This window comes from Sphingobacterium tabacisoli (assembly GCF_017908035.1).
GTDB classification, from domain to species: domain Bacteria; phylum Bacteroidota; class Bacteroidia; order Sphingobacteriales; family Sphingobacteriaceae; genus Sphingobacterium; species Sphingobacterium tabacisoli.
In genome coordinates, this window is record NZ_JAEQMU010000006.1 from 173,015 (window position 1) to 230,685 (window position 57,671).

At 40.3% G+C, this 57,671-nt stretch carries 54 protein-coding genes (2 of these 54 running past the window's edge); 17 read left to right on the forward strand and 37 right to left on the reverse strand.

Annotation, left to right across the window (positions count from 1 at the left end):
* The 4 genes from JKG64_RS19485 to JKG64_RS19500 form a co-directional block, all read right to left on the reverse strand.
* Window positions 1-197 carry the beginning of a SusC/RagA family TonB-linked outer membrane protein gene (locus tag JKG64_RS19485; protein WP_210355942.1) on the reverse strand. Its footprint begins 3,109 nt before the window's first position, so 197 of the gene's 3,306 nt are visible here — the first part of the coding sequence; its start codon is at window positions 195-197; its stop codon lies beyond the left edge, outside the window.
* A 120-nt stretch (window positions 198-317) separates the two neighbouring features.
* Entirely contained in the window at window positions 318-1,469 is a 1,152-nt protein-coding gene (locus JKG64_RS19490; protein WP_210355943.1) for a FecR family protein, read from the reverse strand.
* A 45-nt stretch (window positions 1,470-1,514) separates the two neighbouring features.
* Window positions 1,515-2,108, reverse strand: a complete 594-nt coding sequence (locus tag JKG64_RS19495) for an RNA polymerase sigma factor (RefSeq protein WP_210355944.1) — start codon at window positions 2,106-2,108, stop codon at window positions 1,515-1,517.
* Window positions 2,109-2,327: 219 nt separating this feature from the next.
* Window positions 2,328-2,753 (reverse strand): hypothetical protein, encoded by a 426-nt coding sequence (locus tag JKG64_RS19500; RefSeq protein ID WP_210355945.1) that lies wholly within the window; start codon window positions 2,751-2,753, stop codon window positions 2,328-2,330.
* A gap of 333 nt (window positions 2,754-3,086) precedes the next feature.
* Here JKG64_RS19500 and JKG64_RS19505 point away from each other — a divergent pair, with 333 nt between their 5' ends.
* The 7 genes from JKG64_RS19505 to JKG64_RS19535 all read left to right on the forward strand — a co-directional run bounded on the left by JKG64_RS19505 (window position 3,087) and on the right by JKG64_RS19535 (window position 14,594).
* Window positions 3,087-3,644, forward strand: a complete 558-nt coding sequence (locus JKG64_RS19505) for an RNA polymerase sigma factor (protein ID WP_246512719.1) — start codon at window positions 3,087-3,089, stop codon at window positions 3,642-3,644.
* Window positions 3,645-3,779: 135 nt separating this feature from the next.
* The gene (locus tag JKG64_RS19510) at window positions 3,780-4,778 is read left to right on the forward strand and encodes a FecR family protein (protein ID WP_210355947.1); all 999 of its coding nucleotides are present in this window, start codon (window positions 3,780-3,782) and stop codon (window positions 4,776-4,778) included.
* Between the two features lie 35 nt (window positions 4,779-4,813).
* Window positions 4,814-8,077 carry a SusC/RagA family TonB-linked outer membrane protein gene (locus tag JKG64_RS19515; protein WP_210355948.1) on the forward strand — a complete coding sequence of 1,088 codons (3,264 nt, stop codon included), beginning with the start codon at window positions 4,814-4,816 and terminating at the stop codon, window positions 8,075-8,077.
* A gap of 12 nt (window positions 8,078-8,089) precedes the next feature.
* Window positions 8,090-9,541, forward strand: coding sequence for a RagB/SusD family nutrient uptake outer membrane protein (locus JKG64_RS19520; protein ID WP_210355949.1), 1,452 nt, complete (start codon window positions 8,090-8,092; stop codon window positions 9,539-9,541).
* A gap of 10 nt (window positions 9,542-9,551) precedes the next feature.
* The gene (locus tag JKG64_RS19525; RefSeq protein WP_210355950.1) at window positions 9,552-10,010 is read left to right on the forward strand and encodes a hypothetical protein; all 459 of its coding nucleotides are present in this window, start codon (window positions 9,552-9,554) and stop codon (window positions 10,008-10,010) included.
* Window positions 10,011-10,013: 3 nt separating this feature from the next.
* On the forward strand, window positions 10,014-12,830 hold the full coding sequence (locus tag JKG64_RS19530) for a M16 family metallopeptidase (RefSeq protein ID WP_210355951.1): 2,817 nt from the start codon (window positions 10,014-10,016) through the stop codon (window positions 12,828-12,830).
* Between the two features lie 3 nt (window positions 12,831-12,833).
* Window positions 12,834-14,594, forward strand: coding sequence for a hypothetical protein (locus tag JKG64_RS19535; RefSeq protein ID WP_210355952.1), 1,761 nt, complete (start codon window positions 12,834-12,836; stop codon window positions 14,592-14,594).
* Between the two features lie 76 nt (window positions 14,595-14,670).
* On the opposite strand, the gene JKG64_RS19540 is transcribed toward JKG64_RS19535, so the two are convergent.
* The 7 genes from JKG64_RS19540 to JKG64_RS19570 all read right to left on the reverse strand — a co-directional run bounded on the left by JKG64_RS19540 (window position 14,671) and on the right by JKG64_RS19570 (window position 25,572).
* Window positions 14,671-16,119, reverse strand: coding sequence for a calcineurin-like phosphoesterase C-terminal domain-containing protein (locus tag JKG64_RS19540; RefSeq protein ID WP_210355953.1), 1,449 nt, complete (start codon window positions 16,117-16,119; stop codon window positions 14,671-14,673).
* Window positions 16,120-16,340: 221 nt separating this feature from the next.
* A complete protein-coding gene (locus JKG64_RS19545) occupies window positions 16,341-17,165 on the reverse strand; it encodes a hypothetical protein (RefSeq protein WP_210355954.1) in 825 nt (274 codons plus the stop codon).
* A 70-nt stretch (window positions 17,166-17,235) separates the two neighbouring features.
* Window positions 17,236-18,252, reverse strand: coding sequence for a DUF4302 domain-containing protein (locus JKG64_RS19550; RefSeq protein WP_210355955.1), 1,017 nt, complete (start codon window positions 18,250-18,252; stop codon window positions 17,236-17,238).
* An 11-nt stretch (window positions 18,253-18,263) separates the two neighbouring features.
* Window positions 18,264-19,133: a putative zinc-binding metallopeptidase gene (locus tag JKG64_RS19555; protein ID WP_210355956.1), complete on the reverse strand. Its 870-nt coding sequence runs from the start codon at window positions 19,131-19,133 to the stop codon at window positions 18,264-18,266.
* 8 nt (window positions 19,134-19,141) lie between these two features.
* A complete protein-coding gene (locus tag JKG64_RS19560) occupies window positions 19,142-20,599 on the reverse strand; it encodes a RagB/SusD family nutrient uptake outer membrane protein (protein ID WP_210355957.1) in 1,458 nt (485 codons plus the stop codon).
* A gap of 11 nt (window positions 20,600-20,610) precedes the next feature.
* Window positions 20,611-24,246: a SusC/RagA family TonB-linked outer membrane protein gene (locus JKG64_RS19565; protein ID WP_210355958.1), complete on the reverse strand. Its 3,636-nt coding sequence runs from the start codon at window positions 24,244-24,246 to the stop codon at window positions 20,611-20,613.
* Between the two features lie 147 nt (window positions 24,247-24,393).
* Window positions 24,394-25,572: a FecR family protein gene (locus JKG64_RS19570; RefSeq protein ID WP_210355959.1), complete on the reverse strand. Its 1,179-nt coding sequence runs from the start codon at window positions 25,570-25,572 to the stop codon at window positions 24,394-24,396.
* A gap of 140 nt (window positions 25,573-25,712) precedes the next feature.
* On the opposite strand from JKG64_RS19570, the gene JKG64_RS19575 reads away from it, so the two are divergent.
* Window positions 25,713-26,312, forward strand: a complete 600-nt coding sequence (locus JKG64_RS19575) for an RNA polymerase sigma factor (protein ID WP_210355960.1) — start codon at window positions 25,713-25,715, stop codon at window positions 26,310-26,312.
* Window positions 26,313-26,368: 56 nt separating this feature from the next.
* Here the strand turns inward: JKG64_RS19575 and JKG64_RS19580 are convergent, their stop codons facing one another.
* Window positions 26,369-28,309, reverse strand: coding sequence for a polysaccharide biosynthesis protein (locus JKG64_RS19580; RefSeq protein WP_210355961.1), 1,941 nt, complete (start codon window positions 28,307-28,309; stop codon window positions 26,369-26,371).
* 348 nt (window positions 28,310-28,657) lie between these two features.
* Between JKG64_RS19580 and JKG64_RS19585 the strand changes: the two genes are divergently transcribed.
* Window positions 28,658-29,296, forward strand: a complete 639-nt coding sequence (locus JKG64_RS19585; protein ID WP_210355962.1) for an HdeD family acid-resistance protein — start codon at window positions 28,658-28,660, stop codon at window positions 29,294-29,296.
* Between the two features lie 80 nt (window positions 29,297-29,376).
* Here the strand turns inward: JKG64_RS19585 and JKG64_RS19590 are convergent, their stop codons facing one another.
* Window positions 29,377-29,814 carry a WxcM-like domain-containing protein gene (locus tag JKG64_RS19590; RefSeq protein WP_210355963.1) on the reverse strand — a complete coding sequence of 146 codons (438 nt, stop codon included), beginning with the start codon at window positions 29,812-29,814 and terminating at the stop codon, window positions 29,377-29,379.
* Between the two features lie 97 nt (window positions 29,815-29,911).
* On the opposite strand from JKG64_RS19590, the gene JKG64_RS23215 reads away from it, so the two are divergent.
* Window positions 29,912-30,034 carry a hypothetical protein gene (locus tag JKG64_RS23215; protein WP_262897781.1) on the forward strand — a complete coding sequence of 41 codons (123 nt, stop codon included), beginning with the start codon at window positions 29,912-29,914 and terminating at the stop codon, window positions 30,032-30,034.
* Window positions 30,035-30,100: 66 nt separating this feature from the next.
* Here JKG64_RS23215 and JKG64_RS19595 read toward each other — a convergent pair whose 3' ends face one another.
* The 22 genes from JKG64_RS19595 to JKG64_RS19700 all read right to left on the reverse strand — a co-directional run bounded on the left by JKG64_RS19595 (window position 30,101) and on the right by JKG64_RS19700 (window position 51,725).
* Window positions 30,101-30,898 carry a tyrosine-protein phosphatase gene (locus JKG64_RS19595; RefSeq protein WP_210355964.1) on the reverse strand — a complete coding sequence of 266 codons (798 nt, stop codon included), beginning with the start codon at window positions 30,896-30,898 and terminating at the stop codon, window positions 30,101-30,103.
* A 275-nt stretch (window positions 30,899-31,173) separates the two neighbouring features.
* Window positions 31,174-33,567, reverse strand: coding sequence for a GumC family protein (locus JKG64_RS19600; RefSeq protein ID WP_210355965.1), 2,394 nt, complete (start codon window positions 33,565-33,567; stop codon window positions 31,174-31,176).
* A gap of 2 nt (window positions 33,568-33,569) precedes the next feature.
* On the reverse strand, window positions 33,570-34,340 hold the full coding sequence (locus JKG64_RS19605; protein WP_210355966.1) for a polysaccharide biosynthesis/export family protein: 771 nt from the start codon (window positions 34,338-34,340) through the stop codon (window positions 33,570-33,572).
* A gap of 120 nt (window positions 34,341-34,460) precedes the next feature.
* Window positions 34,461-35,417: an MraY family glycosyltransferase gene (locus JKG64_RS19610; protein WP_210355967.1), complete on the reverse strand. Its 957-nt coding sequence runs from the start codon at window positions 35,415-35,417 to the stop codon at window positions 34,461-34,463.
* A gap of 59 nt (window positions 35,418-35,476) precedes the next feature.
* Window positions 35,477-36,373, reverse strand: coding sequence for an NAD-dependent epimerase/dehydratase family protein (locus JKG64_RS19615; protein WP_210355968.1), 897 nt, complete (start codon window positions 36,371-36,373; stop codon window positions 35,477-35,479).
* A gap of 3 nt (window positions 36,374-36,376) precedes the next feature.
* On the reverse strand, window positions 36,377-37,405 hold the full coding sequence (locus JKG64_RS19620; protein WP_210355969.1) for a CgeB family protein: 1,029 nt from the start codon (window positions 37,403-37,405) through the stop codon (window positions 36,377-36,379).
* A gap of 5 nt (window positions 37,406-37,410) precedes the next feature.
* The gene (locus JKG64_RS19625) at window positions 37,411-38,544 is read right to left on the reverse strand and encodes an NAD-dependent epimerase/dehydratase family protein (protein WP_210355970.1); all 1,134 of its coding nucleotides are present in this window, start codon (window positions 38,542-38,544) and stop codon (window positions 37,411-37,413) included.
* Window positions 38,545-38,550: 6 nt separating this feature from the next.
* On the reverse strand, window positions 38,551-39,150 hold the full coding sequence (locus JKG64_RS23265; RefSeq protein ID WP_210355971.1) for an LbetaH domain-containing protein: 600 nt from the start codon (window positions 39,148-39,150) through the stop codon (window positions 38,551-38,553).
* A 1-nt stretch (window position 39,151) separates the two neighbouring features.
* On the reverse strand, window positions 39,152-39,958 hold the full coding sequence (locus tag JKG64_RS19635) for a glycosyltransferase family 2 protein (RefSeq protein WP_210355972.1): 807 nt from the start codon (window positions 39,956-39,958) through the stop codon (window positions 39,152-39,154).
* 9 nt (window positions 39,959-39,967) lie between these two features.
* A complete protein-coding gene (locus tag JKG64_RS19640; protein ID WP_210355973.1) occupies window positions 39,968-41,035 on the reverse strand; it encodes a glycosyltransferase in 1,068 nt (355 codons plus the stop codon).
* Window positions 41,023-42,384, reverse strand: a complete 1,362-nt coding sequence (locus JKG64_RS19645; RefSeq protein ID WP_246512698.1) for an O-antigen polymerase — start codon at window positions 42,382-42,384, stop codon at window positions 41,023-41,025. Before JKG64_RS19645 ends, JKG64_RS19640 begins: the two co-directional genes overlap by 13 nt.
* A 59-nt stretch (window positions 42,385-42,443) precedes the next feature.
* Entirely contained in the window at window positions 42,444-43,457 is a 1,014-nt protein-coding gene (locus JKG64_RS19650) for a glycosyltransferase family 2 protein (protein WP_210355975.1), read from the reverse strand.
* Between the two features lie 94 nt (window positions 43,458-43,551).
* Window positions 43,552-44,268, reverse strand: coding sequence for a glycosyltransferase family 32 protein (locus JKG64_RS19655; protein WP_210356145.1), 717 nt, complete (start codon window positions 44,266-44,268; stop codon window positions 43,552-43,554).
* Between the two features lie 2 nt (window positions 44,269-44,270).
* Complete coding sequence (locus JKG64_RS19660) at window positions 44,271-45,539, reverse strand: oligosaccharide flippase family protein (protein WP_210355976.1); 1,269 nt, start codon at window positions 45,537-45,539, stop codon at window positions 44,271-44,273.
* A 28-nt stretch (window positions 45,540-45,567) separates the two neighbouring features.
* Window positions 45,568-46,704, reverse strand: coding sequence for a non-hydrolyzing UDP-N-acetylglucosamine 2-epimerase (wecB, locus tag JKG64_RS19665; protein ID WP_210355977.1), 1,137 nt, complete (start codon window positions 46,702-46,704; stop codon window positions 45,568-45,570).
* Window positions 46,705-46,710: 6 nt separating this feature from the next.
* Window positions 46,711-47,574, reverse strand: coding sequence for a glucose-1-phosphate thymidylyltransferase RfbA (rfbA, locus tag JKG64_RS19670; protein WP_210355978.1), 864 nt, complete (start codon window positions 47,572-47,574; stop codon window positions 46,711-46,713).
* Window positions 47,575-47,649: 75 nt separating this feature from the next.
* The gene (gene rfbD / locus JKG64_RS19675; protein WP_210355979.1) at window positions 47,650-48,498 is read right to left on the reverse strand and encodes a dTDP-4-dehydrorhamnose reductase; all 849 of its coding nucleotides are present in this window, start codon (window positions 48,496-48,498) and stop codon (window positions 47,650-47,652) included.
* A gap of 287 nt (window positions 48,499-48,785) precedes the next feature.
* The gene (gene rfbC / locus JKG64_RS19680) at window positions 48,786-49,346 is read right to left on the reverse strand and encodes a dTDP-4-dehydrorhamnose 3,5-epimerase (RefSeq protein ID WP_210355980.1); all 561 of its coding nucleotides are present in this window, start codon (window positions 49,344-49,346) and stop codon (window positions 48,786-48,788) included.
* 30 nt (window positions 49,347-49,376) lie between these two features.
* Window positions 49,377-50,426 (reverse strand): dTDP-glucose 4,6-dehydratase, encoded by a 1,050-nt coding sequence (gene rfbB / locus JKG64_RS19685; protein ID WP_210355981.1) that lies wholly within the window; start codon window positions 50,424-50,426, stop codon window positions 49,377-49,379.
* Between the two features lie 53 nt (window positions 50,427-50,479).
* Window positions 50,480-50,953, reverse strand: coding sequence for an adenylyltransferase/cytidyltransferase family protein (locus JKG64_RS19690; RefSeq protein ID WP_210355982.1), 474 nt, complete (start codon window positions 50,951-50,953; stop codon window positions 50,480-50,482).
* Window position 50,954: 1 nt separating this feature from the next.
* The gene (locus JKG64_RS19695) at window positions 50,955-51,470 is read right to left on the reverse strand and encodes a winged helix-turn-helix domain-containing protein (RefSeq protein WP_210355983.1); all 516 of its coding nucleotides are present in this window, start codon (window positions 51,468-51,470) and stop codon (window positions 50,955-50,957) included.
* Window positions 51,471-51,545: 75 nt separating this feature from the next.
* Window positions 51,546-51,725, reverse strand: a complete 180-nt coding sequence (locus JKG64_RS19700) for a hypothetical protein (protein ID WP_210355984.1) — start codon at window positions 51,723-51,725, stop codon at window positions 51,546-51,548.
* A gap of 358 nt (window positions 51,726-52,083) precedes the next feature.
* Here JKG64_RS19700 and JKG64_RS19705 point away from each other — a divergent pair, with 358 nt between their 5' ends.
* From JKG64_RS19705 to JKG64_RS19725, 5 genes are all read left to right on the forward strand, one after another.
* Window positions 52,084-52,308 (forward strand): hypothetical protein, encoded by a 225-nt coding sequence (locus tag JKG64_RS19705; protein WP_210355985.1) that lies wholly within the window; start codon window positions 52,084-52,086, stop codon window positions 52,306-52,308.
* Window positions 52,309-52,413: 105 nt separating this feature from the next.
* Entirely contained in the window at window positions 52,414-53,049 is a 636-nt protein-coding gene (locus tag JKG64_RS19710; RefSeq protein ID WP_210355986.1) for a fibronectin type III domain-containing protein, read from the forward strand.
* 4 nt (window positions 53,050-53,053) lie between these two features.
* Window positions 53,054-53,494, forward strand: coding sequence for a DUF5675 family protein (locus JKG64_RS19715; protein WP_210355987.1), 441 nt, complete (start codon window positions 53,054-53,056; stop codon window positions 53,492-53,494).
* A gap of 102 nt (window positions 53,495-53,596) precedes the next feature.
* The gene (locus JKG64_RS19720) at window positions 53,597-53,824 is read left to right on the forward strand and encodes a hypothetical protein (RefSeq protein ID WP_210355988.1); all 228 of its coding nucleotides are present in this window, start codon (window positions 53,597-53,599) and stop codon (window positions 53,822-53,824) included.
* Window positions 53,811-53,975, forward strand: a complete 165-nt coding sequence (locus JKG64_RS19725) for a hypothetical protein (protein ID WP_210355989.1) — start codon at window positions 53,811-53,813, stop codon at window positions 53,973-53,975. The genes JKG64_RS19720 and JKG64_RS19725 overlap by 14 nt, the downstream gene beginning before the upstream one ends.
* Before the next feature lie 634 nt (window positions 53,976-54,609).
* Here the strand turns inward: JKG64_RS19725 and JKG64_RS19730 are convergent.
* Complete coding sequence (locus JKG64_RS19730; protein WP_210355990.1) at window positions 54,610-55,119, reverse strand: MerR family transcriptional regulator; 510 nt, start codon at window positions 55,117-55,119, stop codon at window positions 54,610-54,612.
* An 82-nt stretch (window positions 55,120-55,201) separates the two neighbouring features.
* On the reverse strand, window positions 55,202-56,146 hold the full coding sequence (locus JKG64_RS19735) for a hypothetical protein (protein ID WP_210355991.1): 945 nt from the start codon (window positions 56,144-56,146) through the stop codon (window positions 55,202-55,204).
* Window positions 56,147-56,398: 252 nt separating this feature from the next.
* Between JKG64_RS19735 and JKG64_RS19740 the strand changes: the two genes are divergently transcribed.
* Both JKG64_RS19740 and JKG64_RS19745 read left to right on the forward strand, forming a co-directional pair.
* On the forward strand, window positions 56,399-56,782 hold the full coding sequence (locus JKG64_RS19740) for a hypothetical protein (RefSeq protein WP_210355992.1): 384 nt from the start codon (window positions 56,399-56,401) through the stop codon (window positions 56,780-56,782).
* 86 nt (window positions 56,783-56,868) lie between these two features.
* On the forward strand, window positions 56,869-57,671 hold the 5' portion of the coding sequence (locus JKG64_RS19745; RefSeq protein WP_210355993.1) for a helix-turn-helix transcriptional regulator. Its footprint extends 190 nt past the window's final position; only the first 803 of its 993 coding nucleotides appear in the window; it begins with the start codon at window positions 56,869-56,871; its stop codon lies beyond the right edge, outside the window.

The window sequence follows — 57,671 nt, forward strand, 5'->3', positions numbered from 1 at the left end:
AGCTTTACCGTTACCGGCTTAAACGCACGTAATTGTTCCGTATTATACATAAAATCGTAGCTCGTCTGTCGCTGTATCTGTTTCAGAATCTGCTTTAGGCGACCGTTTTTCACATCTATGGAAATTCGCTGAGCAAACACATCAGCACTCCATTGCATTAATATCAAGCTATATACGACAATAACAAGTCTTAACATATTAATCCATACTATTTAGGCATAGCAATTTACGCCATTATTGGTTAATATGGTATACAATTTGAATAATTGGATTATTCAAAGAACGTTTTATGCTTTATATTACAGTACAGTAGACTGTTACTGTACCACTAGGTTTCTTCCTTTTATTTCAAAACGGACATCCGCTATCGACTCGATCCGCTCCAAGAGTTCCTTTAGGTCTCTACTTCTAGCCAGGCTCAACGTCAGTCGTTCTTCAGTTTTCTTTTTCCAGATAATATGCTCTATAGCATACCAACGGGTAAGCTCCTTTAGTAAAACAGGCAATGGCTGATCATTACACACAAAATATCCATCCTTCCATCCCAGCACCTCATCCATATCCACCGGTTCCACTGTCATCTGCTCTAGGCTATTGTTAGCCGTTGCCCGCTGTCCAGGCAACAGTATGAGCTCTTGTGCACCTCTTTTCATACACACCTTTCCTTCTTCCAGCGTTGTCTGTACGACATTTTCCGTCGGTAATGCCCGTATATTAAATTTTGTACCCAACACCTGTACATCTACATTTTTTGCTTTTACCTCAAATACCGATGGACGTACTTTTGCCACATCAAAATAAGCCTCCCCTTCTAGTCTGACATTTCTGTTATCACTACCATAGCGCGATGATATCTGTAATCGCGATGCCGAGTTGAGATGTACCTCCGTACCGTCCGATAGCAGTACACGATTACTCCCCCCTTTAGGAGTGGAAAACGTATGGAACCCTTTCTCAGTTTTATAGGTAGTTTTTACGTCCAGACGATATCTCCCTCTAGCGATCCGTTGCACATGCACAGCAGCATTATCGATCTCGTCTACCGTATCAGCCATAACAAACGAACGTCCATCCTCCAACGTAATCATTGCCACGTCTTCGGGCAATAGTAGTTGCGTTGTGTCATTCGAATAGACAGAAGCCTGCATCTCCCCAAGCGGCTCCTTTTCTACGTCCAGTCTCCACCAAAACAGTATACCGATCACACTTGCTGCTGCAGCATATCCGAGCCACTTCTTCACTTTAGATTTCTTGCGGACAGTACCCTCAACTTTAGCATGCAATTCTCCAAGAACCCTTTCTTTTTCAAAAGGCATCTGCATATCGACAATAATCGTTTCATCGATTAGCCCAGATACCTCACCACGCGAGTACAGCTGCAATAGCATCTCAAACTCCTCCTGTTCTTCGACAGACAGGTTCTCTTCGTAGCGCTTTTGCAATAATTGTTTAAATCGTGTAGTGTTCAAAATCAAGACTCTTTATTAGAAGAACAATTGCACAGGAGGGTACGACTAGTGCTTATGAAAAAATATTTCAAAATAGGCCATCAATGGCACGGTGTTGTGGAAATAGGCATCGCCAAAATGCGTACGGAGCTTCTTCAATGCTTGTGTCATATGGTTTTTTACTGTATTGGGAGCAATACCTAAGCGCAAGGCAATCTGCTGGTGTGTGAGTCCCTCGTTTCGACTCAGTTCAATCACTGTACGCTGTTGGTGTGGTAGCTCAGCAATCGTTTTATCCATCAAAGATTTTAACTCTTTATAGAAAACCTCTTCTTCTGGCGATGGTGCTGTCTGTGAAAGATCCACCGCCTCTTCATCCTGTACCACACTTCGCTGTATCGCCTTTATTTTATTAATGCTGAGCTGCTTAGAGACCACATAGAGAAACACCCAAATATTACCCTCTACATCAAGTTGCCCGCGATAATTCCACAATTTGACAAAGACATCCTGCAAGATATCTTCTGCTACATGCTTATCTTTTGTGATTTTAAAACAGACACTATAGACTCCATTGGAAAGCACCTCGTACACTCTATTAAAGGCGGAAAGATTCCCTTTCTTTAGGTCAGCGATGGTATCACGGTCGATAAGGTGCATAGGTATTCGTTGTTACTACGGCCTAAGATAATCAACTTTTCCGACTTCTATAAAAACTTCAGTTTTCCTATCCTCCTCATTTACCCATTCAGTTAACTTCCAAGTGGCCCTGTCTTATGGATCGGAGATCAATACATAAAAAAAGGCGTCGATATAAAATCGACGCCTGCTTGGTACGATAGCATCGGACCTACTCTCATTTACTTAAATTTACTTCTCTTATTGCTTCGTTCCTTCAAAGCTATAATAGATTTCATTTTCTTGTGTCTTGGATGTCATCAGAATGACCGTTTTATCCTCAATACTATACAGGAAGCTACCGTTAGGTTCACTTAGCGTATTGATCGAGATGTTATGCGTATTAGAGACCTTCATTGTCTTAGGTGCTACGCCTGAATATTCTTCTCCTGATTTTGCTTCGATTTTAACATGTGAAGCATCAACCTTAGTGACATTAATAACAGCATTGTAATAGTCTTTTCCACCGATTACTTTAACTGTACCGACATAAGTACCTATAGCGGCATCAATGCTACCTCCTTCAGGAGCTTTATCGTCATCTTTACTACAGCTTGCAAATATCAAACTAGCACAGGCAAATAACATTACAGCTAAGAAGCTGTTTCTTTTCATAAATTTTTTCATCGTTGTATATTTTTAACGCGGGTACCTACACAACTATTACGCCATTTTCGCCTCTACTTTTATAAACCGTACGGAAAAAAATAAGACCAAAAGATAAAACGCTAATTATCAACCATTTCACAAAAAACAAAAAAAAAGAGACTTCATTCGCTGAACTTCTTCTATACCATAATCCTAATCCGATCTCTAAATTCGAGCTATCCAATGAAACAACCAGGCCCCAGTCATCACTATGAGTATACAGAGAGGTTAGAATAGATCCATATCCAGCGTATTGTGAACAGGATATAATAGAAAAAAAAACAAGTATATTTGTATTCTGATGGCGTTGATTTGAACACAAAGCGGACATATGATGAAACTGCACTTTTAGCCAGGCTAAATGTAGACGAAAGTGCTTTTCAGAAGATATACAACCGGTACTGGGAGCGACTTCTTAGCATTGCCTATCATAAGTGTAATGACCTTTCGATGGCTGAAGACTGTGTACAAGATGTTTTTCTGAGCCTGCTGAACCATCAAGCTCCAGACCGCATAGAAAATCTGGAAGCCTATCTTGCCAAAGCCGTAAAATTTTCAATACTACGTGCGATTTACAAACACAGACGAATACAATATATCGATGAATACACAGATAGCAACCTCCCGCAATCTATTTCAGTAGAAGAAGCGCTTGAAGAAAAAATGCTTCAGGAATATCTCTTCGATCACGTTGAGCAGCTACCTGACCGCTGTAGAATCATCTTTAAATCATCCCGGCAAGAGCACATGTCTAATGATGAAATTGCAGAAAAAATGAATATTTCCAAACGAACCGTAGAAAATCAACTTTCCATTGCTATGAAAACCCTAAGGAAGTATCTTCTGCGTACGATTACTATTTTTTTCTGACAGTGTATCTATTCAATGGACATCAAGAACTTTCATATCTGTTGGTGAGCCGAAGGAATCATGAAAGTTTTTTCACTAACCCCCGTGCGTCCGGTCTGACTTCCTGTACTATACCTACTATACAGGACTATCCACATGAAGCTAACCGACAGAATACACCGATCTATCCAACGTATCTTCGAGCGTAAAGCGCTCCCTGAAGACAGACATACTATCGATAAGTGGTATAATGATTTTGAACCGGACACCCTATATCTCGACGAAAAGCGTGAAATCATCAAAAAACGCATGCTTGACCGTATACAGCAGCCACGCATAAGCTCTAAGCGTTATTTTTTACGCTATAGCGTAGCTGCCGCGGCATTATTGATTTTTTCCGGCCTCGGTTATCTCTATTTTCACCGAATCAGCACACCAGAGATTTCTGTTACCGGTCCTCAACTAACAGAAATTAATCTTGAGCAACCCACCCTGGTAACCTCATCGGATAAAAAGAACATCCTTATCGTAGATCAAAAAGTTCAATCGATTACCACTCCCCGTGCCCAATTATACCGCGTCACATTGGAAGACGGTACACGAGTATGGCTCAATGCCGGGTCTCAATTAGAGAAGATCAACTTCGATGCACAGCAGCGACAGATACAACTGACCGGTGAAGCCTATTTTGAAGTAGCCAAAGATGCTAAACGTCCTTTTAGCATTCAGACCCCCCAACAGACAGTTACTGTACTAGGGACCAAGTTCAATCTCAAGTCCTATACCGGGCAAAAAGAAGTTCTCTCTTTAGTAGAGGGTAGTGTACACACCATAGACAAGCATGCACAAAGCATTGTCCTGACTGCAGGTGAATCAATCGAAATTCAAAACGGCCAGCTCAGCAAACAAGATCTCCGGGAGAACAACCTTGCCTGGAAAGATCAGATATTTGCCTTCGAAGAGGAAAACCTTAGCGAAATATTGGATAAAGTTTCCAAATGGTACAATGTACCTGTCGATGCTATACCCGATTCGGGCCGCCGTTATAGTGGAAAGATCCACACACAGGCCAAACTGCAAGAAGTGCTCGACATGCTAAGCCTCGTCTCTCAAAAGAAAATTATACTCGACAAAAACCGAATCGCACTAAAATAAAATACCGTTTATTAATTATTATAATGAAGTCAAGAATGAACAACCGAACCGTTTATCTATTCTCTTCGTTTTTCTTACTGATCTGCTGCTGGCAGCCTCTCTCCGCCCACGCAGTTTACCAAAAGAAAATCGATGTCAAGGCAGAGAACAAGCCTTTAAAAACCATCCTTAACCTGTTGGAAGAACAATCCAACTATTTTTTCCTATATGACAATACCTTATTGGAAAAACATCAGAACATCAACATCAGTTTTGCAAACCTTTCCTTCAGAGACGCATTGGACCTGCTGTCCGAAAGAATCAATATTGACTACAAAATAGTAGACAATACCGTCACACTATTTCCTAAAAAGGCAAAAGCACAACAGGAGAAACTGATTACCGGTACTATTAAATTAAAAGACACAGACAACGATATTCCCTATACCACTAATGGCGTATCCATACAGGTCAAAGGCAGTAACAAAGGTACCAGCACCAATTTCAAGGGTGAATTTTCCTTTACAGTACCTGTACCGAGCATCCTTGTTATTTCATATATCGGCTATGATAAGCAAGAATTCAGCGTAACCCCGAGTACCGTCTCTGTCCAATCTACGTTAAAGCAGTCCGAAGGCTCCATCAGTGAGGTCATCGTAACTGCTTATGGCGCTAAAGAAACCCGAGAGAATCAAATTGGATCAGCCTATACAATCACAGCCAAAGACATCGAGAAGCGTCCTTCTTTGCGTATCGATGCTTTGCTACAGGGCGTTGTTCCAGGTGTTCAGTTTAGCTCACAGGATCAGACAAACTCTTCACCACGTCCCCGCTTTAGCACGCGCGTTCGTGGCGAATCCTCATCGCCAGGAGGCACGATGTCCAATGAGCCTCTGTGGGTTATTGATGGTGTACCTCTAAACACAGGGGGCACGACAAACAGTATTGCTGGAGTTGAGACCTCCATAAGCCCTTTAACATACATAAATCCAGATGATATTGAATCTATCACCGTGCTTAAAGATGCTAGTGCTACCGTTCTATATGGTTCCAGTGCTTCCAATGGTGTTGTCATTATCAAGACTAAAAAAGGTCAAGGTATACCAACGGTCCGTTATACCTTCCGTAAAACTATAGATCGTATTGCTTCACACAATACATTCAATGTGTTAAACCCAAAACAGTATAGAGAAATGGTCAATGAGATGGGTTTAAGTTCTAAGATTGCCGTTTATGAAGATGGAGCCACAAATTGGCTCGAAGCGTTTTATGACACAGGCCGTATCAATCAACACGGAATATCAGTATCTGGATCCAACGAAAACACAAACTATTATATTTCAGGGAGTGTTTATGACCAAAAACTTACTGCTACAGCCAATACTACGAAACGTTATTCTTTGCGTTCACAAATTAGCACAGATATAAGCAGTCGTCTATCACTCAACTTTGTTTTCGGTGGTTCATACAACAAAAACGACATGTTTAACATCAAAAACGCTTATTATAGCAACCTTCCTATCATTTCTCTTTATGATCGTGATGGAAACTATGCCATTCGGGATTATGCAGGAATTGCCCTATTGCCATCCCTAGCAGAAAGCGTACAAAATGAAAACCGTCAAAATACTTTTCAATCCTTTGCCCAGATACAGGGAACTTTCCGTCTTATAGACGGACTGGAATTTACTACCCGTAACGGGATAGACATTTCTTCCCTCCAAGAACTACGCTATAGTTCAATGCATAATCTTACTGGGATGACGAATAAAGGCTATCTTTATAAAAACCAAGTACAGGCGCACAATTGGGTTAGCACCAATACTTTAAATTACAACAAAAACCTTTATGGTGGCGATTTTACGGCAACACTTGGTATAGAAGCGAACTCGGACAATAACACTTTCGTTGGAGCCAGCGCCTATAATTTTCCGAACGATTATGTCCGTGAGATTAGTGTTGCTCCTTCCGATAGTAGGCGAAGTTCTGGTTCTCGCAGCAGCACAGCCTCCTTTTCATATCTAGGGCGAGTTGGTTACTTATGGCAGAACAAATACAACGCTAGCTTTAGCTTCCGCCGCGACGGAAATTCCAATTTTGGCAAAGACACCAAATGGAGCACCTTTTACTCTGCTGGCGCCGCATGGACTGTATCCAACGAGGAGTTTTGGAAGTCTGACATGGTCAACTTCCTTAAGGTAAAAATGTCTTATGGTACTACCGGGAATGGCCGCTTCAACGCTAACTATTCCAAAGGCATTTATACCTTCAACGAAATTCACAGCTATGGTGACGTCATTGGCGCCACAATGAGCCGAGGTCGTAACGAAAGACTTAAGTGGGAGACTACCTATAAGTTCAACACGGGGCTTGATTTTAAATTATTCGACCGAGTCGATGTAGGCTTAGAATATTACAAAGACATCACCAAAGACCTGGTATACAACACTCCTGTTTCGCTTACCTCTGGACAACGCAACATATATAGTAACGTGGGTAAACTGCAAAATACCGGTTTTGAAGCTGTCGTTAAGTCCACCAATATTCGGACTGGGGCATTTAGTTGGGATACCCAATTTAACCTTTCCCTTAATAGGAACAAAGTACTGGAGTTAAACGAAGGTTTTTCACGTACCACTACTACCAGTATTATGACCGAAGGACATGACAGCAGAGCAATCTATTTAGTACGCTGGGCAGGAGTAGACCCTAGTACCGGAGCGCCGATGTGGTACGATGTCAATGGTAATGTTACAAAAACTTTTGATATGGCCAATCGCGTTATCATCGGGGATCCTAATCCAGATTTTTATGGCGGTATGACCAATACAATCTCTTATAGCAACTTCAACCTATCCTTTTTAATACTATATACTAAGGGGGGGCAATCTCTCAATCAGCTACGCATTCTGGCAGAACATGACGGGCGTAATATTTTAAGCGATAACGTGGCCACCTCACTTCTCGACCACTGGCGATACCCTGGGGATTTATCTGTTAATCCAATATTATCGACAGCTTCCAATAATTCCAACCGCGTTTCTACTCGTTACCTTCAGGATGAATCTAACATACAGTTTAAAAACATCAGTTTAGAATATAGCTTCCCTCAGGAACAGGTCAAGCGAATATTTCTAAAAGGGGCTTCAATTTATTTTCAGGCAGATAATTTGGGCGTATGGACTCCCTACCGTCGTACAAAAAAACTGAACAAAGGTAATGGAGATTTTGAAAACATCAAGCTCAACAATTCTGGCAACTCCAATGAGGGAGTCCCTAACCAAACCTCTTTCGCCCTGGGGATAAATCTTACATTTTAAATTTGACAGATCATGAAACAAATATTATTTATACTGTTAGCATCTTCCTTCTTATTATATCAAAGCTGCGGGAGGTCGTTTTTAGATATAACCCCCGTTGGTAGCCTAACAGGTGAAAAACTATTCAGCGACCCTGAGGGCTATGAGTCCAGCCTTGCTGGAACATACAGCCTTTTTACCAAATATCACCTCGGTAGTTATGGATTATATAGCGAATTACGCAGTGACAACGTCTTAATCGAAGAAAACTTAGCAGGAGGCATTCTTAACGAATACAATTACACCAGCGAGGCAAACAATTCAATAGGTATGGTAGGTGGTCTTTGGCAATCTATTTACGAAACATTAAATAATGCCAACAATATTATTGAAGCAAAAGACAATTTATTACGCAACTTTCCAGAAAAATCCGATCTCATTAATAGAACATATGGGGAGGCTCTTATAATACGTGCCATGTGTCATTTTGATCTCAGCAATTTATATAGCCAGCACTATACCTATACCGCAGACGGGAGCCACCTAGGTATTCCTACATTATTAAAAACACCCTTTCCAGGAACCGAAATAAGCCGTCCTTCTATCAAAGAAACCTATCAACAAATAATAGCAGATCTGACCCAGGCTAAGAGTTTGTTATCTTCTGTCAGTCTTCGTGCCAAGATTTATGGATCCAGTGATGCTGCTCAAGCATTACTATCGCGTGTATACCTATATATGGAAGATTGGGATGCTGTCATCGCCCAAGCTCATCCTCTTGTCGTCTCCAATAAATACCCCCTGACTTCTGGAGCTGGGTACCTGAAGATGTTTATCGATCCTAGTCAACGTAGAAACTATAGCAGTATTCCCGACGAGGTGATTTGGCAAGTTAATCTAGTCAACAATTCTCGATCATATTTAACGTATTTATTTTCTGACCCAGCCAATTATAACACCTATCCTACCAAAGAGTTTGTTGGCCTTTTCGGCTCGGGTGATTTCCGTAGTTCACAATTTCAACCCAGCACTCGAAAGCCGGGCTACCATTTTAATGCCAAATATGCCCTACCCTCTGGTACTTTAGAAAGCGACCGTACTATCAATTTCAAAATGTTCCGTTCGGCCGAGCTTTATCTTAATCTTGCCGAGGCGTATTACCACAAGCAACAATATGCTCAGGCTGTAGAACAGCTACAAATTGTTCGTGGACGTGCCTATAACATCAATCCTACACAAGTACAGATTAGTTACACACAGCCTATTGAACTGTTGGCACAGATTAAACTAGAGCGTCGCAAGGAATTTGCTTTTGAAAATCAGCGCATTTTCGACATAATGCGCTATAAAGAAGATCTAAACCGGACCGAATGTAATTCTACAGCGTGTAGAGTTACCTACCCCAACGACAAGTTTATTCTACCTATACCTCAATTGGAGACCGATGCCAACCCAGCAATGCAACCCAATCCTGGTTATAATTAAATAAAGAGCTATGAAATCATTACAGATATTCACATTATTATTAACAGGCCTATTTTTTACCGCCTGCAACAAGGATGAGGCCGTACCTTACGACCATCCCTTCTTCTATATTCACGTCAACAACAGCGACGAAGTACGTATCGCCGCCGATCGTAACGAAACACAGAGCTACTCGGTCTATTTTAGCGGAAAAAAACAATTTGAAACCATGACCTTAGACTATGAAATTATCATGGGCAACGGGCTTCAAGAAGGTAGAGATTTCGAATTATTAAGTTCATCCCGTACCCTGGAATTCAAACCAGGTATTGTGGAAATGCCCATACAGATACGTTGGTTGCCTCATGCTATTGCTTCCGAAAAGAACAATAACCTGACGATCAGACTCATCAGCAACAACAAAAACTATACGATAGGGCTACCTGGACCGGACAGATTACAGTCATCCCTGCATTTTATCAAATTTTAATACATGCGCAATACCATCACCGTCTTTTTACTGCTTTTAGGCCTTCTTCCCAATGCCCCACTTTTCGGGCAGAAACTCGAGCAGGACCCTAAACTGGTAAAGGGACGTTTAAAAAACGGTTTTACTTATTATATCTACCCCAATACTACAGGGAGCAAACAGAGTAGCATACAGCTCTTTGTCAAAGCAGGCTCTCTCCAAGAGAGCGAGGAGCAACGTGGTCTCGCGCATTTTGTAGAACATATGGCCTTCAATGGGAGCAAAAACTACCCTAAGAATGAAGTCATCACCTACCTCGAGTCATTAGGTGTCAAATTTGGCGCCGACCTCAATGCTTATACCAGCTATGATCAGACGGTGTATAAAATCGATGTCAATACCGAACATCCTGAACAACTGCACAAAGCAGTCGACATCGTTGCCGACTGGGCTTTCGAGCTCAGCTTCGATAGTTTAGAAATCGAACGGGAGCGGGGCGTCATTATTGAAGAATGGCGGACCAAGCAGGGGGCAGCTGCCCGATTGTCCGAACAGTACCTGCCTCTGGTGTTCTACAACTCTAGGTATGCACAGCGTCAGCCCATAGGTACATTGGATGTGTTACAACATTTTGCACACCCGACCATCAAGCGCTTTTATAGCGATTGGTACCGCCCAGAATTAATGGCTGTTGCTATTGTTTCCAATCAGGATGTCAAACAGGTAGAACAATATGTCAAAAAGCAATTTGGTTCGGCCCGTAACCCTAAAAAAGCGCCAAAGCGTGATCTTTATAGCTTACCTCCACATGCCGATACCCTATATAGCATAGCCACGGATAAAGAAGAAAGCGAAGTAGACTTTGCTTATATCACCAAGCTACCTGCATTGACAGCGATCAACCAAGAGTCCAAAATCTACCAACAGCAGTTACAGAGTTTTGTCAATGGTCTCAGCAAAAAACGTTTTGAGCGCCTACAACAGCAAAACAGCGACTTTCGTTCAGGATCCATGAGTAGCACTTCTTTTATGCCCGGCATCGCAGTAGCATTGGGCGGAGCCTCTCTCTATGAGGATGCTATACATTCTGGCATCAAGCAATACCTCTACGAGCAGGCAAGGATACGCCAACATGGTTTTACCCAAGCAGAGATTGACGATTACCGTAAAGAATATATTGCCCAGTATGAACGGAGTAAAAACAATTCCAGCCACCTTTCACCAGTAACCTTACTTGGCTGGATGAAAGATGATTTTTACGAAGGTCATACACTGATGGACCGTAGCAAACGAAGTGATATCCTTTTTCACCTTCAGCAACGGATTGATTCCACGGTATTACTTCAATCTATTAAAGACCAAGCTATACAAGGCAATACGGTTATCATGCTCACAGGGCCCGATCGGGTCAAGTCGAGGTTTCCTACTGAGCAGAAACTCCGTAACTGGTCCGACAGCATCAACCGATTACAGATTCCCGTCTGGCATGACGAAATCAGTATTCCGGGCAAATTATTATCCCAGACACCAGTAGCGGGTAATATAGTGGAAAAGAGATACATTCCCGAGATCGATGTTTACCAATGGACACTTTCCAATCAGACTACGGTATACCTCAAACAGAGCAGCAACCGTAAAAACCATGTGCAGCTCACCGGTTTCAGACGGGGAGGTTTCAGTGTCATTGACAGCAGTGATTATATCAATGCCTTATTCAGCAAAGACATTATTGCCGCAAGCGGTGCAGGTGATTTTTCGCGGCGTGCCCTCTCCAAGTATTTACTTGGCAATAGCGCTACAGCTATGCTAGTCTGGTCCAAATACCGCGAAGGCGTGGCCGCCAATGCCAACAGCAAGGATCTGAAAACCATGTTCGAATTGCTCTATCTCAAATGGACACAGCCCCGTGTAGACCGTGATGTCTTTGACATGCACAAACGCAAGACTATCGAAACATTAAAAAAACAGAGCCACAGTCCGAGCTTAGATTACAATAAGCTCATTGCTCAAAAAATCGGTGCAGACAGCGAAGAAGACAACTATGACGAGACGCGCTTACAGCAGGAACTACGATACGATGCGCTCGTTCCCGTATTTCAAAAACGTTTTGCTTCAGCAGCCGGGTTCGACTTTGTCCTAGTAGGCGATTTTCAGCTGGACAGTATCACTCCTTATATCCTGACTTACTTAGGAGGCTTACCTAATCAAGCTCAATTGGCACAGGAAAGCACACCAAAAGCCCTTTCTGAGGGTGAAAATGCAGACATCAGAATGACTGCCGGTGACACGGACAAAGCTACGGTCAATATGATCTATCAAAACACAGCTATTGAACATGATTATCCACAGATTTTGGTTTATGAATTATTACAGGAGATACTCAAAGTCAAACTTCGTGAAAACCTACGTGAAAAACATTCGGGCGTATACGGCGTGTCTGTTAATACCAGTTCGACCGCTATACCATCTGCTCTGTTCCGCACCCGGATAGCCTTCACCTGTGCGCCCCTGCGTAGCCAGTTCCTTATGCAACAAGTCGATCAGGAGATACAACATATAGCAAGCAATCCGGCCTATTTCGCCCAAGAGTTAGAAAACATCAAAAGGCAGTTAATCCTGACCTACGACAAGCAAAAAGATAAAGAAACCTTTTGGAGCGCAGAACTGCGCAACCATCTTTACAATGGTTACAAAGACTGGTCTTATTTCACACAGTATAGTGAAATGTTAGAAAAAATCACAGCTGATACCATCAGTACAGCTGTACAATCATTAATCTTACAGGGCAAAACAGTACGCGCTATACTCAGCCCTGCTATTCAAACAGAAACAAAGAAATAAATTATGAAAGCAAAATATCTATTTCTATTAAGCCTATTTACACTCGGTCTACTGGGGTGTAAAAAGTATGAAATTGGCTATGACGGCCAGGTTAACTTTAGCAGTTACCGACTAGAGCCCGCCTCACATCCCGGACTTCAGGAGACGGTCCACGGTGTTATCGAAGGAAAGATGGTCTATATCCGTGTTCCCAACTCTGTCAATATCAACCAGGCCAAGCCCAGTTTCAGCAGCAGTAGCGAACAGGCTATTGTATACTTAAATGACAAAGTACAGGAAAGCGGCGTCAGCCTCGTCAATATGAGTGATACGCTCGATTATCGGATCGCTAGTCCCAATGACATGGGCTTCATGCAGGTGATTGCGCTACGCAACGCCGCCATTGTATCTTTTGGCTTTTATGCCGCAGACAATGAAAACATTCTTTTCCGCGACTACATCGCTAAATTTGACGGACTTAATATCCAGGTAGACCTTCCGGTCGACGCCGATATTACCCGTCTTGTAGCACGGTACAAAACGACTGATGGCGCTGTGGTAAAAGTCAATGGTGTACCACAAAACAGCCAACAGTCGGCCAATGATTTCACACAGGAAGTCACTTACGAAGTGACGGATGCTGAAACTACAGAGCCTGAAAAATTCGTAGTGAACATTGGCCGTTTGACTGCTCCAGAGTGGCTAGAAATGCCGTTAGGTGCTATCAAAGACTTTAAAGTCGGCGAAATCCGCATGGCGTTAAACCCTACGAATAATCAACCCGCTATAATCTTTAGCAGACATACTTCTGATGGTGATGGTAGCCGTAAAGCTGTAGTGTCTCAATTTGACGGAAGTCAATGGAATATTTTAGGCCCTAACGATGGCATATCTGCCGGCCGTGTGGATGTACCTGCTATTGCCATAGATAATAATGGTATTATCTATGCGACCTACAAAGATTATCAGACGGTCGGTGATTCCGTACAATATGCTTCGACCCAAAAATATGAAAATGAAAAGTGGAGCTATCTAAATAAGCCACAAGGAAATGCACACCGTGTGAATTATCTGCACATCGAAACGAATGCTAATAACATCCCAATATTAGCTTATGCGGCGGCACGAGCCGAATCGGGAGCGGCCAATAGATCGCCACAATCGGCATTTTTCATTAACAAAGATTGGCAATACCGTGCGATAGATGCTTCTCCAGCCACGCTATATACCCGTATCCGAAAAGGACGCGATAATAAAGTATACTATGCAGTAATGGATGGCATTAGCACAACACGTAAACCAACGGTCTATAGATTAAATGATGGGAACCTAGGCTGGGAGCGAGTAGGTACAGCACTCATTTCACCAAGCCCGAGCATCGTTGGCGCAAACCTTATGGATATCGAAGCGTCCGAAGCAGGCGAAGTATATCTCGTTTTCCAATCTCAGGCCAATACAGACAAAAAATCTTATGTGATGAAGTATGAAGGCAATAGCTGGAGACAGATAGGAGCGGAAATCAGTCATACAGCCGCTGGGGGAGCACAGCGAGACAATATAGCCATCGCCCTCCATCCAAATGGAACGCTATATTTTGCTTACGGTGATGATAACGGTATCAAGGTGACGACTTTTGATAAGAACACGCAGAACTGGGCTCCTGCCAAGAGTATCAGCTCTGTCAACGGCGACAAACTCACCCTTCGCATTTCGGAGGATGGAATACCATTCTTAGCTACCGTCGTAGATGGCAGTATCAAGGTATACCGTTACGATATACCATAGCATTCTTTCCTTTTATAAAAAAGCCCTTGTAATTGATCAATTACAAGGGCTTTTTACTTCGATTCGAATCACGGCATCAGAGTTCAGTAATAAACTCCTGCTCCACAGAAAAGCCAAAATTATCCTTTGCACGTATCTTTACCTTGACTATTTTACCTTTATAAGCTTCAGGAAGTTCTAATCCCCAAATATGCGACGATACCCTTGTCCCTAGCGGATTTCGTGTATTCCCCTGCGTTGGATAGATTTTTTCCTGATTCTTATCCCGGATCACCTGCACCGAGGGTGCTACACGTTTCTGCTGTTGCATAGGCATCCATTGCGAATCATCGATCTGCAGTTCTACCTTTGTCTTCTCACTACCTCCAAATACATTCAGCACCAAACCCGTCGTATCGACTATTAAATCCATCTGGTGCTTCTCATCCATTCCTATCCCTTTATAACTGATCTGATAATCCCCCTGCTGAAAATCAACCGTAAAATAGCCCCGTGGCGTACCGCACTGCATCAGCGCATGTGGCACCCCGTCCATATCTTTCTCCCCTCGCCACCAATTTCCACATGTAGCTCCGGCCCCCAGTTCATGTATATTATCCTGCTTAAAGAAATAACGATTTACCGTATGTGTATGCCCTGTCAATATCAAGACCTTTTGATAATCCTTTAACAAAGCCAATACCTCCTTTTGATTGTGCGTATGTGCCATTGGAATATGTTGACTCAATACAATAGTAGTATTTTTCGGTACCAGTTTCAGGTCTGCCTCTAAAAAAGCGAGTTGCTCCACAGACACCCTGCCCTCATAGCTCTTACTTCCAGTAGCAAAAACATTGTTGAGCATCACAAAATGCACTCCACCGTAGTTAAACGCATACGTATCTGCCCCCAATTCACGATTAAACACATCATTCAGCTGCGCACTGCCCGTGTTTCTATCGTGATTGCCCAAGACCGTCCAGTAGGACACATCTGTCTTATCCAAAACCGCTCTCACCCCTGGCATCAGTGGCATCTTATCATTTACCAGGTCGCCCAGCAGGATATTAAACTGTACATCTCTACGTTGCGCCAACTCCGTCAGTACTGATTTGGCCGCATATCCAAGCTCCTCTTCCGTATCCACCTGTACATCTCCTATCGCACCTATACGAAAACGGTTCGATTGTATTTCTCGGGACAAAGGCAGATCAAAAGAGATGGTATCCCCTGTAGCCACCATCGTATCCACATACAAAAAGTGGGTATTTCCAATTTTACTTTCCGATCTGGCTAGCGCATAGCCTGTAGGTACAATCGGAAATACAGATTGTCCCGGCTTGACTGCCAATTCAAAGCCCCCCTTCCTGTCCGTCTGCACCACCAATTCCCCATTTGACACCGGTATCGATTTCAACAAACGTTCCGATTTATCATAAATACCGTTTTGGTTCGCATCCAGAAATACACGACCAACCACAGTCTGGGAGAAGACCATCCCCACAGAACACACATTCAACAAAACGCCGACCAGTACATTCTTCATTCTTTTATATTTTTGAGACCCAAAGATACCCAAAGCAACATCTTTATCCCAAAAAACCCATACCGTTTTATCTAAAAACAATTCCCTTCCAGACTACTTTCGACCATACCCTAGTATTTTAATCAGCTGTACCAGCCCCATATCAAAAACGAAAACCTCTCCCCTTTACCCATCACTCCCAGCCTCCTGCACCAACTGGCAGGCCTCAGGAATACTACACTCTACAATTCATCATATTGTTTTTTTACCATTTTATAATATTTACTATCCTGTCCTTTCCCTTTCAGTAGCTTAAAAGTATTCTCCAATTTCTGAAACTCACGATGATTATAAAGTTGGTAAAAAAGAAAGAACGTAGAAACATTACTTTCCGGATTAGCGGCAACAAGTTCCTGTATACGTGTATCCAGCAGCTCATCCTTCGCGAAGTGATTTTTAATCTCCTCCAAATCTAAAAATGCTTTATTCCCTTTCTGGAGATCATTAGCATCGATATAACTGTAATATACCTGCTTGGCACTATCTATCAGCCTTTCCTTCCTGTCAAAGAACTCACTAAATGTGTCCCAATAACGATCTGCTAGATCACACTCTTTGCATGCAATATTTTTAAACTGTAGTGTCGATGCTCCTTTACGTTCTAATTCTTCAATACTCACCTCATTAACCACTTCAATATGATAAGTAGATCCATTTTTATGATCGATGTATAATGGCTTGGTCAATTGAAATAGGTCATAATCATCTTCTTTATCAAAACCCCTACTTCGAAATACTTGATGGGAGATCAGCGTTCTAGGCCACGAAAAGACCGCTATATACATATCATCTTCCAGTCCAGGAATCCTAATGGGTTTAGAAAGATCTACGTTCTCCTTATTAAACACCTCTTTACCAGTGATAATGTGGTTTATCCGAAAAGAACAAGAATCTACCGGCAATCCTGTCAACTGTATATTCACCTCTTGGTTTTTCTTCCCATCCTCTCGTTTAAAACCACATGCCTGAAAAAAAATAACTACAAATAATACTAAGGGTATTCGCATATTTTTAAAAAAACGGGCCTGACAACGGATCATCAGGCCCTTCACACAACACTTTTTTAAACTAAACAAATCATTTTAAATTATCATACTGAGCTTTTACAGATACATTACCTTTAACATCGTACGCTTCAAATTCCATTTTCACATTATTACCTGTACGGATTACACTTTTACATGTCAAGTAATGTATATTATAAGTATTTATGAAATAATTCATATAAGTAAGATTAGAGGTATATCCTGATTGAGGATAAAAACTCATGACATTATTTGACATAGCAGGCGAAACATCGTAGTTGGTAGTTGTTGTATAAGGAAACTTAAGATAAAAATAATATGGATTTTTAAACCCACCAGTTCCAATATTACGACTTATCTGAAACGGGAATCCATTTTGCATCGTTGCTAGATTTGTGGGAGCAACTGTACTCCAAATAGTTTCGAAGGTTTTATTTTTACTTGGGTTATTAATATATTCAATTTTCATATTACCAGATACTCCTGCTACATTTTGAGTAAAACCTGGCGATGACATGTCAAAATAAATTTCCCCGTCTGCCCACTTCCAATCCTTAGGCCGCTTAAACATTTTGTAAATAACCCCTCCTTCTTTTGCATAGACCTTACCACTACGGTAACACTGTATCGCAACAGTATCAGCAGACACACCTACAATGTTATACATATGGTCTGTGATGTCCGATGCCTGTGTACCTATTCGGTATAAGGTGGACATTATCGATCCCGAGGTAAAGATCAACTGTGGAGCACCGGTACCATTCGTTATCCTAAAAAAGGATTCTGTTTCAGCCGTTTCTCCATATACTGTCTTGACAAAGACGCGATTTTTAACCGTATCGAATTTCAGCACAATTGGTGTATATACCTCCGAATTTAAACCGACTTTAGCCATCATGACCCAGCCCGTTTCGGACGAAGCTAGCACTTTCTTAGCTTCTTGTGCCACCTTTTCCTGTCTTTCTAGATTAGCGTCAAAATAGCCATTACTGATATTATCCTTTTCACAAGAAGTTATCAGCATCAAGAGGCTTGCTACAATAATTAAATTATAGAATACTTTCTTCATGATCATCATTTTTAATAATTAACCTTATTCACCACCGAGTCCACCATAAGATGAAGTTTATGTAAATCCACCCCCATATCCATATACTTTTGATGCACCATCTTATACTTCTTTTCTAGATCCTGACTTTTACTGACTGTAATCTTATCTTTAATCCAAGACTCTGAATACCTTACCATATATTCTACATTGGTTGCAAAATCCTCTTCAGGAGCATAGCCTCCATAGCCCTTCCAGAATCCATCTGCCTGTGCCTGCGCTTCAGTTTTTGACGAATATCCCGTCAGTCCATAATATTTTCCTTGCGAGACTCTATCAAACAGATATCCTCGACCGTATTTATGATCTATCTGATGGGCATGTTCGTGGTACAATGTGACGATGTGATCCTTAAGCCAAGTTTTGCCCGTCGAAAAGTTATTCACACCTCCCATTCCAAGTCGATAAAACTGTCCATTCATTCCCGCACCAGCAGCAGTAGCAGTAGTAGTTGGATCGTTAAAATGCACATATCCTCCTGCCAAAATAAACTCAATAGGAGTTTCTCCTTTGAAAAACACAGGGAAATTTTCCTTAAGAGGCTTAAGCCAAATCTTGTTCAACATTACCTTAGTATAAGGTAGTGCTTTATCATACTGTGGGGGCATAAAAAATGTGGAACCTGCAATGATTCGAGGAGTATACTCATAGATAATCTCTACTCCATATGCTTTTTGAATAGAATCACATAGATAATCTAATTCATTCCATTGGGACTTAGGCTTCACCTCCTTTTTAGAAAAATAATCCACCGTCTCATCAACCTCTCCCAATGGATAATTATCTTTTTTACATCCTACAAGAAGGATAAGCACAGTTATTAAATAAATAAGCTTTTTCATAATTGTTTCTATCTAGGGTTCAATTGATTTTCCAATAATGGATTACCTACTCGCGCCTGAACCGGTATCTGTATTGCTGTCCGCAAATCGTTTGGCTTTAAGATGATTGCAGTCTTACCATCGGTTCGTATCATCCGATGTTCTATCTCGATACCTAAACGTTTTATATCATACCACCTATACCCTTGTCCTATCAACTCCAATTTCCGTTCTTTCATCACCACATCCAGTGCAGCCGTTACCGTGGCTGGTGTAGCCAATGCTCTATAGTTAGCAGTACTGAAACGTTCTTTGCGAATTGCTTCTATATCCGCCATTGCTTTGGCAATATCTGGAGCTGCTTTCTTTAAGTTTGCCTCCGCTCGATTCAATAATACCTCTTCCATAGTAAAGCAATCATACCTCACCTGAACTGCATTCGGATTATTGGGTTGGTTTCCATACTTCACAGGCAGTGCTACACTATCGATTACCGTACCACCTGAGCTGAAGTGGGCCCATCTATAGTCAGTAGAAGGCGTTGTATAAAACATATTGTGCGCCACGTAGAACCCTCCCAATCGATATCCAAATGGACGACACAGGAAAATCGATGTCACCTGATTGACTAGTAATAAATTCGGATGAATACTTGGATTCATAATTTCCTGCGCCCAGAATTTTTCATCTGTATTCGATTTACGCCACACATCCTCACTCATCTTACGGACAATTACGCCCTTTTCTGCGACTACGAGATCGGCATATTTAGCTGCTTCTTCCCACTTGCCTTTATATAAATTTATCCGTGATAAAAAAGCATAAGCGCTGGCCAGATTAAACCGATAGGGACTGCGGGGAACAAATGAGATCCCCTGTTTCATCAATGCCAATCCTTCTTCCACATCTTTATCTATTTGTGCATACACCTCTTTTACTGTTGCTCTGTTATATAGCCCTCTATTGTCTTTAGGCACCTCCAAGATCAAGGGTACACCTAAATTTTTATCATTATTGGCTTCATCATAGTGCAGAGAAAACAAGTTTACCAGTGCAAAATAATTGTACGCACGCAACAATAAAGCTTCACCTTTTAGCGCCATTGCATGCACCTTATCCCCTTTTGTTGTCTCTAACGCCTCTAAGGCTAAATTTGCCTCATAAACCTTTTTATAATAATGTGAGTATGCATATGTTGGCGTTGCGGTAGTTATCGCGTCCGAATACTCATCTTCCCATTTATATATAGGAATGTAAGTAGCTCCATTACTCGCTTGCATAGTCGATGCATAGTGATGTAGATTATCCGTCATGATCTCTGTAAAGAGATCCGCACGCGCTGGATACGCATTTATTATCAGCAGATCAACACTCTCATTATCGTCTATTTCCACCCTATTGTCGTAGGCGGCATCCAAAAACTTCTCACAAGAACCAAGGAAGCTTAGTGCGACTACTAATACTATAATTCTATTTAAATATTTCATCTTTATTCCTCCTAAAAGCCAAATGTTAAACGCATCGTGTATGATTTTGGGTTTGGTAAAGCCGTTCCACCAGAAAGGTACAGGTCTGGATCTACTCCTCTCAATCTACCACTAGACCAATAATAAATATTATTCGCTGACAACATCAATCTTGCATTTTTAACAAAAGGGAAACGCTGGAACACATTTTTTCCTAAATCATATGCCAACAAAATTTCGCTAATCCTTAAATTACTTGCATCAGCGGCACGAAAATCAGATCTGTTATAGGCAGTCTCGTCCATATTGCTCACTGTTCCTAGATATATACGCTGAATAGTACTTAGCATTCCAGGAATATTTGTGTGCTGTTCATCGCCAATCGTCTGCCATCTATAATTCAAGTCTCCTGATTTCGAACCTGAATCATCGTACACACGTGTAGCAATAGGGCTTGTAAATACCTTATGACCATGCGAATAAGTTAAAAACACACGTAGCTCTACTCCTCTATATTGGAAAGAGTTAGAAATAGAACCTGTGCCCAGTGGCTGTCTGGATCCGAGATAAGTTATTAAAGAGCGGTCTCTCGACGTTGAGACAATACCATTCACCTCACCATTTGATCCATTAAATACTGGCCGTCCTTCCGAGTTCAATCTCGAATAGTTAAATCCATACAGTGACTCCAACGGGTAGCCCGTCAAAGGATATCCCAATGGGTTCGTAATCTGGGATAATAATGCCGACTGCAATTCTCCATCTAAAAGCTGATTCTTCACATAGCCATAAATCAGGTTAACATCCCAATGAAAATCCCTTTTATTCAATAAATTACGATACCCCAGTGTAATATCAAAACCTTTATTGGTCATTGATCCAAAATTGATTCTCTTTGTTGTAAACCCATCTTCTTGCGCCACATTAAATGCAACGACCAAATCTTTATTCTTTCTGTGATAATACTCCGCAGCTAATGTCAAGCGATTAAACAAAGAGACATCCAGTCCAAAATTTGTGGTATAATCTTTTTCCCAAGCCAGATTGTGTAATTCAGGAGCCAGTACATTGATACCCTTAGCATTATTTGTTGCATCCAATCTCGGAAGGTTAAAATAGTTGGCATCTAGCATCGGTGATGTTTCAAAACTATTACCGCGCAATGCATGACTCACTCTAAATTTTAAATAGTCAATCGTTCTGTTGGTATTAATCGCTTCAAAAAAACCTTCACGATCTATGTTCCACGAAAATCCCACTCCGTAGTTTGGTAGGAACTTGGTTCTTTGCATGCGACCAAACATATTGCTACCATCTTGCCGACCAGAGATATCAACATTATACCGGTCATTAAATGTATACTGTATATTAGCATAGAACCCCACATTCCTTCTATCCTGAAATTGCTCCACATAGGTTGGATCATTTTTGTTTATCGCGTAAGCCATGGCCAATCTTGAAGGAGCAGCTATCTTACCTCCATAATACATGTATCCGTAAGCTTTCGTATAAACTCTATCCACATACGTTTTTTCAATTTCACCACCAACCAATACATCAATTTTATGTAGACCTATAGTTTGGTTATAAGCCAGTTGATTCCGAACACTCCAAAAAGACTGTGTATTATCCCATAAATAACGAAATCCCCCTTCTGGCAAAATGGTCTCTTTGTACGCATAAGGATCATTTGGATCCTGATAAAGTAATGAATTCTGATCCCTTAAGACATCATTATAATCTACTCTATAGGCATTAGCCATATTGGACCGCTCTGTTGCAATATGACTTATCTTATTCACATTCTTACGAACGGCAAATGTTCCACTGTAGATTAAATTTTTTGTTATTTTAAACGTAGGTTTCACGATCGCCCGTACTTCCTGTGCTTTAATATCATTAAAGTTCTCTGCCAGTTCTTCAACGATATTAAAAGGGGCAAGATTTTCCGTATAGTATTTATAGGAACCATCTGAGTTATAAGGATACATAGCTCTACTTGTTTGCATAGCATAGAGAAACGGATTAATCTCAAATTCACGTGTCACCTCAAAATAGTTGCTTGTAGCCAATGTTTTTGATTCATTTGTCCCTGGTGTCCTTTGCGAACGGGTGTTCCAATTCAGATTGATATCTAAATCAAACCTAGGGGTGATATTAAAGATCGTTCGCATATCAGTCGTATACCGTTTTGTTCCAAATCCAATAGCTTGTCCATCATCATCCGCCATACTTCCTGATACATAATAAGTATGCTTATCTCCACCACCCGAAAAAGATAGACTATGTTCTTGAATCAAATTATTACGAAATAGCACATCGAACCAGTCCGTATTCGCTTTAGCAGATCTATTTAACTCCGAATACGCCTCATCCAATGTTAAATTCCTTAATGCCAACTGCTTATACGTCTCCGTGAATGCTCCTGTAAAATTAGGCCAGTTCGCATTTGACAAATAACCGCGATCATACATTTCCTTATACATCTTCATCTCCTGTGCCGAATTCATTAAGTTAAACTGTGACACGCTAGGTTTCACCCCGACAGACCAAGCCGTACTTAGATTCACATTTCTTGAGTTGACGGATCCTTTTTTTGTGGTAATGGAAATAACCCCATTGGCCGCACGTGTACCATATAATGCTGTAGCTGCTCCATCTTTCAAAATCTGTATATCTTCTATATCCTGTGCATTCAATCCTGCTATTGCCGATCCTAGTACCGAAGCAGGATCACCGCTATATAGTTGGTTTACAGAAACATTAGACGGAGATGTTATTACAACCCCATTGATCACATAAAGTGGCTCTTGGTTGGCCGAAATAGATGAGTTACCACGGATCCGAATTTTTGGAGTAGCACCAAATGTACCTGATGTATTTTGTACAGCTACCCCTGCAGCTGCTCCTTGCAACATCCTAGATACATCTAACGCCCCTGATCGGTCTATATTCTTCTTATCCACTTGACTTACTGACCCGGTAAACTTACTCTTATCAACTTTTTGGAAGCCCGTTACAATCACTTCATCAATGTCCTTATCATCTAGGACCATAGTTACAACCATTCCATTAACGGCGACTTTATTAACTGTTCTGTGTCCTATAAGTGAAAATCGTAGATTCACGTCTCTATCCACAGCAATAGAGAACTTTCCTTCACCATCTGTATTTGTTGCTCTACCACCATTCGCCATAGCTACTGTAACCCCTGCTATACCTTTACCATCAATATCTACGACTCTACCTCTCACTTCCGTTTGCTTCCCCTCTTCATCTCTCAGCGAGGCTGGATTTACCGTGATAATCTTATCGGATATGATATAGTTAAATGGCTGATCCGCAAATATTTCGTCAAGCACCGTTCTTATCCCCACCTTGTTGGCTTCGATTGTCACCGGTTTGGCATTGTTAAAATGGCTCGAATTCATCAAGAAACTATAGCCTGTCTGCTTCTGAATTTCATTCAGAGCTACCTGGAGCCGCTGTTTTTTGAGATGGAGTGTCACCTGTTGTCCAAAACTGCTAGCAGAGGCCTGGATACAAAACAAGAGCACAAGTATTGTAGTTAATTTCATTGCTAAAAGTGTAGGATAACTTAGAGCGAACATGGTCCATTGCCTACCTTCGGATTCATAGGCGGACACCATCACTTTTCGTTTTTTCATAATTGTGATTTAAGCACATTTATAGGGAGTTATGTATACATTCCTTATATTTGTACTGGTTAAAAAATTTTGTAATTAGTCATTCATCGTTTTTAAACCGGCTACTGGGGGTGCTGGAACACCTCCAGTATTGTTTTATCAGCGCATCTAGTATCGTTTTACAAGAACCCTCCTTTCTCTAATTTCAAATTTATAATTAGTATTCATTTCTAGTACTTTTAATAGTTCGGACAATTTCACATTCCTGGAGACCGTTCCCGACAGCTGTACATTCTCTATATCTGCATCATAAAACACCATCTGCACATCATACCAGTTTTCCACCTCCCGTAGGATTTCCTTAAAAGAACTATTGTCAAATACAAACTCTTTGTTCTTCCAGGCTAGCGAATTAGCTGTCTGGACATCAGTAATCTCTACCTTATCCGCTACCAGTGCCTGTTGTCCCGGTTTCAGGTAATAATCGTTTCCATCAGCCACAATTTTTACCCGTCCTTCTATCAGTGTCGTCTTCGCATATTTTTCTCGGGATACCAAGTTGAATGATGTCCCCAACACTTCAATCACCTGCTTTTGGGAATGTACCCTAAAAGGCCTTTCCTTATCGGGCTCCACCTCAAAGAAAGCCTCACCCTCGACAAATACATCCCGCTTATCCGATCTAAAACTACTCGGATACCGTATAGACGAAGCCGCATTCAGCTTTACCAAGGTCCCATCCTCCAGTCTCAGTTCTGTAAATCCACCCTTTGGCGTATGTATAGTCAGATAACTTGGCGTACTCTCCGTCTCGCTACTGTCTTTGTAGATAATCTGTCCATCTTCATTTTTATAGACATTTAGTCCATTTTTACTATATATCAGTCCTACCTCGGCCGAATCCACCCGTATGGTCTCTCCTGTAGCCAGAGTAATCAGTGCCATTGGCTCTGCCGGATCTACATCCCTATGCTCCATCACCATCAGATCCTCCTTCTTATCCGTCCACTTCCACTGATATAAGCCCCATCCCAGGGCAACACATAGACAGGCAGCTACCGCGATCTTCGATACACCTTTCCACACAGATCCCGTACGACGTTCCTTCAGCGTTATTACTTGATCCCTTTCGAACAGTTTATCCCGGATCCGATCCAGACGGTGCGAAATCTTCTCTTCCGGGATCTCCGGAATATACAAGTCCGGCGTTTCGATACCATTCAATAGTTTCACAACCTCTTCATCCGGCAGGTCATCCAGCATAGCCATCAGCTCTTCCCTTTCTGCTCCAGTCAATCCATCTGAAAGGTGTTTTTCCAATAAATTTTTTATTTTTTGGTCTATCATATAAGCTTCTTTTTGGCCAGTCTTTATAATGTATACGCACGAGATCGATAAACTCACTATCCGGTTCAGAAAAAAATATATTTTTTTTAAAGGATAAATTCGACTAAATTCACAAGAGTATTATTCTGCTAACCATCACGATGTACAAACACACTATAGACAACGCCATATGCATTGCTTTTATCGGAGGTGATAAAAAAGCGTTCGAATCTATATACTGTACTTTTTCCAAACCCTTATACCGGCGTATCCTATATCTTGTGAAAGATCCCGATGATGCCGATGAGGTCCTGCATAATATTTTCATCAAGATCTGGACAGCGCGGGAGCAGATAGACCCTGCCAAGAACCTCTTTGCCTATTTTATGCAGGCCGCTAATAGCATGGCTATAGACCACTTGCGGAAAAATTTAAGGACCCAGGTCATGCATGATACCATTATCGTATCCGGCGAAGAGCACACTGCACGATCTGTTGAGGACAGCTACATTAGCAAAGAAGACTGGAAGATTCTAGAATCCGCCATCGAGCAGTTACCTCCCCAAAGGCGTTTGATATTCAAGCTCTGTAAGATTGAAGGTAAGAGTTATAAGGAAGTTAGCGAGTCCCTGTCCATTTCTCCCGCCACTATCAGTAATCAACTTGTATTAGCGATGAAATTTTTGCGTCAGTTTGTAAAACAGCACCACAAGGAAATTCTTTTGTACTGTCTACTTTTTGATTATATGGGCCGTAAATAAAATTTCAGCATACCAACAACACACAGGGCATTTGATTAACAAATGCCCTGTTCTTTTTATACATCCAGTTTTTCAAAAACCGAATTCTGGGATTTATATTCCGGTACAATCTCTTTAATCAACTGAACCAGCTCCATTTTTTGTTTTTCCGGATCGGCTACCTTTACCAGAGCGCACAACTCCTCTATTTTCGCCCGCTTGAGGTGCAGGTCATGAGGCCTAACCTTTGCGATCATGATTTTCTCATGATGCGTCTTTTCGGTATTCTCATCATTGGCGAGCAGTTCTTCAAATGTCTTTTCTCCTGGGCGCAGTCCTACAATCTCTATTCCGATATCCTCCGGATAGCTATACCCTTTGAGCTGTATCATCTGTATCGCCAGATCCATGATTCTGACCGGCTGCCCCATATCAAAAACAAAAACCTCTCCCCCTTTACCCATCACTCCAGCCTCCTGCACCAGCTGGCAGGCCTCAGGAATAGTCATAAAATAACGTGTTATATCCGGATGTGTAATCGTGAGCGGGCCACCTTTCAGCATCTGCTTCTCGAACAGCGGGATCACAGAGCCGTTCGACCCCAGTACATTTCCAAAACGCGTCACGATATAACTTGTCTTCGATTCTGCATTGATACAGGATATGATAATCTCGGCTACACGCTTGGTAGCCCCCATTACATTCGTCGGGTTTACCGCCTTATCCGTCGATACCATCACAAACTTCTCTACGCCGTACCTATCTGCTAGCAGGGCCACATTACAGGATCCCCACACATTAGTCATTATTGCCTCATAAGGATTTTCCTCCATCAGAGGCACATGCTTATAAGCCGCCGCATGGAATACATAGTCCGGTCTATACTTCTCAAAAACCTGCTGCATAAAAGCCTCATTGCGCACATTACCGACTATAAAATTAAACCGTTTCTGATTGCTACAATCCGTTATCTCCTGCTGTATTTCATAGAGTGCCGATTCCGCCTGATCCAGAACAATCAACCGTCTGCATGTCGTAGCCGCGATCTGCCGGACCAACTCGGAGCCGATCGAGCCAGCACCTCCTGTGACCAGCACCACCTTACCCTCCATCTCCTTCTGTATACTCGGATTGTCCAGATCAATAGCCTTTCTACCCAGCAGATCCTCAATACGGAGGCTACGTATCTGTCTGGTCGCCACCTCTCCCGCCAATAGCTTCGCCGAATCCGGAATAATCTTTACCACCAGTGGAATGGGCTCTGCCAGCTTAAAAACACGCTGCAACCGCTCTGGGGTATGTCTATCCGTTGCAATGATCAGCTCATGGGCATTACCAAATTTCTGAACAAAATCCTTATTCAGATTCGCTACATCATGCACCTTAAATCCCTGTATCCGCTTTCCTATCCGCGCAGGATTATCATCCATAATCGCCACCACACGGTACTTATTACGCGATGTCGACTGGATAAAATGAAAAGTAGTATTTCCCATATTGCCTGCACCAAACAGGATAACCGGAATACGGTTGTCCTTACGGTTCCACAATATCTCGTGGTACAGTGCTCTATAAAGAACACGGGCAAACGACATCGAAAACCCCGTTATAAAAGCATGGAATAACAACTGCGTATCCGAAAAAGGAATAATTCCCCTTAGAGCAGGTAGGTATTCAATTTTCCAGTGTATCAGATGCGACACGACCACCGACATCCCAAAAGCAACAACAATTGTAATGGCCAGTTGCTGTATATCACGTAACCCCGTGCGCCGTATCACACTCCTATAGGTCTGAAAAGACAGGAAACAGAGCAGATAGATCGTACCTACTATTAGCAACTGTCCGAGCATCCGGTCAAACAGTCCCATCATGTTCTGGACTTCGATTCCGTTGCGTTCTTTAAAAATCAGCACAAAACTGAATACGAATGCACCGGACATCAGTACCAAATCGATCAACAGGATCATCCAGCGCGGCTTGTCCATCCGCAATCCCTCTCTCCAAATATTTATCATGTATACGCTACTTACTAAGTATCAAGCTATTCTATCCAATGGGAATCCCATCCTTTGGCTGTCTTGTCAATTAATTTTTTACACTCCCAATTAACACCATACACTTTGGCAAAAAGAATACCAAAAAATTAATAAACCCTTTCTCTTTAAGCTTGAACAACATGCAATATATACAAATATTCAATTCAATTTGCATTAAAATGCGTATATTCTTAACGAACGAGTCCCAACAAATTAATTAAAACCTATAGCACAAAATTTTGTTTATAGGACAAGGGCGTCCCCGACGTCCGCAGCGTACCGAAAGGTCCTGCAATATTATATCGGGTAACCTTAAATATTTTTATTATGCAACATTCATTTTTCAAAACAATCCGCAATTCTGTCAAACACTGGTATATCCCTCTGATCATCGGGATCCTCCTAATTCTCTTAGGCTTCTATACCCTCACTACGCCCCTAGCATCCTTCTTTGCACTGACCCTTATCTTTTCCTGGTCATTTATTGTATCAGGTCTTCTAGAGGTCATCTTCGCAATACAGAACAAGGAGGAGATCGAGGGGTGGGGATGGTACCTTACCGGCGGTATCCTCTATACCGTATTGGGTATTCTTCTGTTAAGCAACCCCGGAGCTTCGGCCGTATCCCTGACCTTCATCGTTGGCTTCTATGTCATGTTCCGATCCATACAGCTCATGTCCTTCTCCTTCGATCTCAAAAGCTATGGAAGCAAAAACTGGGGATGGATTACCTTGTGGGCTATCCTTGGCTTGATATTTAGTTTTATCCTACTCTGGAACCCCGCCTTCGCAGGTCTTTCCTTAGTCATTTGGACAGGGATGGCGATTATTGCTATTGGGTTCTCTGCCTGCATCCTTGCCTTTCAGCTCAAGGGGATCAAGAACAAAACAGCGGCAATGTCTGAAGAATGGAAGGCCAGATACCAGGGCTTAAAAGACGAGTTTTATAAGTATCGTAAAGATTAACTTTATGATCAACGAAAAAAGGTCAGCAATTCTATTAAATAGTTGCTGACCTTTTAACTTTCTAGCCTCCTCACCTCTCTCTAACCTTCTAACTCTCTTTCTCTCTTCACAAAGAAATCGCTCGGCCAGGTATAATCATCATTCGGTGCATGATCAATACCATAATCCGCAAAGACCAATAACTCAGAACCTTCCTCGATGGCCTGAAAGGCAGTCCCATAGCCCACAGGTACATGGATCACCTGCTTATCCTCCGCCTTCAAGATCCTGCGCTCAATCTCCAAATCGGGAGAAGCATTATCCCAATCATCTACCTTCACCGTGTCCAGAGCAAAAGAGCCCGATAGCACATAAAACCACCGTTGTTCGACCCGATGTGCACGCCAGCCACGAACCAGCTCGGTATCCTTATTCTGTATAATATAAAACCGCTTAACCTGCGTCATGTCAAATTCATTGACAAAACGTATCGCTCCACGGTGATCGGAGGCTATACCTCCTTCAATACTTTTTATCATTCCTAAACTATTTTAGTTCTAAAAATCGGATTCTTTTTCCGGATTGGCAAGGATATTGCTTAGCAATCTATACATCGCACCTTTTGCATTTGAATATATGAACAGATTTACATTAGCTTTCAAGACATTGCCCAACGAGGCCCGTGTCTTTACAGTAGCCTTCGGCCTTTTCATTGTTGCTGCTGCCCTATTTGCTTCTCTATTATACCTGGGAATATAGTTAAAGCACCTCATTACTACTCAAATAAAAATAGCCCTTAGAAACTAAAGGCTATCCATATCATTATTACCCTACTGCTATGGTATCTTTCTCTTGAAGGTGATCCAACAAACTCGGATTCTTTATATTACAGGTTTTTAACAGATCACGCACTGGATATTTAGTCACAACATCCTGCAGTGCTGCCAAGTGCTTACCATGATGTGTATCCGTTCCTACAAAATCGTACATCCCCGACTTAATCATCGTAAGAGCTGCTACCTTTACCTCCGTTCCATAATAGCGACTTATCGACAATAGATTCAACTGCAACAGACATCCAGCATCCTTGATCTTCTTGTACATATCAAAATTATAATGATAATAGTTATAACGCTCTGGATGGGCTAAGATTGGCTTATAACCTAGGTTATGGATATCTAATATCGTTTGGAACAATGCCTTTGACTCCGAAAGATACGACATTTCTATCAATACATAGCCCCCTGGCATCACACAGAGATTATCCTTCTTAACCAGTGCCTCCAAACCGTCATCAATCATATGTTCAGCCGCTGCATATATCTCCACCTTGCTATCCGAGTTTTTCAACTCCTTGCTCAATAAACTGTGTGCGCCACTTATAGTCGATTTTGTATTGGGGTGCACGCCTTCCATAATATGGGGAGTACAGATAAATTTTTCAAAGCCCATGCCGTGCAACCCCTTAATTAAGGACATAGACTGTTCTACAGACTGACTACCGTCATCAATACCCGGTAACAAGTGATTGTGCATATCCACTTCGAGAAAGGCCAGCTTACCCAGTGTCAAGACCTTGGTTTCACTCTGTGTTTTACCAAATAACTTTGAAAAAATCCCCATTATATTTCAATAAAATTAAGTTTATGATGATATAACTATAAACGTAATAATTTGTTTTTCGCTACAAAGGTAGTTATGCAAAATAGATCTTTAACCTATTTAATTAAAAACTTGATCAAAACCCGTGCCATATCGAGACAAATACAACGTTACATTGTACAAATATAGTTAACATTAATTAAATATTCAATTCAAATTGTACAATATCGACTCCAAATATAAAAGCACTACCTTAATAGGTAGTGCTTTCACCATTCATAAAAGAATTTATGATATTATTTCTTACGGAATATTCCTTTAATCTTACCCATCAAACGCGCCCTTAGCGATTTATTTCCCATATCTCCATAACCGTAGCCATAACCATAGCCGTAGCCATAACCTTTCGCAAAATCCACATCATTCACCACTACCGCCATATTCTTAAGCTTACCTTGGGCATAGAGCTCTTTTGGCACATTCAATAAACGTTTATCCAGGTAGTTTGCTCGAGACACATATACGGTCAGATCTGCATTATGCGCGATCAGCAACGTATCCGTTACGAGGCTCACAGGGGCGGTATCGACCAATACATAATCATAGTGCTCCTGCCCATATTTCACGATATCATCAAAATGACCATTCATCAACAGCTCTGCCGGGTTAGGTGCGATATAGCCTGAATAAATAATATCAAATCGATAATTATCCGGTTGCTTGATAATGATATTATCGATATCCATATCCGGATTGATCAGGTACTGGGTGATGCCCACGTTGGTATGCTGTAGATGGGACAATCCCAAATAATCCAATACCTTCGGCGAGCGTATATCTGCTCCCATTAATAAGACCTTCTTACCCGACATGGACAGAATACGTGCTAGATTGGTCGACACAAAAGATTTCCCTTCACCCGAGGTAGTTGAAGTAATAAATATCACTGCCGAGTCCTTTTTGGCTCCTAACATAAAGGAGATATTCGTCCGCAAAATACGGAAAGCCTCCGCCAGGGAAGAGCGATCATTCTCCCGTACAATAGGATCTGATGAAGTCGGTACCTCGCCTAGAATCGGAGCCGATAGCACCGCTTCGATATCTTTACGCGACTGAACCTTATTATCCAGTAAGAACTTGATGTATAGCACGCCAAAAGGAAGCAATACACCCACAATAAGCGCTCCTAAAAGAATAATCATCTTCTTTGGAGCCACCGGAATATCCGAACCATAAGCTGCATCAATTACTTTTAATATATCCGGCCTCGCCGCTGCCTTGATTTCATTCTCTTCCCGCTTTTGCAAAAGGAATAGATAGATAGACTCTACGATCTGTTGTTGACGCGAAATATCCTTGAAACCAAGCTCTTGCCTTGGCACTGCTGAGATACGACCTTGTAACTGATTCTTCTTGGCTTGAGCACTATTCAGAGATAATTTCAATACCGATTGGTAATTGTCCAACGAAGTCATGAGGTTACGATTCAGCGAACGGATATTCTCACTTAGGTTTTTCACAACGGGGTTATCTACCGTAGAGCTTTTTAATAGGTCTTCTCGTTCGAGTACTAGCTTATTATACTCCGACAGTGCTTTCTCAATCGACATATCCTGTAGCCCTATATTCGATGGTAACAGCTGTAAATCCGAGTTGGATTTGATCGACTCTTTCATATAGTCGGCCAGTTGCAGTTGTGTACGTTTCTCCAACACATCTTTGTCCGCTTCAGACATGGTCTTAAGATTCAGCTCCGCCTCGGCCATTAGATCCGTGAGATTGTTATTCGCTTTAAAATCCCGAACCTTCTCATCTGCCGAATCCAGATCTTTCGAAATCAGCTCCAACCGTGTCGATATAAATTTCGATGTAGCTGCTGTTACCTTATTTTTATCATCCGAGACATCATTATTATATTGCGCAATCAAGCTATTAATAATAAGTGCAGATTTCTCTTTAATCGGCCCTGTCAATGAAAAATTAACAATGTATGACTGTTTTTCTGAGCTGGGCGTTATCTGTACATCCTTTTGCAACCCATCGATTGTTTTATCGACCGATTGCATCACTACCTTTACAGTTTGTCCTATCGCTTTGGAGAAATCCACATTCGGTGTTACTACAATCTGACCAAAGTTCGTATTTACATTTTTTCCAAATTCGTTTTTTTCTTCCTCAACCCCATTTTTTTCAACCAAAGAGAACGTAGTGTTATCTACTATCTTTATCGTAAAAGAACCAGTTTTATTTTGGTTTTTAATTTGGGTCGCCATCACCTTTATGGGCGATCCAGAAACAAGCACTTCAGTCTGTTTTATCTTTCCCTGTACGAAATAGCTGTTCTGTAGACTATGCTGCTCGATCACTTTTCGGAGTATACGCCTCGACTTGACAATCTCAATCTGATCAATTACGTAAGCAGACTGTCCCCCTCCACCGGTCAAGCTACTCAATTCAGCCAGTCCCGCCATCTCACCAGATGCCTTATCCTCCTTTTGCAAAAGAATCTTCGCGTCCACCTTGTATTGCGAAGTACTATATCGTAGATAGAGAAAAGCAGCCAAGATGGCCAGTACCAACGATATCACAAACCATTTCCAATAATAGGCATACTGCTCTACCAACTGTTTCAGATCAATCTCCTGCTCTTCTGTATCAGCAGCTTTGTATTTATTTTGATTATCCGTCATTATTATCGTCTGCTATTCGTTACGACCAAGGTTAATATAGAGATTACAATAGAACTTACAGAGATCCAGACATTGGTATTTTGCCCCAAGTTCGAGTTACGCACCTGCGAACCATTCGGTTCTACATAGATTACATCATTCTGTGCCAAATAATAATAGGGTGAGTTCAATATCGAATCCGACAACAGATTTAGACGCTCCATTTTCTTCTCCCCATCTTTCTCCCGGATCAACAACACATTGCTCCGCACCCCTTTTATAGTCATATCCCCAGCGAGCCCCAGCGCTTCCAACACCGTCACTCGTTCCTGAGGCAACGTATATGTACCTGGTTTAGCGACTTCACCCAACACTGTAACTTTAAAATTCGCGAAGGTTAGATTCACTCCCGGATCAACAATATACTGTTTCAACTTAGACCTCAACAAATCTCGAGCCTCCAACCTGCTTAGCCCACCTACTTTAACTTTGCCCAAAACCGGAAAATCAATTTCCCCATCTGCATCGACCAAATAAGTAGGTTTAAAAGCCATATCAGCGCCAGTTCCCCCAACAGCCTGATAAACATTCTGTTGATTAAAAGGCATAGTAGCCTTTACATCAGCGGCAGACACTGTAATTGTCAACAAATCCTCTTGTTGTATACGAGGTATATATTTTGCCTGTATTCTTTCTAACTCCACTTGAGAAGGTTGCAAATACACAATATTCTTACGTGATGCGCAAGAAGCAAAAACTAGAAACACCAGTATAGTAATGTAAATTTTATTCATTAAATCAAGTTTAAAGCTTGTAGACAAAAATCAATCCAGTTCTGCGGAACCAACCACAAAAGTAAAATATTAATAGTAATAATAAAATACAAATTCCCCATATTTGACTTGTGTTTGGAGTTAACTAACATATTTCTTAATCAAATAGGCCTTTCCTAGCAGATATAATACTGACATACCTAATAACAAAACAATAGCAAAAAACATCTGCATATTTACACTCTCCTGTGCCATCCGAATAACTAATAAGCCAATCAATAGCTGAACAGCCCCATACAAAAATGAGACTAGCAGCTTATTGACTCTAGCTTCATTGCCTAAATATTGATAGAGATGAGAACGATGCGCTTTAAATATATTTTCTTGAAGATAGAGTCGGCGAATTATTGTCCATACCGCATCAATCCCATAGACGGCCAAGAAAAGAATATAGATCAGGTTTCCAGTAGTCAGAATAAGAGTACCTAGCGCAAATAGCAAGATGTAGGCTATCGCTACCGACCCCACATCGCCCGCAAAGCATTTCGCTTTTGTACGGAAGTTGAAGAAGGCAAAGACTAGCAATCCCAATATCGTATAGATCAGATAATCCGATGCTATAAATTCAACCTTTTCATTTACTAACAACAACAATCCCGCTACTGCCAAGCTATAGCAGACCGTGATTCCGTTGATCCCATCCATAAAGTTGTACGCATTGATCACCCCCACTACAACCACAAATCCGATCAGCAAAAAATACCACGGCATTTCAAAAAGCTCCCACTGGTAAGCCATTAAAAGCACCGACGAAAAATGCACCAATAGACGCATCTTATTGGACAGTGTAAATACATCATCCAAGAAAGAAACCACCGTCATCATTGTCAACCCCAAAAAGAACCAAGGGTATTGAAATCCAGATAAGATAAAAAATGCCAGAGCTCCAAAATAAAATATCACTCCTCCCCCCCGCAAAGTAATTGTGGTATGGGAAGAGCGTTCATTGGGCTTATCAATAATATTAAATCGATCCGCTATCTTAAAATAAACAAGCTCTAATACGAATAGAGCAATAAAAACTAATGCGTATATCATTATAAGTTATTTTGACATTGTTGTCATTGCGAGAAAGAATGACGAAGCAATCTACTTTATTACCCCTCCTTAAAACTCTTTATAGTCTTCTCCAAACCCTCTTTTGCCGTTAACGGCAATTTCTTAATCCCCAACGCTTTCTTTATCTTTTCATTGGACACCAAAAGGTCACTAGTCATCTTTTTAAGGCGCTTGCTATTTAACGGCATCGGCAACACATCCCCGACTTTGGCAATTAGCTTTACCAAAGTCTTTGGCAAAGCTAAATTAGGCACATTCTTTTTTGTCTCCTGTTTGATGACAGCAATGATCTCCTTTGTGGAAATCGGTTCATCATCAGCAATATGGTATATACCCGACTTCAACTTATCTGGATTCTCAATAATCCTCTCAATATAGTAGCAAAAATTATCAATCGAGATAAAAGATCGTTTATTATCAAATGATGAAAGCGGATACGGAATTCCTTTAGAAATCAATTTATACAACAAACCTAGATTGCCCTTATCCCCCGGTCCATGAACCATAGGTGGACGCAAGATAATTAGCATCTTCCCTTCAGGAATGACCTGTCCCAACAACCACTCTTCCGCTTCTCGTTTAGACCGTCCATACCAAGAAATAGGATTACAAGTATCAGTCTCTTTTAGTTGGACTAATGACTCAGATTCTTCTAGCGCGGCTATTGAGCTGATATGTATTAGCAATATCGCTGGTGACTGGATGAACTCTTGATAAATCTGCTTCGTAAGTTCTACATTAGCATATTGGTAATCATGCTCAGCAGCAACCTTTTGATGATCATGTGCTTTGCCAACGAGGTTGACAATAATGTCCGCAAAAGAAAACTGTTTCTCCCAACCGTGAGGACGAAGAGATACACCAGTAGTATTATCTATTGTTGCCAGAAGATTTTTCCCAATAAATCCAGAAGATCCAATCACTAAAACTTGCATTGCTTAATTTTCTAAAACATTATCCCAAACGGCTGTTGATTTTAAACCAAATACTTCCTCTATCCAACCTTTTATAGACATACTTTTGTAAAGATCTTCATCGATTGGAACAAATTCAGTTTCAAAAAAACTCAAATCATATACTGGGTTATCACGATTTATAATCCATATATTTTTAGAATTATAAAAAGGATATTTTTTCACGTCCTCATTTGTTGTAATTAACTTTCTACCAGCACCCAGCGACTCAAACGTCCTCATCGTGAGTCCCTTCTGCCCAGGATGATTAATATCTAAAATAACCTTAGAATTATTATAGATTGAAATAATATCATTGTGCGAGAGACTTTTAAAAGAAATTTTTGACTTATCAAAATCTTTAAAAGATTTTTCAATCAATTTTTTTATCCTAAACAATAACTCACTAGGAGAGAAATAAAATGTAAAAGCCTTTAATCTATTTTCATTGCACCAAATTTTTGCATCCTCCGCTATCTTGTACCTATCTGAATGCGCCGTTCCAATAAAAGCCAAATCATAAATAAACTGTTCTTTATTATTCCTATACAAATTCGAATAATCGGTTGCGAAAAACAATGGCCTAAATCCAATTTTATATTTAATGGAGTCATTACTATCAAACGTATATTTTGAATCAAATAAATTCAAGATATCTAATCCGTTTTTATTGTTCTTAAATGAATCATATGTATAATAGATCAGTTTGATTCCTGGATTGACGTTTCGCAGAAATTCTATAAAAAAAGGAGGCACGGCTTCTCCTTTTATTAGAAGAAAGTAATCAAACCTTTTTTTTCCAATTTCTTCAATTATTTTTTTGTAATAAGATGTAATCTTTGTCTTATATACTTCTCTTTTCAATCTAATGATTGCTTTAGAGAAAAAGGAGTTCGAAGGGCGCTCATCGTATAAAACAACAGTTGCCCCCATATTTTCTAATTCTTTTTTTATAAGCAACTCATAATTAAAGAATTTGACCGAAATTAAAAGTACATTTTTATCTTGCAACATTCAGCTTACTTGTAAAGTCCCTTTGCTTTCATTTCATCAATTGACTTTTGGTATTGGTCTTTTTCAACTTCTTGAGTATTCACCCAGGCTGTAAATTTTGCTAACCCTTGGTCAAAAGAAACTTTTGGTTCAAAACCTAATGTAGCTTTGATCTTTGTTAAATCCGCATAATTATGACGGATATCTCCTAAACGATAATTACCTGACACTGTAACAGGGACATTTACACCATAATTCTTAATTAAACCATTTGCTACCTCTAAAACATTTGTAGCGACACCAGTCCCAACATTGAAAACTTGATTATTAGCCTCATCTTTCTCCAAGCCCAAGATAGTAGCGTCTACCACGTCATCAATAAAAACAAAGTCACGTGTTTCTTTACCATCTTCGAAAATGTTAATTCCATTTCCGTTCTTAATTTGAGTAGAGAAAATAGATAAAATTCCTGTATAAGGATTTTTAAGTGACTGTCCTGGACCATATACATTTTGGTAACGAAAAGCAACTCCTGCAACTCCTATTGTAGGACATACAGTTAAGACCATTTGTTCTTGATTTTGTTTTGTAATACCATAAACAGAGGACGGATGAATTTTCGACTCTTCGTCCGTTCCGACTAATGTTAAAGCAGATGAACCGTTATACTTAACTTCAAAATCACCTTGATCCATATAATCTGCAGTACGCTGTGTCGGATACACTGCACCAAGTTCCTTACTCATATACTTGCCTTCTCCATAGATAGATCTTGAGGAAGCCACTACTACTTTTTTAACACCGTGTTTTGTGTTCACCAATAGATCCAACAACAAAGCTGTACCATTAATGTTCACATCGATGTACTTTTTAACTTCGTACATTGATTGCCCCGTTCCTGTCTCTGCAGCATAATGTACAATAGCGTCTTGTCCCTCTATAGCCTTTTCCCAATCCTCTTCTGAAGTCACTGTACCTAATATAAACTTCACCTTATCCTTTATACTTAAATAAAGAGGAGATGTTTCTGTAGGATTATTTCCATGAATTTGCGGAGATAAATTATCTAATACTGTAACAGTATATCCTTTAGCGATCAACTTTAATGCTAAATTAGAACCAATAAAACCTGCTCCACCTGTGATAAGTATATTTTTCATATCAACTTAGTTTTCTATTTTTTCCCATCTTTGGGTTTCAAAATTAAATTTTTTAATCGCTTTTGCTGGTGAACCTACAGCAATTACATTTGCGGGTAAACTTTTTGAGACCACCGAATTCGCGCCCACAATTGTCCCCTTGCCTATTCTAACTCCTGGTAAAACAGATACAAATTCTCCCAACCAGACATTATCCTCAATGACAACCGGCTTGGAAAACAACTTTCTATCATGTGGTATAGAATCTGGTGAAGAATCATTTTCGTCTCCTGCATAACTCCCATGTGAACAATCTGAGATGTATATTTTACTAGCAAATAATACATCGTTACCTATTTCCACCTTTTCCATAGCTGTAATATGCACATAATCATTCATTTGAAAATTCTCACCAAAAAACATCACTTTTTCATTCTTTTTCGGGTATGCTTCGACCCTACAGCCTACTCCCGTCGTAAATCCTTTAGAAACTTGAATAAATTTTTTCCCCCTGATATCGATCGGAAAACGAATTATCCGAGCGTCTCTAAAAACAAACAGAGTTCTGATTTTACTATAGCCAAGAGATAACAACTGAAGAAACGAATATCTTTTCAAGAGTTTCATATTAACGTAATTTCACTATTATAACTCTCCGAAAATATTTCAATAAAGAATAACAAACTGTTGAAGCATACATTGCAGTATTAATCCAACCCTGTGTATATACAAATTTCAAATTCTTTAATTCTCCCTTTTCCATTTCTTTTAAATTTGCGCTCAATCCACTTTCTCCAAAACCAGCTTTGCCATCTCCAAAAAAAATCAAGTTTCTATTCAAAAAATAGCAATTAAATAGCTTTGCCACTCTCATAAAATAATTACCTTCTTCAGCATATCGCTGAGTTTCATCAAACCATCCAACATTATCTAATACTTTTCTTCTGAAAAGAATTGTTGAAGGTTGAAAATAGTTTTTGAATAGTAACATTTTGAACTCTATCTTTATCAAACCTCCAATTGCCTTATTCTTTAATCCAAACCCTTCAAATGAGGCCCCTAAAAAATCTACTTCCGAATTATTATTAAATATTTCCAATTGGACATCAATTTTTTCTTCATACCAAGCATCATCTGAATCTAAAAGAGCAATAAAATCTCCTGTCGCATTTTTCAACCCTGTATTCCGTGCTCTAGACACCCCTCCATTCTCCTGATTAATCAGCTTAATCACAGAGTCTGGATTCCTTATTTTAAAATCTTCAACGACTTTAGCGGAACTATCTGTAGATCCATCATTTACCACTATAATCTCAAAAGTGCCTTTATATGTCTGGTTGATGACAGAGCTTAAAGCCCTTTCAATCGCTTTTTCTGAATTATACATGGGTATTACCACTGATATTTTCACACCCCCTTTAGTTTCTATTTCCATAACTTTTACTTAGCCTTTCCACAAACATTCTAACTCTTCAATCTTACGATTAAGGTTATAATTAGACAAGGCATATCCAGAAACAATTTTGGAATCAAATGGTTTGTTATATGCTTCAACTAATTTATCATAAAAATCACCGCTTTCCCTGACAGAATTTGAAAGATATCCATACTTTCCATTCTTCAAAATATCTATCCCCCCTGATGTTGGAGTGGAAACAATTGTTTTCCCTAAAACAAGACTTTCTAACAAAACCGTAGGAAAAGCTTCGGAGAAAGAAGATAGAACGATTATTCTAGCCTGCTTAATATAAGGGAATGGATTAGACTTCACTCCCAATATTTTAACCTCAGATTCTAAACCTAATTCTACAATACGTCTTTTCATCGAATCTAATTCTGGCCCACCTCCTACTATCAACAGTTTCACAGTAGCAAAGCTCTGATTGAATAACTTAAAAGTATCTATTAATAAACTAATATTTTTCACTTTATCTAACCTTCCCACAAATAGAATATAATCATCAGGGACATCGGTAATAGGCAAGAGCGCTTGTTCTTGAATATAGTTCATATCAACCGGATTAGATATCGTAACTACATTATCAGGTCTATTATTAAAATCATTTATAAGCATAGACCTTATTCCCTCAGATACAGCTACTACCTTAAAACAACGGGGGTATATATATCTTGGTACAAAAGTTTTTATAAATGTCATCTTTAAATAATTCTCATAATAATTATGTTGTGACGTAATTATTTTGGATGAAATACCACTTAACACTTTCGCTATGTAAACCATCATTGTCGCTTCATTTGCGCAAAGAATAATATCAGGCTTATTTTTCTTAAAGAAACCAACTAAAGCAAACAAAGCTTTCCTCAGCCTTGTAACTCCTAAATTTTCAAACACTAAATAGCCATAAGATTGAGACTCAAAGTCCCCTTGGTCGGATAATGTTAAGTAAGTCACCTCATATCTCTTCTCCGCCAACCCTCTGGCATACGTTAACAATATACGCTCTATTCCACCAATATTCAGTGTAGGTGTAAAAACAACTATTTTTTCCATGCTCTATGTAAAAACCTATTAAGCGAAGCCAATACTAATGCCCAAATCACAAACCTCAATGGATGTAAATACCCTGCTCTCACAATGAATATTGCATTTCCCAACATTGCACTTAGAATGACAACAGAATAATAATCAAAATCTAAACTTCTAAAAGACCACTTATTAACACAATACCCTAAAAAATACATCAAAACAACAACTCCTACAAATCCAAAGGCTAAAAATAGATCAGCTATTATAGTAGTACCTAGACCTATTTGAAATTCTTCCGGCGTTCCCGCATTCAAAAAAGTATAGTCTGTTAACAAGGATGCTGAACCTAACTTTAACTCAGGGAAAGACTCGTGTATAAGTGAAGGCAAGAACGGAATTGAGCCTGATGCATCAATCACCATTGTACTACCATAAGTATAATCATTTTTATCAACATACTCTAGTGCTGCATAAGTATTTCTCATAGGAATTGTCAAATCGAGAATTAACATAATGGGATTTGTTAGCTCGAAAGACTGCCTACCTGTTCGAGTTTGTTGAATAATCCACATCAAAACTATTCCTACAGACACAAAGATTAGAAATTTTTTAAAACTAATTTTCTTAAAAAAAAAAGCATACAAACAAAGAACAGGGAGTAGGATTTGACTAGCGGCGGTCCTATTTCCTACTCCCAAAAGTGTGCAAACCAAAAAAAACATACCAATAAAGGTAATCCAGCTAATTTTATAATTTACATCAATTTTCTTATTGTAAAACTCCGTACCTATTAATGCCATTGCAGTTGTAACTAACAACAAAAGAATATACTTTACAACAATTCCCGATTCACCTTTAACACTAGTATTATATTCAGATCGATAATAGTCAATACCGCCAAAAGCGATAAAAGAAATTATAAGAATAAATACCAACGCAACTAAAAAATTTGTTTTAATAACGAACGGTCTTTTTATCTGTTTCTTTAACGGGATAGGCACTAAACTACCTACCATATAAGATTGTAAACCTATTAAAAACAGCAGATTCCCTTTATTAATATACTCCACATCTACGGGGAAACCTAAGAAAATAGCGCTAAAAACTTCTTGATTATTATAAAAGAATGTGGTCGAGAAACCAACCAGACAATATACAGCAATAAAAATTGTATCAAAATCTAGATAATTTTTTTTCTGCTTTGCTTTGAAATAAATGTAATTTGACAACAACATCAAGCTAAAACATGTGTAAAAAAGAGGCATAGATACTACACTCCTGAAAGGAATAATTAGGTAAAACACTAACGTTAAAAACAATAATGTTGACAACAATATCCTAGATATCTTTAATCTTTTTTTCGACAATTGCATTTCTCGAGTTTCTATTCTGATCTCCTATTAAGACTATTACGTTTGCAAAACAACCCTAATTAACTTCTGTTAAATAGCTTATTTTTCAGAAAAAACATCTTTCTATATACAGCTCTGTAAACTAAAAACATCCCTATATGTCCTCCTTTCAAAAACGACAAACTTATTTTATCGCGAGTTAAAAGGAAAGAAGTGTTATGTATACTATTCACTTCCGAAAATAACTTATTCCCTTCAGCAACGTACATTTTATCAGCAAAAAAAAGGATATCTAATTTCTTTCTTAATTTACCTTGCAAAAGCGCCTCTTTATAGGTATGAAAGTCCTCTTTCCCTTCAAAAAAAGTAGTCAAGTCATTCAAAGCAAAAACAATACTATTAATACTCTTCATCGATATTTTTTTTGTAGTGTAAGAGTTAGGATTTGTCTGTGAGTAATAGTACAAAGGAGAGTTTACTTTGGCGATATTATTAGCATAATAAAACAATTTAGGGATAACCATATAATCTTCTCCTAAATCCACTCCCTCCTCTGCTTCAATATTATTATCTAAATACATTGTTTTTCTCACTAATTTATTAACAATTCCCATCATTATTTCTGCAGAAAGTATCGATCTAATTAAATCTATTTTGTTTTCTCCAATATTAATTAACAATGGTTGTGAAGTCTTTTCCCATATCAAATGAAAATCACACACCACAATATCTGCATTTTCTTTTATTGCCTTCTCATAGAGTAACTCGACAGCGTTTAGCTCTAAATAATCATCACTATCTACATGCAGTATATAATCTCCTGTAGCATTAGAAACCGCTGTATTTCTAGCTGCAGCTAATCCCTTATTTATATCATGATTGATAATTCGTACCTGAGACTGTCTTTTTGGATATTTCTCTAAGACACTTTTTAGTATCTCAACCGAAAAATCTTTCGTACAGTCGTTTACAAACACGAACTCGATGTCCTCGAATGTTTGTTCAAATAACGAAATAGCACAACGCTCAATAAATTTTTCAACTCCATATATAGGAACAAGAATAGAAACCATAGGACTAGAAGACTTATTCAAAAGATTTGATTTTATTAATTAACCATAGTACTTTAAAACATTTCATTTTGAAATATAATTAGTTTTTAGCCCAAAAGTTATTTTTGTCCTAAAACTATTCATATCCCCTTAACCTTTTATACCTATCAATACCTATCAATCTCTTGATAAAATTATAAATGGCTCTCTTTCTTTTATATCCCTTTGGAAGCCATGAGCCTGCAAAATGATGTATACAATGACTATTATCAGTTAAAGTAATCACCCCATTTGTCCATTCCTTTGGGCAAAAATAATCATGAGGATAAAAAGCAATATAATTCGAAATCTCTTGATACGTATTGTTCAGAATAATCCCCTTTTGCTCCATCAGTTTTGTTATGATAGTTACATTCGTTTCAAGAATAGGGTTATTACTACTATCTAAAAACGATTTGTCATTATAATAACTTAGCATGTCACTTACCCATTCCCCGTCTTTAATACTAGCCATGATTCCCGTCGGTATTAAGTTGTTGCTCTCAAAGCCAGAAAATGCGGCATGATGTAAAAAATCATCCAAAGGCTTGAGTACCTCTACATCACTGTCCAAATAAACACCTCCTTCACTTTTTAAAGCATACAATCTAACGACATCCGTAACGTAAGCATATTTCTTGTTATCATACGCCTCTCTAGTATATTGACAGAAATCTAAATCAAAATTTGACTCATTCCATTGCTTTACTTCATATTCTGGCAAAAATGTCTTCCAAGATTCAATACATTTTTCAGCTAACTTTGGAAGTTCATTACCTCCAAACCAACAATAATGAATAGTTTTTGGTATCATATTTATAGATTTTTTTTTAGATATAGATATTGAATTATAGTATGAAAAATATAGCTTATTAAATATGCTATACTTAAACCAACAGCCCCTAATTGATAATATTTAATTAACAAAACACTACTTGACAACAAAATAATAGCCCAGATAGTGTTCACAAAGAAACCTAACCACATTTTCCCTTGACTTGCAATTCCTTGACCAATTACATTATTCATGGCTATTAAGGCAGTAGTTAAAAACATAACTATCATTGGCACCAAAGCATCATTATATTTATCTCCATAGAGGTAGATAATTAATGGGGACAATCCACAGAAAATAAGAGAAAGTATAATTCCGAGATATAAATTTATTTTTAAGTTTTTATTAAAAACAATTCTATAGTCTACCTTATTATCTATATTAGACGCTAGCATAGGTAATACGATTTGGGATAAAGCAGATGGTATAAACAAAATCGTGTTCCTCCACTGGTTTGCAATATCGAAATTAGCCATTTGTTCATATCCATTAGATTGATTTACTAAAAAATAATTACACAACCAAGTAACAGGAGCAACCATTAATCCTGCTAAGATAGCTGGCAAGCTAAAGCTCCAAAGAATATCTAGTTCTTTAAAATTTTCTCGACTGAAGATACTTACCGAAAAATCGTTATAAAATGATTTTTTCAAGGTAAAAAAGTTAAGCAAACAACTAAGGACGTAGTTAAACCCAAAAGCAATAATCACCATGTCTAATCCATAATATCTTGATGACACAACCAATGCTATTGAAGAAGCAACTCCAGCTATGGCACTGTTTACAGATAATTCTTTAAACTTTTCAATTCCAGCTAAAATACCACTTTGAACACCATTAAGTGATGAAAAAAAAAGTATAAATGAACTTATTCTAATTTCGGCACCTAAACGGGGGGCATTTATTTGGACAGCTATTTCTTCCGATAACAAATAAATCAAAAAAGAAAAAAATAAACTTATAATTATCGCAAAGAGATTTGATAATCCAACAACCCTTTCGACCTTTTTTACATCAGTATTTTTGTATTGCGCGATATATTTGGTTGAAGTCATCCCTAACTCTAACCCTGCAAACATGGCAAACATTAATATTGTTGATTTTATTATTCCAAATTGACCATACTCTTCTTTGCCCAAATAACTCGTCATCAAAATCGTAGCAATCAAAAGGACAAATTTCGATATTATATTGCCTAACAAAATCCAAAAACTTTGACTGAATATCTTTTTATTAATACTCGATGACAAAATCTTCGATTTTAATTTACAAATCATCTTAATCATTGAAACATTTCAGCTGTCTCATAAAATCAACAATCCTCGCACAAGCTTTCCCATCTCCATAAGGATTATGAAGCTCACTCATTCGCTGATAAATACTATCATCTGACAAAAGAGCATTAGTCTCATGAACTATCTTATTCTTATCTGTACCAACTAGAATTACAGTACCAACTTTAACTGCCTCAGGACGCTCAGTTGTATCCCTCATAACCAAAACAGGCTTTCCTAAAGACGGAGCCTCTTCTTGAACACCTCCTGAATCGGTAATAATTAAATAAGACCTATTCATCAACCATACGAACGCAGGGTATGCCAATGGGGATATCAACCTTATATTAGATACACCTTGCAGAAGGTCATGAACAGGCTTCTGTACATTTGGATTTAGATGAACTGGATATACAATTTGCACATCACTGTTTGACAGTGCAATTTCTTTTAACGCTTGACATATGTTAATAAAGCCTTGTCCGTGATTTTCCCTACGATGTCCAGTAACTAAAATAACACGCTTGTCGATAGATATTAATGATTTTAATCGCTCTATCTCTTCATTATGAATCACATTTACGCGTTCAGAACTGTCTAATAGAGCATCAATAACAGTATTGCCTGAGACAATTATATTGGCTTCATTTATATTCTCTGCTAAAAGATTAACTTTTGACTCTTCTGTTGGCGCAAAATGAAAATCCGCTATCCGACTAGTAACCTGCCTATTAAGCTCTTCTGGAAATGGAGAAAGCTTGTTATGTGTACGAAGTCCTGCTTCGATATGACATACTTTAGCCCCGGAATAAAAAGCAGCTATACCAGCGGACATTGTAGTAGTAGTATCACCATGTACATAAACAAAGTCTGGCTTGAATTCCTCCAATACATCCTTCAGTCCCATTAATATATCAGCTGTTAGTGAATAAAGATTTTGATTAGGTCTCATTAGATTCAGATCATAATCCGGAATAATATTAAAAAATTCCAACACTTGATCTAACATTTCCCTATGTTGCGCGGTAACACATACTTTCGTGTCAAAGGCTGCATTTCTTTTTAGCTCTTTTACTAAGGGTGCCATCTTAATGGCTTCTGGCCTGGTACCAAAAATTAACAAATGTTTTGTCTTTCTCATCTCTACTTAAGCTTTACAAACTTTTACTAAATACTCTCCGTACCCACTTTTACGTAATGGCTCAGCCATCTGTACAAGTTGCTCTTTATTAATCCACCCCATCCGATAGGCTACTTCTTCGATTGCACCAATCTTCATACCTTGTCTCTCCTCAATAACCTGAACAAATAGTCCTGCTTGCATCAGGGACTGTATAGTTCCTGTATCTAACCATGCTGTACCTCTATTGAATACACCGACTTTCAGTTTACCTCTCCTTAAATACTCTGCATTTACATCCGTAATCTCTAATTCACCACGATGTGATGGTTTTATATTCTTTGCAATCTCCACGACATCATTATCGTAAAAGTACAAACCCGGAACAGCATAATTGGATTTAGGCTCTGTAGGTTTCTCTTCGATGGAGACCACTTCATTATTTTCATTAAATTCAACAACGCCATAACGCTCCGGGTCAGAAACCTGATAAGCGAAAACTACTCCTCCATCTGGATTCGCTGAATCTTGTAATAATTTGGACATTCCTGACGCATAGAAAATATTATCTCCTAATATCAATGCTACTTTATCCTGTCCAATAAACTCTTCGCCCAAGATAAAAGCTTGCGCTAATCCATTGGGAGAAGGTTGCTCCTTGTACGAGAACTTACAACCTAATTGCGAACCATCCCCTAAAAGTTTCTCAAAATTAGGCAAGTCCTGTGGTGTTGAAATAATCAATATTTCATTGATCCCTGCCAACATCAACGTAGATAAAGGGTAGTATATCATCGGTTTATCGTAGACCGGCATCAGCTGTTTGGATACGGCCAATGTTAAAGGGTGTAATCGAGTACCGGAGCCTCCGGCTAGTATTATTCCTTTCATTTTTTTCAGATATTAGTATTTAGATGTTAGTATTTAGACTTAGAGCCCCAATACCAACGTCTTACTTTTTTATTCCTATAATTTATTTAACATCTGCACCAGGCTCTCTCTCCAATCTGGCACTTCTACTTTAAATGTACGTTTTATCTTTGATTTATCTAATAATGAATACTTTGGACGCTTTGCTGGGGTTGGGTACTGTGTCGTAGGAATAGGATTGATTGTACAATCGAGTCCTTTTATTTCTCTAATTGCGACAGCAAAATCGTACCAGGATATCTCGCCTTCATTAGAATAGTGGTACAGTCCTCCTACCCAATCCTCACCTTCAATAATATCTACAATCGCTTGGGCTAAGTCCTTGGCGTAAGTGGGTGACCCAACCTGATCGTTAATAACGGAGATCTCGTCTCTTTCGGTCATTAGACGGATCATGGTTTTCACGAAGTTATTGCCATAGGTAGAATACACCCATGAAGTACGAATAACAATAGACTCTGGATGCCATTTCAGAATAGTCTGTTCGCCTTTCAGCTTGGTCAGGCCATAGGTATTGATTGGATCTACAGGAGCATCTTCCGTTAAAGCGATATCCGAATTCCCATCAAATACGTAATCGGTTGAGATAGCAATCAATTTTGCGCCATTCAACCTACAGTATTGCGCAATCTCTTCCGAGGCTAAATGATTAATCGCATCTGCCAACACAGGTTCTGATTCTGCCTTGTCAACAGCAGTATAAGCGGCCACATGGATGATCAAATCGGGTTGATACATTCCCAAGATATCCTGAATAATCAGGGTCTGGTCTAAAGGGAGTTGTTTACGGTCCAAAAAATAGGTTTCGTACCTTGAATCGCTTTCAAGTATATCTCTTAATTCTGAACCGAGTTGGCCATTGGAGCCAGTAACTAAAACTTTCATATGTATATTATGTTAGAAAGTGAGAGAGTTAGAAAAAGTTAAGGCGTAATCGCTTCCAAACTCTTTATCAACTTTGATAACATCCTTTTTATAACGTTTATTTTATGTCACTCAAGCTCCCGAAGTTCGGGACAAGACTGTGACGGGCTCATCCTTTTTTTTTGCAAAAAAAGGATGGAAAAAACTCGTCGCTTGATATTTTTGAATGTGTGGATAGTGAACTATCAAACAAACTCTGCTATTTTCAAAAATATAGGCGACATTTCATTAACTTGTACAGCAGTAGCTTACTTTACTAATTCCCTTCCAAATACTTCCTTAAAACTCGGCGCTTCTTTGTCTTTATCTGATAATAACATCTCCTCTACAGGGATCTGCCAGTCTACCGCTAAATCTGTATCCAATGGATGTACGCCACACTCGGATTCTTTATTGTAGAAATTATCGCATTTGTAAAAGAAGGTTGCTGTTTCGCTCAGTACGACAAACCCGTGCAAGAAGCCACGTGGAACGAACAACTGCAGGTTGTTCTCTGCGGAAAGTCGTACCGCAACGTACTCTCCAAAAGTCTCAGACCCCGGACGGACGTCTACTGCTACATCCATTACTTCCCCTTCCAGTACGCGCACCAACTTGGCCTGCGCATGCTCGCTACCTTGGGCATGTAAGCCACGAAGAACTCCTTTTGTAGAAAAAGATTGGTTGTCCTGCACAAAGTGTGTTTTCATACCAGTCAATTCATTAAAAGTTTTCTCATTAAAGCTTTCCATAAAGTAACCACGGCTATCTCCAAACTTTGCCGGTTCTAGTATATAACAGTCTTTTAATTTTGTAGGTGTTATTTTCATCAAAGTTATCTTGTTAACAAGTGATCCAGATTAGTTATATTGTTTAGCATAATAACTCTGATACTCCCCAGAGGTTACGTTGTCTAGCCATTCCTGATTAGAAAGGAACCAATCGATGGTGATGGACAATCCCTGTTCGAAAGTTACAGATGGCTTATAGCCTAATTCTTGGTTAATCTTCGTTGCATCAATGGCATAGCGTAAATCGTGCCCTGGTCTATCTTTCACAAAGGTGATCAATTGGGTTGCCGTACCTTCTGGTCTTCCCAACTTCTCATCCATCTGCTTACACAGTTCTTTGACCAAGTCAATATTCTGCCATTCATTGAATCCCCCTACATTATAAGACTGTCCGTTCTTACCCTGATGGAATACCAGATCAATCGCCTTGGCATGGTCGATAACGAACAACCAATCGCGCGTAAACTTACCGTCACCATAGATTGGAAGCGGTTTATTATTTAAGATATTATGGATACAAAGCGGAATCAGCTTTTCTGGAAAGTGATTTGGACCATAATTATTAGAACAATTCGTTAGAACTACCGGCAAGCCATAGGTATCCTGATAAGCGCGAACGAAATGATCCGAAGATGCTTTAGACGCCGAATAAGGAGAATGTGGATCATAAGCAGTTTCTTCAGTGAATAAGCCTGTCTCTCCTAATGTACCATAGACCTCATCTGTAGATACATGATGGAAACGTTTCCCTTCAAAATCATTCTTCCATATCTCACGAGCGGCATTTAATAGATTGACCGTACCGATCACATTGGTCATCACAAAAGCTGACGGATCGGCAATTGAGCGATCGACATGCGATTCTGCGGCAAGATGTATCACCCCATCGGGTTTATACTCCTGAAAAACTTCCATTATATGCTTGGCATCCGTAATATCAGCTTTTACAAAGGTATAGTTGGGTTTATCTTCAATATCTTTCAGGTTCTCCAGATTACCTGCGTAAGTTAAGGCATCTAGATTGACAATGCGATATGCAGGATATTTATTTACAAATTCACGTACGACATGGGAGCCAATAAACCCTGCACCACCTGTGATTAATATAGTCTTGTTCATTTAATTTATATTCTCTCTAACTCTTTTTGCAAATAACAATTCCATGAGAAATGTTACCCCTTCCCATTTCTTAAATTTTCTTTATCCGCGACAATCTTACGTAGCCCTGAGCTTGAAAAGCGGTGATCACGGCTATTAAAATACAGTTCAATCCCCTTCTCCTCACAGTACTGGCGACCTGTAAAGTCTCTATTTTCATATTCATCTCCTACAATACGGACATCCAATTTGAAAGAACGTAAGATATCTTCCAGATCCTGCTCTGTAGAATAAGGAACGATTTCATCCACATACTGGCAACCTCTCAATTGGATATAACGTTCCACAACAGTCTGTGTAGGTGCATTCTTCTCCGGTCTGTCTAAGGTTGGATCCATCTGTAATCCACAGATCAAATAATCACACTGACGCTTTGCTTCTGCCAGCATCATGATATGTCCCGCGTGCAACAGGTCAAAAGTTGAAAAGGTAATTCCCACCCGTGGTCCGGGATTGTAATCCTGTTTTTTCTGTACTATCGTCTCCATATTATAAGCTATCTTTTTGATATAGAATGATCTTTGTTTTTAACTGTTCAGGCACCTCCAAATACAGACTCACCTTTTTGTTCAATAACTTCTCAGCCTTCCCTGCAGCCTGCAATAAATATGCCGAATCGATATTTTTTCCTGTCACCAATACTTCGATATGCCCAGAATTGACTCCTACAGCATAATCTCCAAAGAGCACAACCTGCTCCACATCGCCAGCACGCTCCAACACCTGTTCGATGACCTGATCTATACCCAAGAAGTGATGGATCAGTCCCTGAAGCGAACCAAAAAGAGCATGTTCCGCATTCGCGCGATAATACACCTTCTGCTCTCCATCTTCCCGGATCAAATAACCGGCATCGGTCAACTGGTTCAGTTCCTTGCGAATAGCATTGGTTGATTCATTAAACTCCTCCGCAATACCACGCAGGTACCCGCGATTGCTCGCCGACACAAAAAATTTAATCAATAGTTTTAATCTCGTCTTAGACGTAATCAATGAATCCAACATTGGCTAATAGTGTTGAGCAACAAAAGTACTCGTTCTAAATTAAAAAGACAAATTTAAAAAGAACCCAGCGATGAGTTATGGGATGGCTCCAGCAAACTGATTCCTCCACTGCACCGTTTGCTTATTCAAACGCTCTGTTTGATTGATCTCTGATGGCTGTTGATGTATCGCCCGGCTCATTCTATTCATCACTTGCTCCAATTGATCAATCATCTCTCTCAGTTGATTGATCATAAAGCCCATTCGATCATTCATTTAAAGTAGATGATGGGTCGCATGGTTCATTTGATCAATCATCTGCTTCACTTAAATCATCACCTGGTTCAGTTGATTGTACTCCCGAGCCATTTGATTGATCGGCTACCTTATTTGATTCATCATCCAGTCCTCTTGATTGTTCCCCCAAGCCATTTGATTGATCATTTACCTCTTTTGATCCATCATACAGTCCACTTGGCTATACTTCCGAGTCATTCGATTGATCGACTACCTCTGTTGATCCATCATACAGTTCACTGGATTATACTCCCGAGCCATCTGATTGATCATCCAGACCACTTGATTGATCGGCTGGCGCAAAAGGACATTCAAATTCGAGATCCTTCTAAAAAAAGTGAAGGGTATATCCTATGCTTGTACAACACCTGTACAGTGCCTGTTCAATTTTGCCCAATCTTGTACAAAAAATCGATTGCCTTTGACATTCAGCCCAGTTTTGGGGTATGAACAGAATAAGGGAACAGATCAGAGCGCCCCCCACTTTGGAGTAATGGGAAAGAGTGATAATCCCGAAAATCGCCGACAATTCGGCATAGGCAGAGATAAAGGGGATGAGTAACGAAGCCAAGAGTTATAACTTTCTTAACTAGATAACTCGTTCACTTGCGTAGTGCAACGAAGTCCCGACATAGTCGGGAATAACTACATAACAACTAATTAAATCATGAGAAGAGATAAAGTAAAAACAGATTATACAGGAGTAAAGGACAGCGAGCTGGCTATTCTAGCGGGCAAGATTGCTGGATTTATGGAGGGCAACACCCTTTTCAGTACAGATATCAAACCCACCGCGGCAGAGCTACTCGCTGCGGCCGAAGACTACCGCATCAAACATGAAGTAGCCATCAATGGAGGCTCCACACATGAGAAAGAGCTCAAGAAGGCGGCGAAATCGAAGCTTCAGGGTATGTTGACACATCTGGCGCATATGGTCAATATAGAAGCTCAGGGCAATACGGTAGCGCTCAGCAGCACGGGTCTCATATTCAACAAACAGCATACGGCACAGCAGGAACCGGGCACCACAGACCGGATCATACTTAGAGACGGTCGCCTGGTTGGGCAAATGCGGGTCGATTTTGACCGCATACACAATGCCTACGAATATGAAATACAGGTCGGCGAGATGGACAGCACCTCAGAGCGGATTATCTGGGGGGATACACATCTAACACCATCTAGCAACAATACGGTTATTGCTCCGCTGACACCTGCCACACGCTATTATGTACGTGTACGGGGCCGCAATAAGATAGGTACGGGCGACTGGTCGGATCCGGTATCGATGATCGTCAGGTAGACAGATGCTACTGACGGTAAAACGTATCAGGCAGGGGAAAAATAGTACCCTGTCTGAAATCTATCTCGACGGCAGCTTCGTATGCTACGGATTAGAGGACTCGGTCCGCGACCGCAAGATAAAGGGTAGCACGGCGATACCTGCCGGACGGTACAGACTAGGGGTCAATAACTACGGCGGTATGAACTCCCGCTACAAAAAAGCCTACCCAAACATGCACCGCGGTATGATAGAGATCATGCATATACCCGATTACAGCTATGTATACATCCATGTAGGCAATAACTTTTCGCATACTGCAGGTTGCCTGCTGGTGGGCAAAAGCTTTGTATACGATGACAAGGACTATATACTGCAACAATCGGCCAAAGCATACAAAATGCTATATCCGATCCTGATCGAGGCGGTAATGCGTGGAGAAGCAACGATAATTATCAATGGTTAAAAAGGAGGTTACAATGTTATATAGTTACAAGGTTATAGCTCCGGTTGTTCACAAACCTTTATAACCATCATAACTTTCTTAACCACCATAACTTAAAATCAAATGCACGAAATCATCAAGAAAATAAGCAAAGCGGTACAGATCGTTCTAATGGCGCCGATCAAACTGCCGGGCAAGGCAATGAATATCATCAAGTACGTTGCCCTGGGATTAGGTATCATCGAATCGGTATTACCTGAGGACAAAAGTAAAGGAGAGTCTGGCCCTAATTCACTTCGGGAGGACACAGACACCAGAGAACGTGAACAACAACAGCATGAAAGCAAGTAACCCACAGATCGGTACACTAGGTGGTACACTCTGTTCGGTATGGGCTTCGGTCAGCTGGGGAGATTTATTCCAGACCGTACTCATGGCCGCTATCGGTAGCCTGGTCTCCTATGCGATCAGCGTATTGCTCAGCCGCCCCGACAAGAAGTAAACGCACATTACAGTCAGCATACCGGCTAACAATTTCCTTAAAACTAAGAACGCCTGAAGTACATCCCTTCAGGCGTATTTTTTTGAACACCTGCTACTCAATACCCAATACTCACAACTAGCTACTCATCACAAACTCCTTCGATTTTGTGTAGTCAACCCGCTATGCCTACAACTTCAAGTAAAAACTCGAAAAGCTATAATCGTAACTATAACTTTTGCAATATTTGAACATAGTTATAGTTATATCTAAAACAATACAGATGACAACATGCACTAATATTACTCAACCATTCTACCTAAATCGAACACAATCTGTCAATCTAAAGAGTTTTTTAATCAACAAAGGAAGTAATGTACTTATGTAACTGCAATTAACTTAATGGTGATTAAGTTAATCGCGGTTACATAAACAGCAAATATTTCTTACGATACTATATAGCAAGTCGTCACTCAACACTTGTCACTACCCATCGACTTCAGATATTTCAAAGCTTAACCCATAAAAAAATGAAGTAGTTTACATTACCAGTATACAAAAGTTTATATTAGTAATATACAATATTATATACTGACAACTCTCTAACCTCATAACTAGTTAACTCGATCACTGGATAACTTTGATAACCTAAAAACTACACCTTCCCCTTCGGCACCGAATATAACTCCCGCAGTCGCATCACCTCGCTGGAGATAAAACGTACACCACCTCCTTCTTTTCCTATCCGCACTTCGGTGACCAAGCCCTGCTCGCGATGCGACACCAGCGTACCGCGCGAGAAATTTAGCACATCCAGTGCTTCCTGGGTGGTCATGAGCCAGTCGCCCTCGGCCAGTACCAGATCGCTGATATGTATTGTCTTCCGCCGGCCCGAAACGGGCAATTTTTCTGTTAAATCTTCTCCCAGATCAGCTACAGATGTTGCATCCTTGATCGATTGCTGTGCACACAGCCTTGGTAACGCCTGTTCCAGAACGGTCAGCACCCGCTCTAGGTACTCCGACTGAGACGTATGAAACGCCTGCATAAGGTCGAACAGATCATCGATCCGACCTAGGATAAGTTCTCTATAATTATGTGCTGCCCCATCGGCACGGCAAGCCCATGCCCCCTCTTGTGCAGCCTTAAAATCCTTGTTTTTCATAGTTGGGTAGTGGTTTGTGACCCACTGCCGAAATCAGGATCGGTAGCTCGGATAACAAAGCACCTATCCCAGTCTGTCTGTTTTATTGTGCGGGACTGTCTTTCATCTTGATCGTTACGAAGGTATCCCATACTTCGTACACGAGGTCAGCTCTATTTTTCATAAATGCATCCACATTGGCGTGGCCGATACGGGCTCCCAGTGCACAGGCCTTTGCGATATCGGCCTTCAATACGCCGCCACGGAGCAAACGCTCCACCGTCCTGGGCTGCAATACCAGGCGATCTCCATCGCGCACATCCGGGTAGTAGGCATGCATCATATTGACCTGATGCTGTTGGTTGGTCCGTAGCATCCACTGTCTCAGTCCCAACTCGTCCAACAGCTTCATCGCGTCACGACACTCGACCCGTGTACCATCCACCAGCCACACAATAGCCCGCTTGGACATCGTCTGGATATAGACGATATCAAAAAATCGGAAAAAGCCCGCTGCAGAGAAAACAGGACCAAGCTGGTCGAGCATGCGATCGTAAAAGGAAAAGAGCGTAACCCTGACCGTATCCTCTGACGGCACTTGAGGGGCTGGCCGACGCGCGGTCAGTGCATACCAGTTGTAAGTAGGAAAGCGGACCAGCCATACCGTCAATGCCGCAGACGCAAGCACATACACCGAAAAACGCCAGCGCATATGCGCCCACATAATCTCTGCAAACCGCGCCTCCTGCCAGTACCACACCGCTGTAAAGAGGACGAGTACCGTTAGTCCGGCCAGTATGCCCAGCGTATAATACAACCAATCGACAAAAAGCGCACGGGCAGCTATAGGACGATCGCGCCGCCGATAGACCAGAAAAGATAACCAGTATGCGGTGACCAGCACCAAAACAAGCGTAAGAAGATAGAGGATCAGGAAATAAAAACTGATACCACCTCGCATCCAGGTACCATCCAAGGCTACCCGATTGTATAAAAACGGTACGCCAAAAATGAAAACAAAATAAGGCCAATAGGAGTATAACTTCATGTTTATTGGATTGGTTAATTAATAAACATAACCAATACCCCAACAATAAGCAACTCTTTTTGAAAAATATTACAATAAATAAATGTCAACACCTGCATCTGTTACAAGATTATTGTCTTAATAGGCCAACATTAATCCAAAAAGCCTCAGATTATTGTATAGATAACCTTGACAATAAACCCCATGACAACATCGAGCATTGTATCATCTTGTATTAAGCCCGAAATTCGTAAATCAACAATACACTATTTTATGAAGCAAAAATTTGACAATGCAGGGGTGGATTACATCCAGAACGAGACACTCGCACTGCCTCCTCCCGCACGACAGACACGATGCAATCTGATACGGGCCGATCTACATGCTGCCCTGGATCAGCTATTTGCGCTACATCCCCACCAGCAGGCGCAGCTATCCATCATGCCTACAGACCTGAAGGATAAACTCGGTGCCGCTATAGCCCGCATTTGGGAGGCAGGGGGCAAAGTCGCCTTTGACAAGGAGACCAAAGATGAGGACGGTCTACCCGACAAAAAGATCCTCGAAGTGTTCGGCATAGATGATGCCCCTGCACCACAAAACCTATTATCGACAGAGCCCGTGATGATACGGATACGCTACAGATATCCGCTATAAACCAAAACGGTCAGCTCCTCACCGGGATACTGTACCGAAATCCGGTATCCCAGACTTATTTGATAGGGAGATAGAAAACCAGTATTATGCGAAAAAGTGCTTTTTTTAAAACGGTACTTGAATTTGGGCCAGCACTGGCTCCCCATCAGGTCGGCAAGCTCGCTCCCACAATGCGAATAAATGATAGTGAGATCACCTACCGAAGCCGGCCGGGGCGAAGCTGCATCGAGCAGGAGTTCAAGGGATTTTTGGGGTATATCCAATACTACGAGATCCTAATCGACAGCGATATCACCATACCCCTAGAAATACGGCAGCGCGATATCTATGGGCTCTACTCGCTACGCGTAAAAGGCAGGATGCACCTGTGCGATCAATATGGCAAGAGGATAACAGCATTTAAGGATAGACGGGCTCTGTACCAATACCTACCTCCAACCGAATATTACCTACATCTTACTGCCGGCAAGTATCAGTTCTTATGTTTCTATTTTGACATTGGCATATTCGATGGAGGCGCCGATGAGTCTTTTGATTTTTTAAAAGATCTACTGGATGCGCAGCGTACAGCAGCCGTCGTACCGCGAACAACGAATGATTTTTGGATAGGCCCTGTGACAGAATATACCATCGAGCTACTCTTTGCAAACCTCAAAAGGAGCGACCTGGACTCTCAGGTATTTATCATCCATACGATGAAAGAACTCGTCAAACTGGCTCTCAAAAAAATAAATGAAGATCGGGATGGGACGACGCATAGAGCAAGAATAGCCAATGCGGCCAAAATATTGATCGCAGGCTACGTCGAAGAGTATGGCATCAAATGCCACCTGGAGCGCATCGCGGATAAGCTAGCCATATCTGTAAACTACCTGCATATTGTATTTAA

Bases quoted from the DNA above. Each gene is read 5' to 3' on its own strand.
- JKG64_RS19495 (WP_210355944.1), bottom strand. From the start codon at position 2,108: ATGCACCTTATCGACCGTGATACCATCGCTGACCTAAAGAAAGGGAAT.
- JKG64_RS19500 (WP_210355945.1), bottom strand. From the start codon at position 2,753: ATGAAAAAATTTATGAAAAGAAACAGCTTCTTAGCTGTAATGTTATTT.
- JKG64_RS19510 (WP_210355947.1), top strand. From the start codon at position 3,780: ATGAAGCTAACCGACAGAATACACCGATCTATCCAACGTATCTTCGAG.
- JKG64_RS19515 (WP_210355948.1), top strand. From the start codon at position 4,814: ATGAACAACCGAACCGTTTATCTATTCTCTTCGTTTTTCTTACTGATC.
- JKG64_RS19520 (WP_210355949.1), top strand. From the start codon at position 8,090: ATGAAACAAATATTATTTATACTGTTAGCATCTTCCTTCTTATTATAT.
- JKG64_RS19525 (WP_210355950.1), top strand. From the start codon at position 9,552: ATGAAATCATTACAGATATTCACATTATTATTAACAGGCCTATTTTTT.
- JKG64_RS19530 (WP_210355951.1), top strand. From the start codon at position 10,014: ATGCGCAATACCATCACCGTCTTTTTACTGCTTTTAGGCCTTCTTCCC.
- JKG64_RS19535 (WP_210355952.1), top strand. From the start codon at position 12,834: ATGAAAGCAAAATATCTATTTCTATTAAGCCTATTTACACTCGGTCTA.
- JKG64_RS19540 (WP_210355953.1), bottom strand. From the start codon at position 16,119: ATGAAGAATGTACTGGTCGGCGTTTTGTTGAATGTGTGTTCTGTGGGG.
- JKG64_RS19545 (WP_210355954.1), bottom strand. From the start codon at position 17,165: ATGCGAATACCCTTAGTATTATTTGTAGTTATTTTTTTTCAGGCATGT.
- JKG64_RS19550 (WP_210355955.1), bottom strand. From the start codon at position 18,252: ATGAAGAAAGTATTCTATAATTTAATTATTGTAGCAAGCCTCTTGATG.
- JKG64_RS19555 (WP_210355956.1), bottom strand. From the start codon at position 19,133: ATGAAAAAGCTTATTTATTTAATAACTGTGCTTATCCTTCTTGTAGGA.
- JKG64_RS19560 (WP_210355957.1), bottom strand. From the start codon at position 20,599: ATGAAATATTTAAATAGAATTATAGTATTAGTAGTCGCACTAAGCTTC.
- JKG64_RS19565 (WP_210355958.1), bottom strand. From the start codon at position 24,246: ATGAAAAAACGAAAAGTGATGGTGTCCGCCTATGAATCCGAAGGTAGG.
- JKG64_RS19570 (WP_210355959.1), bottom strand. From the start codon at position 25,572: ATGATAGACCAAAAAATAAAAAATTTATTGGAAAAACACCTTTCAGAT.
- JKG64_RS19575 (WP_210355960.1), top strand. From the start codon at position 25,713: ATGTACAAACACACTATAGACAACGCCATATGCATTGCTTTTATCGGA.
- JKG64_RS19580 (WP_210355961.1), bottom strand. From the start codon at position 28,309: ATGATAAATATTTGGAGAGAGGGATTGCGGATGGACAAGCCGCGCTGG.
- JKG64_RS19585 (WP_210355962.1), top strand. From the start codon at position 28,658: ATGCAACATTCATTTTTCAAAACAATCCGCAATTCTGTCAAACACTGG.
- JKG64_RS19590 (WP_210355963.1), bottom strand. From the start codon at position 29,814: ATGATAAAAAGTATTGAAGGAGGTATAGCCTCCGATCACCGTGGAGCG.
- JKG64_RS23215 (WP_262897781.1), top strand. From the start codon at position 29,912: ATGAACAGATTTACATTAGCTTTCAAGACATTGCCCAACGAGGCCCGT.
- JKG64_RS19595 (WP_210355964.1), bottom strand. From the start codon at position 30,898: ATGGGGATTTTTTCAAAGTTATTTGGTAAAACACAGAGTGAAACCAAG.
- JKG64_RS19600 (WP_210355965.1), bottom strand. From the start codon at position 33,567: ATGACGGATAATCAAAATAAATACAAAGCTGCTGATACAGAAGAGCAG.
- JKG64_RS19605 (WP_210355966.1), bottom strand. From the start codon at position 34,340: ATGAATAAAATTTACATTACTATACTGGTGTTTCTAGTTTTTGCTTCT.
- JKG64_RS19610 (WP_210355967.1), bottom strand. From the start codon at position 35,417: ATGATATACGCATTAGTTTTTATTGCTCTATTCGTATTAGAGCTTGTT.
- JKG64_RS19615 (WP_210355968.1), bottom strand. From the start codon at position 36,373: ATGCAAGTTTTAGTGATTGGATCTTCTGGATTTATTGGGAAAAATCTT.
- JKG64_RS19620 (WP_210355969.1), bottom strand. From the start codon at position 37,405: ATGTTGCAAGATAAAAATGTACTTTTAATTTCGGTCAAATTCTTTAAT.
- JKG64_RS19625 (WP_210355970.1), bottom strand. From the start codon at position 38,544: ATGAAAAATATACTTATCACAGGTGGAGCAGGTTTTATTGGTTCTAAT.
- JKG64_RS23265 (WP_210355971.1), bottom strand. From the start codon at position 39,150: ATGAAACTCTTGAAAAGATATTCGTTTCTTCAGTTGTTATCTCTTGGC.
- JKG64_RS19635 (WP_210355972.1), bottom strand. From the start codon at position 39,958: ATGGAAATAGAAACTAAAGGGGGTGTGAAAATATCAGTGGTAATACCC.
- JKG64_RS19640 (WP_210355973.1), bottom strand. From the start codon at position 41,035: ATGGAAAAAATAGTTGTTTTTACACCTACACTGAATATTGGTGGAATA.
- JKG64_RS19645 (WP_246512698.1), bottom strand. From the start codon at position 42,384: ATGCAATTGTCGAAAAAAAGATTAAAGATATCTAGGATATTGTTGTCA.
- JKG64_RS19655 (WP_210356145.1), bottom strand. From the start codon at position 44,268: ATGATACCAAAAACTATTCATTATTGTTGGTTTGGAGGTAATGAACTT.
- wecB (WP_210355977.1), bottom strand. From the start codon at position 46,704: ATGAGAAAGACAAAACATTTGTTAATTTTTGGTACCAGGCCAGAAGCC.
- rfbA (WP_210355978.1), bottom strand. From the start codon at position 47,574: ATGAAAGGAATAATACTAGCCGGAGGCTCCGGTACTCGATTACACCCT.
- rfbD (WP_210355979.1), bottom strand. From the start codon at position 48,498: ATGAAAGTTTTAGTTACTGGCTCCAATGGCCAACTCGGTTCAGAATTA.
- rfbC (WP_210355980.1), bottom strand. From the start codon at position 49,346: ATGAAAATAACACCTACAAAATTAAAAGACTGTTATATACTAGAACCG.
- rfbB (WP_210355981.1), bottom strand. From the start codon at position 50,426: ATGAACAAGACTATATTAATCACAGGTGGTGCAGGGTTTATTGGCTCC.
- JKG64_RS19690 (WP_210355982.1), bottom strand. From the start codon at position 50,953: ATGGAGACGATAGTACAGAAAAAACAGGATTACAATCCCGGACCACGG.
- JKG64_RS19695 (WP_210355983.1), bottom strand. From the start codon at position 51,470: ATGTTGGATTCATTGATTACGTCTAAGACGAGATTAAAACTATTGATT.
- JKG64_RS19700 (WP_210355984.1), bottom strand. From the start codon at position 51,725: ATGAATGATCGAATGGGCTTTATGATCAATCAACTGAGAGAGATGATT.
- JKG64_RS19710 (WP_210355986.1), top strand. From the start codon at position 52,414: ATGAGAAGAGATAAAGTAAAAACAGATTATACAGGAGTAAAGGACAGC.
- JKG64_RS19715 (WP_210355987.1), top strand. From the start codon at position 53,054: ATGCTACTGACGGTAAAACGTATCAGGCAGGGGAAAAATAGTACCCTG.
- JKG64_RS19720 (WP_210355988.1), top strand. From the start codon at position 53,597: ATGCACGAAATCATCAAGAAAATAAGCAAAGCGGTACAGATCGTTCTA.
- JKG64_RS19725 (WP_210355989.1), top strand. From the start codon at position 53,811: ATGAAAGCAAGTAACCCACAGATCGGTACACTAGGTGGTACACTCTGT.
- JKG64_RS19730 (WP_210355990.1), bottom strand. From the start codon at position 55,119: ATGAAAAACAAGGATTTTAAGGCTGCACAAGAGGGGGCATGGGCTTGC.
- JKG64_RS19735 (WP_210355991.1), bottom strand. From the start codon at position 56,146: ATGAAGTTATACTCCTATTGGCCTTATTTTGTTTTCATTTTTGGCGTA.
- JKG64_RS19740 (WP_210355992.1), top strand. From the start codon at position 56,399: ATGAAGCAAAAATTTGACAATGCAGGGGTGGATTACATCCAGAACGAG.